The following is a 57,671-nucleotide window of genomic DNA, read 5'->3' as shown; positions in this document are numbered from 1 at the left end:
GAGATAATCAAACCTTCAGCCAATTTTCTGATGAAATCCTTGAAAAAATAAGTGGAGAATGTGCGCGATTTTTACATACTGCCCGATATTTCGTGAAAACAATTTTAGAAGAAAGAAGATATAAGCAGCTCTATCGAGTAACGGAGAAATTCCATTCCTCTATGAATATGGATGACGTATTGGGAGAAATCATCAATACATTACAGGAAGTGTACCCAACCTTTACTTATTATCTTCTCCTATCACATGATAATAATAAGCTTGAAGATTTGCCGATTAAGGATTTAGAATATGATAGTGAAAATATTGCTGCCATGCAGGCATATGTAACAGGTGTCCCTCAATTTGAAGATTCCCTTCAAGAAAAAAGGTCGGTGTTGTATGCACCTCTAAAAGGAAAGCAGGGAGTATACGGGGTGCTGCAGGTGATCGCTCCGAATACAATTGTCTTTCCAACTAATGAGGTTGAGTTCATCACCTTATTGGCAAATACAGCAGGGACAGCACTCGAAAATGCGCAGCTTTATCAGCAATCAAAGCGCTTAATTAAGGATCTTCAGCTAATTAATGAAACGTCCCATCGACTTAACTCGAATTTACGATTAACTGAAACGATGGCATTTATTACTGAACAGATTATTCAATCATTCAATGCAGAAGAAGTCGGATTTATTTTGTTTTCGAAGGATTATAAAGAATTAAAAGTATTACAAGGAAGTACCGGCTTTTTTCAGCATATAGATGCGATACCTTATATTGAATTTATAAAAGGCAAAGTAGAAGTTGATGAAGAAGCACTTTTTATAGGGGACTTTAATTTAGAAGACGAAAGTAAACCTGCATACTATAAGTCAATTATGGCGGTCCCTATGACTCAGTCAGGCGTCCTTAAGGGCATCGCACTAGTTATGCATCATTCACCATACCATTTCTCTTTTGAAACGTTTAAACTGCTGCAATCACTTGTACACCATTCTACACTTGCAGTTACTAACTCAATACTAAGAGAAGAGCTTGAGAAAATGGTTGTCACAGACCACTTAACAAAACTATATTCTCGAAGCTATCTGGATGACAAAATTCACCAATCCATGAATGAAGACCATGAGGGAACTTTCATGATGATTGATATTGACAATTTTAAATTGATAAATGATACGTTTGGCCATCAAGTTGGTGACGATGTAATCATTCAGGTTGCTAACCTCATTAATGCAAACATAAGAGGTTCAGATATTGGTGCAAGATGGGGCGGCGAAGAGCTGGCAATTTACTTGCCAGGTGTATCTTTAACAGCTGGCCTAGTAATAGCAGAAAGGCTTGTAAAAAGAGTATCTGAAAGCACAGAGCCACAAGTGACGATTTCATGTGGTGTTTCACATTGGAATAGAGGACGTCATGATTCATACCCAACATTATTTAAGCGCGCTGATAAAGCGCTTTATATAGCAAAGCAGTCTGGCAAAAATAAGGTCATTGTTCAAGAACATGAAGATCGTAGTAAATAAGACTGGGCCAATCGCTCTGAAAGTGATTGGTCCTTATTTTTTGTAATAGAAATTATATAATCGGATGATGTGTTCATGATAACGAGTAGATCTGCGTTCAGCTCTACAAGGAATGCTTCGACAATGATTACATGCACGAGTAATAAGCGGTTGCTTATAGGAGTAGCGTCTACCCTCAACGTAAAGGACGTACTAGTGTCACAATGCAATTTTGATCAATTCTTCCAAAAAGGTAAAGGACAACCTTTCCGAGAGGCTCATCGTGTGCTTGTCGGGTATGATCAAGGCGCTTACACACTTGTTCTTACAAATTACTTTCCAAATAGTTGGAATTATCATATGATAATAACGTAAATATTTTTTTGTGAATAATTGAAAGCGTTTACAAAGAGGGGGATATGAATAATGACAGAAACCAATCCAACAAAAATTGAAACAAAAGTTATTCATGAAGGATATAATTCGGAAAAATATAGTGGCAGTTTGGCACCGCCCTTATTTCAAACATCAACCTTTACATTCGAAACAGCTGAGCAAGGAGAAAGACGCTTTGCTGGAGAAGAAGAAGGCTATATATACTCAAGACTTGGCAATCCAACAGTGACCATGCTTGAGGAAAGAATGGCTGCTCTAGAAAATGGAGAAGCAGCTCTAGCGTTTAGTTCGGGGATGGCAGGTGTGTCAGCCATCCTGCTTGGATTAACGAAAACAGGTGATCATATTTTATGCTCACAAGGAGTATATGGCTGCACCTTTGGATTATTAGAGATGATGAATGAAAAATATAATATTAGCCACGATTTTTCGGCTATGGAATCAAGAGAGCAATTATTACAAGCAATTCGTCCAGAAACAGTTTGTATTTATGTGGAAACACCTATTAACCCTACAATGAAACTAGTAGATTTACAAATGATTGCGGAAGTTGGAAGAGATAAAGGAATCCCGGTTGTGGTGGATAATACCTTCTGTTCCCCATACTTGCAAAACCCAATCACGCTTGGATGTGATGTCGTTATCCATAGTGCGACGAAATATATATGCGGCCATGGCGATGTGATCGCAGGCATAGCCGTTGGAAAAAAAGAGTTCATTGGGAGAATAGCGCTCACAACACAGAAGGATATCGGAGGTGTCATTTCTCCATTTGATGCCTGGCTTTTGCTTCGTGGGTTAAAAACGCTGGCGGTAAGAATGGATCGTCATTGTGAGAATGCTGAAAAGCTAGCTGGTTTTCTAATAAGCCATCCGAAAGTATCCAAGGTATTTTATCCTGGGGATGAACAAAATCCAGATTTTCCGATTGCACAAAAGCAAATGAGGAAGCCTGGTGGATTAATTTCCTTTACGCTAAACGGAAATAAGACAACAGCACAAGCACTTATGAATGAACTTAATCTCATTAAAATTGCCGTCAGCCTTGGAGATGCAGAAACATTAATTCAGCACCCAGCAACGATGACACATGCAGTAGTACCGAAAGAATCCAGAGAGAGAATGGGAATTGATGATACACTCCTCAGATTATCCGTAGGTCTGGAGTCTTGGGAGGATATACGAAGCGATCTAGAGGAAGCATTAAACAAAATTTAACGAAAAGAGGGGGCAGTGATTAAAAATCATTGCCTCTTATGGCTAATCAGAATGTATATCCATACATTCTGAACGTATAAAAAAACTAAGACATTTGCCGAAAGGCCTGGCGAATGTCTTAGTTTTTACTAGAGAAATGAATCTATAGAAACTTTATTAAAACATCAACAAACTCTTCTAATTTCTGCTGGTCAAGCTCGTCGAAACGGTTTTTTTCAGGTGAATCAATATCTAAAACGCCGATCAGCTGGCCATTTTTCATAAGCGGAACAACAATCTCTGATTGCGATGAAGCATCACAGGCGATGTGCCCAGGGAACAGATTTACATCCTCCACACGTATAGTTTCTGCTAATTTAGCAGAAGTTCCGCAAACTCCTCTTCCGAGAGGAATCCTAACACAAGCAGGAAGTCCTTGAAAGGGACCTAGTACAAGTTCCTTGTCCTCGAGCAGATAAAATCCCACCCAGTTGATCCGATCTAGAAAAAGATTTAAAAGGGCTGATGCATTACTTAAATTGGCTATTCGGTTCGACTCGCCTTCCATTAATGCAGCTAGCTGTTTTATGACTAAAGTGTAATTTTCCTCACGAGTCCCTTTATAGGCTTCGACATTAAACATATAAAAATCACCTAACTTTCTAAAATATTATTTAGATTATAGCAAAACTAGAAGAAATAGGTGAAACTTTGTCGAGAATTATATAAAGGAAAAGGCTAATTTAACAAGAATGTCTATATAATAACGAATATTGTTGAACTATTTTGCGATAAAAATGGCGACTTAAGATTATCAAGGCCCCGGATAAAATGTGAAAGTGGTGGTTGTATGAAAGGGAATGCCAAAGAAGCAATTGTTCGTGCATCAATTAATTTGTTTAATGTGAATGGGTTTCATGGAACATCTATTAGGGATATTGCGAAAAAAGCCAAGGTAAATCCAGCTAATATTGCCTACTATTTTGATAGTAAGCATGGTTTGCTAGAGCATTGTTTTACAATCTTTTTTGAGAGATACGTGAAGGAGATAGAAAACGGATATGGATTCCTTGAACAAGGAGCAGCCCTTTCTTTAAAAAAAATAGTGGAGAACATCATGATATATCAGTTTGAAAATATTCATTTAACGAGATTAATTTTGCGGGAAATATCATTGGATACGCAAATTGTACGTGAGATTATGTCTACTTATTTAATGAAGGAAAGATTTTATATTAATAAAGTAATTGAGCGAGGAATGAAAGCAAAGGAGTTTCGCCATTCAATGCCTGATTACATTACTTTACAGCTTAAAGGTCTTTTGAACATGCCGTTTTTAAATACACATTATATGAATGAAGTGCTTCATGTTCGTCCGAATGAGCGGTATTTTGCTGAGAAGTATTTAATAGAGGTTTATAAATGGATTGATGGTGTACTATGTCAAAGCGAATACGACAGAGCCTATTTAGCAGTGAATTAAATGTGGAAAAGGAATCCGCTATTGGTTCCCCTTCCACAATGGCATCATACTAAGGCCTTGTCCCAGTTCCTTCATTTGATGTGCATCAGAACCGTAAACGAGGGGGATTTTCAGGTTTATCGCTTCTTCAGCTACCCAGTCAGGGGGATATGCCTCTTTACAGAGGGGCTTGGAAAATCCAGCTCCGTTATAGTCAATTTCATAGCCTTTAATCTTGATAGCCTTTAATATTTCCATTATTTCATTTGTAAAAGCCTTTTTTACAGGATACTTTTTTTGGAATTTTTTCACTAATGTCATATGTCCAATACGCTTTGGTTTATATGGACCTAAATTACAATTAATAGATTGGAGCAAGGTTTTGAAATAAGCGCGATATACGTTCTCAGTAGCTCCGTATACTTCAACCATTTGGCCGAAAGCTTCCGGTGAATAATCAATGCAAGCATACTGGCTTCCAAATTTTAAAAAATGAACAGAGAGGATCGCATCATCTAAATATTTGCCGTATTGATCAAGCAGTTGTGTAGTCTCCTGTTCAAAGCCTTCGATAAAATCAACCTCCAGCCCCGTATTAATTTTTATTTTTCCACTGTAAAGAGACTTAACCTTGTTAATCTTGTCAAAATAGCTTTCCAATTGTTCAATGTCCATTGAACTGTCTTGTTCAGGGGTAGGATCAATAAATCCTGGTGGCAATGGGGCGTGCTCAGTAAAAGAAATTTCTTGAAAACCTAATGAAAGAGCCTTTTCGACATATGCTTCTAATGTATCCTTCGTGCCATGTGGACAAAATGGGGTATGGATATGGCCATCTTTTATCATATATCTTTCCACCTGCCTTAAATAAGTTGATAAAAACGAAGTGAAATATTTGAAAATTTGTACAATAAAAAGATAAAATGTTTAAGTGAATATGCTTTTTCACAATAATTTAGATAAAAAAATGAAATAAATAGTCAAAAAATGTCGTTTACATGGTATCATAAAAACATTGAACTGAACATGATAATAAATATTTACATAGATCATCATATATTGGCTCGGAACAGAACAGGGGGCTTTAAAAAGTGGAATGGATTATTGGCGTTATCGTCATTCTTATCGGCTTATTTTTAACAGGATTTATATTAAAGAAAAAATACTTTAAAGAAATTGATCGGCTTGAAGCATGGAAGATGGATATTGTGAATCGCCCTGTTCTCGAAGAAATGTCAAAGGTAAAGCAATTGAATATGACAGGCCAAACAGAGGAGTTATTTGAGCGCTGGCGAACAGAATGGGATGATATTGTTACAGCACAATTGCCAAATGTTGAAGAGTATTTATTTGATGCCGAGGAATTTATCGATAAATATCGTTTTAATAAAGCAAAGCAAGTACAGGGAGAAATTGATAAGTACTTAACAGAAATTGAAGAGAACATAAAGAAATTATTAAATGAACTAAATGATCTCGTAGGCAGTGAGGAGAAAAACAGAACGGAAATTGAAGAACTAAAAGACATCTACCGTGAGAATAAAAAAACACTGCTTGCCCACCGTCATACATATGGAAAAGCAGCAGATATACTTGAAAAGCAATTAGATGAGTCATTTGCGAAGTTTCAAGATTTTAATGAGAAAACAGAGAGCGGAAACTATTTAGAAGCAAGAGAGATTGTTTTAACCATACAGGCAGAATTAGATCATGTGAAAGAGAAAATGGAAGTCATCCCGAGTTTTATGGTTGAATGCTTCTCGAAAATTCCTGCACAACTAAAAGAATTAAAAGATGGGTATAAAGATATGCTAGAGCAAGGATTTATTCTTGATCATATTCAGTTAGAGAAAGAAACAGAGAGGTTAGAAGAATCCATCAAGGGCTATGCGATATTGATTGAACAGACAGAAATTACGGATGTTCAAAAAGGAATCAGTGACGTGAAAGATAGTATTGATTTATTATACGATCTTCTTGAAGAGGAAGTACATTCAAGGCATTTTATTGACAAACAAGATGAAGTAACTAGAAATATGCTGTTTACAAACAGGGAAATTAATAAACAATTGAAGAATGAGCTTGAAATCGTTCGTCAAAGCTATCATGTATCAGATAAGGATATAGAAGTTCAGACACAGCTCGAAAAAAGATTAACACAGCTTGTTAAAAGGTTCGAAGTGCTTGAACATAAAATTGTCAGTCAAACGACTGCACACTCTATCCTAAAAGCAGAACTTGACGAAATTAGAAGTCAGCTTGAAGAAGTGGAGGATGAACATGCTTCATTTGCTGAAAAGCTGCAGATGCTCAGAAAAGATGAAATGAGTGCCCGAGAAAAGGTAAAGGAACTCAGAAAGAAAATGGCTGAAACGGTTAGACGTGTTTCAAAAAGCAATGTCCCAGGCTTGCCGCAGGATTATAAATATTTAATGCAGGACGCAAAAGAAAGTATTGAAAATGTAATCGCCAAGCTCGAGGAGCAGCCGCTAAATATTCAAACAATCCAGCAGTATTTAGAAGTAGCTGTGTTAACAGTAGAAAAAGTAGTTAACACAACAGATGAAATGATTGAAACGATCGTTCTTGTGGAAAAGGTCATTCAATATGGGAATAGATATCGAAGCAGATACCCGTCTGTTGAAAAAGGATTACTTGAAGCGGAAAGCTTATTTAGAGGATATGATTACAGAACAGCATTGGAGCAAGCGGCAACTACTATAGAAGAAATTGATCCAGGTGCAATAAAAAGAATAGAAGAATTAACAAGTGAACAGTAAGCAAAGAGTCCGCCAATTTAGTTTAGGCGGACTCTTTTTTGTATATTTTACTCTATTTAAAAAAGGAATTGGCCAAAACCAATTCTTTTCATTTCATTTTCACTTAGTTACTTGTTGGAACAGTTTTCTTTGATTCTCCAGCTGCAAGAGCGATACAATAGCCGACGATTGCACCAACGATTGCTGGAACTAACCAGCCGATGCCTTGGCTAAAGAATGGAAGGACACTTAGTACATCTGTAGCAGCAGAGATATTCAATCCAGCAGCATTTAAACCATCTACAAGACCTACTAGACCTGTTGGAATTAATGCACAAATATAAACTAATGAGTAGCCATTAAATAAATTATGGACAAATGACAGTAAGATTAGAACGATAGCTAAAGGATAGATAAACACTAATACTGGTACAGAGAAACTGATTAGCTGTGTTAATCCTACATTCGCAATAACTGCACTAAATAGGGAGAAAACAAGAACGAACGTTTTATAAGAAATCTTAGGCATTAGCTTATTAAAATATTGTGCACATGATGAAATTAAACCGATCGCAGTTGTTAAACAAGCAAATAGAATAGCTAAACCAAGCACAACAGCTCCAAATGATCCGAACAAGTGGTTAGCTGCAGCTGAAAGAAGTGATCCTCCATTTTCATGGATACCAATAGCATCAGGGCTTGTAGAACCGATATAAGCTAAAGATAAATAAACAAGTCCAAGACCTACTACTGCAATTAATGCAGCTTTTATACAAAGTTTTGATATTGATTTTTTGCTTGTTACGCCTAATCCTTTAATTGAAGCAATAACCATTCCGCCGAATACAAGAGAAGCGATGGCATCCATTGTTAAATACCCTTCAATAAACCCCTTGAAAAATGGACCTTCCGCATAAGGACCAACTGGTGCTTTCGGTTCTCCCAGTGGCGTAATAAAGCTTTTTATAACGAATAAAGCAAGAACTGTTAATAATGCGGGTGTCAATAGCTTACCAATTGTATCAACAAGTTTTGTAGGATTCATAGACAGCCAAGCACAGATAGCAAAATATATAACAGAAAATATTAAAAGTCCTAATCCGTTTGGTGTTGATCCTTCAGATAAAAATGGCAATACACCGATTTCAAAAGCAACTGTTCCAGTACGCGGGATAGCGAAAAGCGGTCCGATTACTAGAAATAAAACAACTGTAAATATAACAGCGTAAACAGGGTGAACTCTATTTGCTAATGTTTCTAAATCACCAACCTTGGCAATTGCGATTACTCCCAGCAATGGCAAGCCAACACCAGTGATTAAGAATCCAAAGATGGCAGTCCAGACACTCGTTCCGGCATCCTGTCCCAGAAATGGAGGGAAAATCATATTCCCGGCACCGAAAAACATTGCGAATAACATAAGTCCAATTGCTAAAATTTGTTTTCCTGATAAATTTGTATTCATTATTATTCCTCCTGCTGCATTTACAAAATTTTATGAAAATTTAGATTGAAATAATGAAAGAATTATTCTTAATTATATTAAGGAAATAATTCGCTAAATAAATTTACATCCATTCTTTTTTCCTCCAAGTAAATAATGACAAAATTTTGTGACAATTTATTTTAAAAAATTATTTAAGAATACTAAAATTATTATGATTATATATTAAGGTGAAGATTCTGTAAATTGTAATTATAAAAAAAATAACTTCCTTTTTTTTGAAACAGGAGCAATTTTATGAATTGCCCCTGTAATTTTGTGAGTGATTAAATCAGTTAGATTGTACTGTCTTTTTTGATTCACCAGTAGCTAATGCGATAACATAGCCAACTAAAGCTCCAGCAATAGCCGGTACAATCCAGCCGATTCCTTGATCAAATAGCGGAAGGAAGCTTAGTGCATCTGTTAGAGCAGTAACATTTAATCCTGCAGTTTTTAAACCGTCAATAAGGCTAATAATGCCGGTTGGAATTAAAGCAACAATATAAACTAATGAAGAACCTTTAAAGAAATTATGGAAAAATGATAAAACGATTAATACTATCGCTAATGGATAAATAATAACCAATACTGGAACAGAAAAAGCAATAAGCTGTGTTAAGCCGATATTAGCAATAATCATACTAAAGATTGAGAAAATTAAAACGATGGTTTTATAAGAAAATCGCGGCATAAGCTTATTAAAATAAGTTGCACAAGCTGAAACGAGACCGATTGACGTTGTTAAACAAGCAAATACAATAGCTAGTGCAAGAATAATGGAACCGAATGATCCGAATAAATGGTCAGCCGCTTTTGAAAGCAGTGCTCCGCCATTTTCTTGAATTCCTATAGCATCTGGTGCAGTTGAACCAATATAAGCTAGTGATATATAAACAAGAGCAAGGCCAGCTGCGGCAATTAAACCAGCTTGAACACAAATCTTTGTAATTGACTTCTTATTTGAAACCCCTAATCCCTGAATAGAACTAATTACAATAATACCGAAAACTAGTGCAGCAATCGTATCCATCGTTAAATAGCCTTCAACAAATCCTTTAAAGAAAGGACCATCAACATAAGGACCTGTTGGAGCTTGTGGATCACCTAGTGGTGTAATAAGTGCCTTAATAACAATTACTGCTAAAATAATTAATAGCGCTGGTGTTAATATTTTTCCAATCGTATCTACTAATTTTGTTGGATTCATTGCAAGCCATGCTGTGATGGCAAAGAAGACAACAGAAAATATCGCGAGCGGCAATGGACTATTGACAGCGTTTTCAGATAAAAACGGAATTACTCCAATTTCATATGAAACGGTTCCGGTACGTGGAATAGCAAACAGCGGTCCAATAACTAAATACATGACAACTGTAAAGATCACTCCATATACTGGATGAACGCGGCTTGCCATTGTTTGTACATCACCAACTCTTGCAATCGCGATGATGGCCAAAAGCGGCAGCCCAACACCAGTGATTAAAAATCCAATAATTGCAGTCCACACATGTGTACCTGCATCTTGTCCTAGAAATGGAGGGAAAATCATGTTTCCTGCTCCGAAAAATAGTGCAAATAACATGAGCCCAACGGCCATGATTTGCTTTGCTGATAAATTTGTATTCATACTTCATCCCCCTGAATCAGTACCCTAAATATTTTGAACATTTTACATAGTAACATAGTTGTTAAAAAAATTGTCGAATATTATAAAAGTCTTAATTTTAAATATATTGAGATAATAATATCTAGGCAATTTTCCTTGCTTATTCTAGTATAATTATTCCCGAATATAAAGAGTTTTATTGAATTTTTATTTGATGTGATTTTCCTAATAAATGATGCGCATGAATAAAATTAAATAATAAAAATAACATTTCTCAATTCAATTATCTAGTATTTGTGGAATTTACTTATTTAACTACTGCAACATTTATGGTATGATTTAAAGTTGGCAATACGTTTTGTATGGAAGGAGAAGACAATGATCTACTTGGATAATAGTGCAACAACCAAACCATATCGAGAAGTATTGGAGTCATTTAACAAAGTATCCACAGAATATTTTGGTAATCCCTCCTCCTTACATGGTCTTGGAGGGGATGCAGAAAAGCTCCTTTCGCAGGCAAGAGAACAAATCGCTAAGCTTTTAAAGGCGCAAGCAAAAGAAATCCTCTTCACTTCTGGGGGAACTGAGAGTAACAATATTGCTATTAAAGGTACAGCCCTCATGTATAGAGGGAGGGGCCGTCATATAATAACGACAGAAATCGAACATCCTTCAGTGAAAGAATCAATGGAACAGCTAAAAGCACTTGGATTTCGAATTACTTATATTCCAGTAGACAGCAATGGGACAGTAAGTGTAACTGATATTGAAAAGGCTATTTCACAAGAAACCATTTTAGTATCTGTTATGCATGTGAATAATGAAACAGGGTCTATCCAGCCAATCAAAGAGATTGGTCAGCTAATCAAGCAGTATTCAAAAATCATTTTTCATGTGGATTATGTTCAAGGAATTGGAAAAGTGCCTCTTCAATTCCATGATTGCCAAATCGATTTATGTACGTTTTCCGGCCATAAATTTCATGGATTAAAGGGGACTGGTGCACTTTTTGTTCGTCAAGGAGTAAAGATTTCTCCATTATTTTCTGGCGGAGGACAAGAGTGGCAGCAAAGAAGCGGGACCGAAAATGTCGCCGGGATCGTTGCAATGGCAAAAGCGTTAAGATTAACATTGCTAAATCAGGAAAACAGTGTAGCTGAGATGAAGAAAATAAGGGATTTTATTCGGTTAGAATTGGAAAAAATAGATGGGATAAAGATTCATACGCCAGTTCTCCATTGTGCACCACATATCATAAATTTCTCTATTCATGGCTTTAAAGCGGAAGTGTTCGTTCATGCACTTGAGGAAAAGGGAATTTATGTCTCAACGACGAGTGCATGCTCTTCTAAGATAAAAAAGGCAAGCAGTACACTTCTTGCAATGGGAGTTCCAGAAGAGGAAGCGCTTAGCTCCATTCGGGTGAGTCTATCCTATGAGAATACAATGGAAGAAGCAATCCAGTTTATTGAAACGGTAAATGAAGCTATAAATAGGCTAAGAAAGGTTATGAATTAATATGAATTATGATCGCATTCTTATTCGTTATGGAGAACTATCGACAAAAGGAAAAAATCGAAAAGTATTTATCCATAAATTAAAACGGAATATTAAACGAGTTTTACGAAACTTTGAAAAGATTAACATTGAAGCGGACAGAGAGCGAATGTTTATTCTTTTAAATGGAGAAAACGGCCTTGAAATTATTGAGCTGCTGAAGAATGTCTTTGGTATTCAGTCCTTTAGTCCAGCAATAAAAACGGATAAAGAGCTTGAAAATATGAAAAATGCTGCTCTTGATTTGTTTAAAAAGATCCATCAGGCTGGAGAAACATTCAAAATTACGACAAAAAGATCAGATAAAACCTATTATTTAGATACGAATGAAATCAATCAAATATTTGGTGCTCATTTGTTGAAAAATATCCCTGAACTAAAGGTAGATGTGAAAAAGCCAGATATCAATCTTCAAATTGAAATTAGAGAAAAAGCTGTTTACTTTTCATGTGAAAATATTCCTGGGGCTGGCGGTCTTCCAGTAGGCTCAAGCGGTAAAGGGATGCTTATGTTATCAGGTGGGATTGATAGTCCAGTTGCAGGATTTTTATCAATGAAAAGAGGGGTTGAGATTGAAGCTGTCCATTTCTATAGCCCGCCTTTTACAAGTGAACGCTCCAAACAGAAAGTGATCGACTTAACAGAAAAACTGGCAAATATAAGTGGTGCAGTTAAACTTCATATTGTTCCTTTTACTGAAATTCAACAGCTTATCGCGAAGCAGGTCCCTGAGAATTACTCGATGACGACGACAAGACGGTTAATGCTCCGTATTACAGATGAGATTAGAAGAAAAAATGATGGATTGGCAATTATTACTGGTGAAAGTCTAGGACAAGTTGCCAGCCAAACACTTGAAAGTATGTATGCAATTAATGATGTCACAAATACGCCTATTTTAAGACCGTTAATTACAATGGATAAATCTGAAATCATTGATATTTCAAGAGCCATTGATACATTTGAGATTTCTAATCGGCCTTATGAGGATTGCTGTACGGTATTTGTTCCAGCATCACCAAAAACAAAACCAAAAAAAGAAAAGGTTCAATACTTTGAAAGTTATATTGAGTTCGAACCGCTCATTAGCAAAGCAGTTGAAAATACAGAAACAATAGCAATTGCTCCAAAAGCAGCTGAGCAAGACGGGTTTGGAGATTTATTTTAATAAAGTTTCCGCTGGCTCGCTCTGGTTTTCCAAGCATTAATTACCAGTAAATATTTGAATATGGCCATGTGATTTTACACATTCTATACTCACAAGGAGGTGAACATCACATGGCAAACAACAACAGCAACTCAAATCAACTTTTAGTTCCTGGGGTACAACAAGCTCTAGACCAAATGAAATACGAAATTGCTTCTGAGTTCGGCGTGAACTTAGGTGCAGATACTACTTCTCGTGCTAACGGTTCAGTTGGTGGAGAAATTACGAAGCGTTTAGTTCAAACTGCTCAACAACAAATGGCTGGTTTTGGACGATAATTTAAAAAATAAATAATATGGCTACAAGGAGCAGGATTCACTTCCTGCTCCTTATTTGTATTATGCGAAAATATATAATTTAAAATTTTTGGATAATTTAGTATAATAATTTTTAATGATAACCATCTTTGTATAGACATTCGTTCGACTTACTTTTAGGGGGAGATATGATGAAACGAGAAGATCTATTGGCACCGGAAAAGTATAATCTAGTTGCTGAAATGGAGCGGTTTGCAGAAGATACTAGCAGGTTGGCAATCAGATGGGAAGATGAACAGGGTGAGAAAAAAGAAGTTACATATAGTGATTTATTAAAAAATGCAAATAAAATTAGCAATGTTTTTGCGAAATATGGTTTAGAAAAAGGGGATGTCGTTCTTGTTATCGTTCCGCGATTAATTGAAGCTTATCAGGCATATATTGCTGCTCTTAAGGCAGGATTAGTTGTTATTCCAAGCTCAGAAATGCTCCGCTCAAAAGATCTTCAGTATCGAATTACACATGGAGATGTAAAGGGGATTGTCAGTTATTATCCTTATGTAAACCAATTTTCACAAATAGAAGAGGCTGAATCTTTGCCGAAATTCGTTATCGGCGGCCAATCAGAGAATTGGATCGATTTAAATAGTGAGATGGATCATGCGTCTAATGAATTTTCAATTGCAGATACGAACCAAGAGGACATGGCGTTTCTTTCTTATACGTCAGGTACAACAGGAAACCCAAAAGGAGTCGTGCATACTCATGGTTGGGCTTTTGCACATCTTCGTACAGCCGCGCCAAACTGGTTATGTATTGAAGAGGGTGATACCGTTTGGGCAACGGCAGGGCCAGGATGGCAAAAGTGGATATGGAGTCCATTCCTATCTGTTCTTGGTTCGGGAGCAACTGGATTCGTGTATAATGGCAAATTCGAGCCGGAAAAATATTTACAGCTTTTAGGAGATTACAATGTAAATGTTCTATGCTGTACACCGACAGAGTACCGCATAATGGCTAAAGCGGACAATCTCCATGAATACAATCTTCCTAATCTTCGCAGTGCTGTATCAGCGGGTGAACCGTTGAATCGTGAGGTTATCGATATTTTTAAGAAAAACTTTAATGTAGATGTTCGCGATGGCTATGGACAAACGGAAAATACTTTGCTTGTTGGTGTGACAAAAGGAATGGCACTGAAGTCTGGTTCAATGGGGAAACCAACCCCTGGTAATCGTGTGGAAATTATTAACGAAGATGGAAAACCGTGTAGCGTTAATGTTGTAGGTGATATCGCTGTACATATCGAAACACCAGCTTTATTTAAAAACTACTACAAAGATCCGGAAAGAACGGCGATGCAATTCCGTGGGGATTATTATGTAACAGGAGACAAAGCGAAAATGGATGAGGAGGGCTACTTCTGGTTTGAAGGGAGGGGTGATGATATTATCATCAGTTCAGGCTATACGATTGGCCCGTTTGAAGTGGAAGATGCCCTTGTTAAGCATCCTTCAGTTAAGGAATGTGCAGTTGTTGCAAGTCCAGACGAAGTGCGCGGCTACATTGTTAAAGCTTTTGTAGTATTGCGTGAAGGCGTGGATGAAAAGGATCCTGATTTGATAAAGAATCTTCAGGATCATGTCAAGGAGCTTACTGCCCCATATAAATATCCACGCAAAATTGAATTTTTAGCTGAGCTGCCAAAGACTACTTCAGGGAAAATTCGTCGGGTAGAGCTTAGGAAAAAGGAAATGGAAACAGCTGCGCAAAAATAAAAGAGGCATATGGATGCAGGCGTGTAATCGCCTGCATTTTTGATATGATAAAAATGAAGAATTGAGGGAGGAATTTTCTTTGGGAACTTTATGGTATGGGGGAAATATTTATACACTGCAAGAAGCAAATCATCAAGTAGAAGCCGTCTTTACGTGTGCAGACAAAATTGTAGAGATTGGATCGATTCAATCCCTTGAGGAAAAGTATGGAAATGAAATTGTGAGCAGGATGGATTTACAAGGGCGAACAATGCTTCCGGGATTTACTGATAGTCATATGCATTTAATTGGGCATGGAGAAAGGTTAATTCGCTTGGATTTGTCTAACTGTCTTTCGAAGGAATCGGTTTTTCAAGCAGTGCAGCAATATGCAGAATCTCTTGAAGAGGGTGAATGGCTAATAGGCGAAGGCTGGAATGAAAACTTATGGAAGAAATCCGATCCTATTGTTGCAGCGGAGTTAGATGGCCTGGTGCCTGATCATCCTGTTATATTAAAACGGGTTTGCCGCCATGCTCTTGTTGTTAATTCACTTGCTTTAAAGGCTGCTTCCATTAACGAAAATACAGAAAATCCTCCTGGTGGTGTCATTGAAAAGGATGAGTTAGGCAAGCCAAATGGATTGTTAAAGGATCAGGCGCAGGAATTGGTATTTGATGTACTTCCTGAGGTATCTGAAGCCTATTTAAAAAAAGCTCTTCGTGCAGCAATAAAAGATGCCTATAAACTTGGATTCATAGGTGCACATACGGAAGACTTAAATTACTATGGAGGCTATGAAAAGACTTTCCGTGCTTTCAAGCAAGTGATTGAGGAAGAGGGCAAGCTATTCCGTGCACATCTTCTTGTCCATCATGAGGTTGTTGATGAAATGAAAAATGCGGGGCAGCACTTTTTAAGCGGCGATGACTGGATTGAATTCGGAGCAATGAAAATTTTTGCTGATGGAGCATTAGGTGGTAGAACGGCATTGCTAAGTCACCCCTATGCAGATGATCCGTCTACATCAGGAATAGCCATTTTATCACAGCAGCAATTGGATGACCTTATAAAAAAGGCAAGGGAATTCAAGCTGCCAGTTGCCATCCATGCCATTGGAGACTTGGCGTTCGAAATGGCACTGAACGCAATCGAAAAGTATCCTATAACCGGGGAAGGAAGAGACCGGCTCATCCATGCTCAGATTCTGAGGAAAGAACTAATTGACCGATCGAAGAACTTACCCCTTATTCTTGACATTCAGCCAAGATTTCTTGCTTCAGATTTTCCATGGGTTATCGATCGTATTGGAGAGGAGCATATGAATTATTGTTATGCTTGGAAAACATTGCTTAATGAAGGGCCACCTTGTGCGGGAGGATCAGATGCCCCGATCGAACCATTAAACCCGTTCTTAGGCATTCATGCTGCAGTAACAAGGACGAATATCAATGATCCTGAGAAAAAAGTTTATTATCAAAGTGAAGCTTTAACAATTTATGAAGCAGTTTGCTTATTTACAAAAGGCAGTGCTTACGCTGCCAGTCATGAAAATGATCGAGGTGTAATAAAGGAAGGCTTTTTAGCCGATTTCACTATTTTAGAAGAAGATATCTTTAAAGTGACTCCAGATGAAATTGCTGACATAGCGGTTGCTCAAACGGTAATCGGCGGACAGATTGTTTTCGATTCAAAAACGAATACGAGCGAATCTCCTATTCAGTAATTTTATTAGAAAAAATAAACATTGTCAGCATCTTACAATTCAGCCTATAATATAAATATTTCGATAATAGAAAGAATTGAGGCTAGTGAAGATGAAAAACAATGAAGGACAAATGGGGATTATTTATGCAGGCTTTTCGTACTTTTTATGGGGATTATTGCCGATTTATTGGAAGCTTGTACAACATGTGAGTGCAGATGAAATTTTGGCTAATCGAATTTTTTGGTCCTTTTTCTTTATGGTAGCGGTCCTGCTCTTTACTAAGAAATGGGGGGCGTTTACCCAAACGCTTATTCATTTTCGCTCCAATAAAAAACAATTAGCAGCGCTTGTTATTGCCTCACTTTTTGTTAGCTGCAATTGGTTTATCTACATATGGGCGGTTAACTCTGGTCATTTAATTGAAGCAAGTCTCGGTTATTATATTAACCCGTTAGTCAGTGTGATCCTTGGGATGATTGTTTTTAGAGAAAAGCTGTCATTGGCACAGTATACATCATTTGGTATGGCTTTAGTCGGTGTGCTAATATTAACAATTTCGTATGGACAGTTCCCTTGGATATCCCTTTTTCTTGCATTAACATTTGGATTATACGGTTTAGTGAAAAAAATGGTAACAGTAGATTCTGCAATTGGTTTAACATTAGAAACACTTGTTGTTGCACCATTTGCGTTTATTTACATGATTATTCTATTTGTGAATGGTTCCCATTCATTTTTAGCTGTATCAACTGGTACTGATTTATTATTGATAGGTGCTGGGGCAGCAACAGCAGTACCCCTTCTTTATTTTGCAAAAGGAGCACAGAAGATTCCTATGTCAACGCTTGGATTTTTACAATTTATTGCGCCAACCTTGACATTAATTCTAGGGGTCTTTATTTATCATGAACATTTCTCTAACATTCACTTAATCTCGTTTTTATTTATCTGGACAGCTATTTCGATCTATTCTCTTACAAAAACAAAGTTATTTACCCAGCTTGAAGCAAAGTGGAGGAAAGGGAAAAGTGTTGGAATATAAACAGTAAATTCTCTTAACGAAAGCGAACAAGAAGGAGTCATTAAAGTGATGGAAAAAATGAAGATGCAGTCAGCTGAGCAATTACTCAATTTATTAAATGATCTCGTTTCGATTGGCAGTATTTCTTTATCAGAGGCAGAAATACAATTCCCATTAAGAGTCGAGCATCATTTAAAGCAAGTCCCTTATTTCTCGACTCATCCTTCCTATATCAAGAACCATTTAATGATGGATGGGAGATCCTTTTTAACTGCATTATATAAACATGAAGAAGCAGTTAAAACAGTTGTTATGATAAGCCATTTTGATGTTGTCAATGTTGAAGATTATGGGGATTTGAACCATCTTGCTTTTCAGCCTGTTGAGCTGACGGAGGCACTTTTTAATCGGGCAGATGAACTGCCAGAGGACGCGAGAGAAGATTTGGAAAGTAGGGAGTGGCTTTTTGGACGAGGAACAATGGATATGAAATGTGGACTTGTTCAGCATATTTCCTTGCTGGAAAGAGCTTCAATGGAGCAATGGAAGCTTAATTTATTATTACTAACGGTTCCTGATGAAGAGGTCAATTCTGTTGGGATGAGGGAAGCCGTTCCGAAACTGTTGGAGCTTGCAGAGGAGCATAAGCTAAACTACTCGCTCTTTTTAAACTCTGAGCCAATGTTTGCGTTAGAACCGAACGATAAAAATCATTATTTTTACACCGGAACTATTGGGAAAATCATGCCTGCGGCGCTATGCTTTGGAAAGGAGACCCATGTAGGGGAACCTCTTTCAGGTTTGAATGCTGCTTGGATGACATCCGTGCTCACACAAGAGATTGAATGGAATGAAAGACTATGTGAAACTGTAAATGGTCAAATGAGCCCTCCGCCGACATTGTTATGGCAGCGGGATTTAAAAAAGGACTATACAACGCAAATCCCTCATCGGTCTGTTAGTCTTTATAATCTTTTATTAATGAAAAGAAATGCTGCAGATGTCATGGAAGAGATGAAAGACATTGCTGAAGCAGCAGCAAATAAGATGGAACATTTTATGAAGGAAAAATATCGCACCTTTCAGGTTGATTTAAGTCAGCCTCCAAGTATTCGTGTATTATTATTTGAAGAATTAAAAGAATATGCTTGTAAGAAATTAGGGAATGAGTTTATTTCAGTTCTAGAGCAGTCCATAGTCACACAAACAATAGGCGATAGCAGGGAACAATCCATTCAAGTTGTTGATCAATTAGCGATGCTTTGCCAAGAGCTTGGCCCAATGATTATTTTGTTCTATGCCCCTCCCTACTATCCAGCCATTAATACTGCTGATCATCCGATCATACAAGAGCTTTCTGACTCGATCGTTCATTATTCAACTGAGAAGCTTGGGTTTGAATTAATGCCGGTTGATTATTTCAATGGAATATGTGATTTGAGCTATGCTGGCCTTCAAGGAGAACTTGCGGATATGCACCGGTTTGATACGAATTTGCCTGGAGGCCGGGTGCTATACTCTATTCCGTTTCAGGACATGTCAAAGTTAACTGCCCCTGTCATTAACGTTGGTCCTATAGGCAGAGATGCCCATAAAAAAACAGAGCGGCTCCATATGCCATTTGCATTCGAACAGCTACCGAAACTATTAACTCATCTTTTGTTAACACATATAGAACAGTAAGAAGGTAACAATGTAAATACTTAGAGTTTAGCATGAATATAGAAGTGTAAAGAGCAGAAAAATTCAAACGGATTCTTCTGCTCTTTCGTATTATGAAGGACAAAGAGTGACTAGTTAACGAGAGGAAAGTCGTTCATCAAAGGTATGAAGGCCCTAACTCAATTAGAAAACAGGAGTACGGCCCTTCATTAGGGGGATTTCAAGATGCTTGTGCTTTTCTTATAAAAACGTCCTCTTCACTTTCTCCCAGAATGAGTTATCCTTCAGCTTTACAGTTTTAATTTTCTTGTCACTAAGTTTTATATCTATTTTCTTCACATGTTGAATGCTTAATGCCTCATTATCCATCCCCATGGATGGATGGTCATTTCCGTCCTGTACAACTTCCAATGTAAGCTTTCGCTCCCCGCTTAGAATAAAGGAGGATCCAAGTGTTCGATAGCGGTTATTATTTAACGAAGCCATTTCACTTACTTGCAGACAAGGAAGCAGCGGATCAACCACAGATCCCCTTAATGATTTATTGTATGCAGTGCTTCCTGTTGGAGTAGCTACAACCATGCCGTCTCCTCGGAATGTTTCGAAATGAAGGTCGTCAATATACACATCTAATAAAAAGGTTTTAATAATCGCAGATCGGATGCTAAATTCATTTAAGCAATGAAAGGATGTTTGATCGTCTACAGTGATTTCGATGGTCGGGTAGCGGCGAACTTCAATTTGCTCCTTTGTCATTGCTTCGATCATTTTTGGCTGGTCATCTAAATGGAAGTCACAGTATAGACTAAGGCTTCCAGTTGTAGAAATTCCTGCATATAAACAATCATCCCGAAACCCCGTTTTCCTTACTGCCTGCAAAAATGCACCATCCCCGCCAATACTGACAATAATGTTAGCCTTTTTAAAATCAGAAATAATATTGAAATCATATCTAGTAGCAAGCTCATAAAGGGGTTTCACCTTTTCCAGCATCTCCGCATCCTTCTTATGATAAAAAAATAAATTTCGACGAACGGACATAGCGATTCCTCCAGACGATGGGTATTGCACGTAAGTTTTACCCATATTATTAATTTTTTGGTATGATAATGGTTGTCGAAATCAGTTTACACGTTTTTGAAACATTTTAAAAGTGAATCACGTAAAGACTATTGGACAATAAGGAGGATGATTAGATGAATGGAAAACGATGGGCTGCATTAGCCATCGCAGCAGCAATATTTGTATTCTCAGTAATTACAAATATTGCAACAGGAATTATGTATAGTGATGTAGAAGGTTCTATAACTGAATTATTTGCTGGCAGTGATGCCGCATTTATGGAAGAAGTAGTGGAAGAGGGCAGTGAATTGAAAAAGATTGCTGTGCTCGACGTGAATGGAACGATCCAGGACACAGGTGAAGCGACATCTCTTTTTGCATCTGGCGGCTATAACCATAAAGGATTTATGGACAGGCTAGAGCAAGTAAAAGAAGATGACACAGTAAAGGCTGTCATTATTCAAGTGAACACTCCAGGAGGCGGAGTTGTTGAAAGCGCACAAATTCATGACAAAATAAAAGAAATTCAAGCAGAAACAAAAAAGCCAATTTATATTTCAATGGGCTCTATGGCTGCATCTGGCGGCTATTATATTTCTGCGCCAGCAGATAAAATCTTTGCAAGCCCGGAAACGTTAACCGGATCCCTCGGTGTCATTATGCAAGGAGTCAATTATGCTGGTCTTGCTGAAAAATATGGGGTTGATTTCGTTACAATCAAAAGCGGTCCTTACAAAGACATTATGAGTCCATCAAGAGAAATGACAGAGGAGGAGAAACAAATTCTTCAATCGATGATTAATAATTCCTATGAAGGATTTGTGAAGGTCATTTCTGAAGGCCGTAATATTCCAGCAGCAAAAGTGAAAGAAATTGCTGATGGAAGAATATATGATGGCCGACAAGCACTAGAACTAAATTTAATTGACGGGTTTGGATATGTAGAAGATGTGATTGATGTCTTAAAGAAAGATCATAAATTAAAAGGAGCAAAGGTAGTTAAATATACGGACAACCTTGGCTTCGGCTCTTTATTTAGTATGGGAGCGCAAAAAATAATGGGGCAAGATATCGAAATGGCAGGCTTGATGAAGATGCTATCACAGCCTAATTCTCCAAGACTGATGTATCTATATGCGGAATAGGAGGTGTAAAGATGACTTCAAATGAAACGAATGAAAAGGATCTAAGAAATAGTGAGATGATAATCAATGATCAAACTATTGAAATGGAAGATCCGGTTTTGATTAAAGACACCTCTTCTAAACCACAGCTTTCTAGAGAAAATGGCCATTTAATCGGCAATCATATTCCTGTTAGATTTGCTGGATTCTGGATGCGCTTTTGGGCGTATTTACTTGATTTAATTGTCATCGGCAGTATTGAGCGATTGATTGTCAATCCAGTATTCAGACTGCTTGATATTTCATTAAATGAGTTTAGCATCTTTGCACCAATCTCGATTGTGACAGCCATTATCTTCTATGCGTATTTTGTGTTAATGACACGATTCTTTAATCAAACATTAGGGAAGATGGTATTTGGTATTAAGGTTGTTGATTTGGAGGGGAATCACTTGTCATGGCGCACCATTCTATTTAGAGAATGGATTGGACGATTTATATCCGCCACGCTTGTTGTTGGTTATATAATCGTTGCATTTTTGCCAAAAAAGCAAGGATTACATGATTTGTTTTCAGATACAACGGTTGTTCATGAAAAATAGCAATAAACCTGCCGGCAGGCAGGTTTATTTTTTGTGTAATCGGAAATACTATTAGGCTGAAAGGTTGTGAAGTAATTGAAATGGCTGCTCATCACCTTAAGCGTTCTTATTCTATTAATTATTAGTGTCATTCTAACGAAAGTAAAAATTCTCCTTTATTATTATCACAACAATGATAATGACCATTTAAAAATTGAGTTTAAAGCATGGTTTGGATTAATCAAGTATAAAAAGGAAATTCCCCTTATTAAAATTGATGATAATTCCCCAACCATTGTGACAAAGGAAAAGAAAACTGCTGGACCTTTAGGGAGTACGGAGAAGAAAGATACGAAACAATATTCAGCCGCAGACCTATTGAATAGTATTCAAGATGCTAAAGAGCTTCTAACACATGTTGTTTCACTCCATCGGATTGTTAAAAGTTTCTTAAAGAAAATTTCTATTAAGGAATTCTCGTGGCATACGATGGTCGGGATTGGAGATGCAGCTTATACAGGTATGCTTACAGGTGCTTTTTGGGCGTTAAAAGGGAGTGTAATTGGGCTTATTAGTCACTATATGAAATTAAAGGCTGCTCCTACTATAACAATCACTCCGCAATTTCAATTTGCCGTATCACAAACGATAATTACATGTATTTTTCAATTTCGAATCGGACATGCTATGGTAGCAGGTATCAAATTAATTAAATATTGGAAAGGCGGAAGGGCTGCTTTTAAAACAAAGCCTTTATCTGCCTTATCCAATGATAAAACTAAAACAGTATAGAAGGGGAGGCTTTCGTTATGTCTGACCATCCAATTCAAGGGCTAATGACGACTGCTATGGAAAATCTGAAGGAAATGATCGATGTTAACACGATCATTGGTGATCCTGTTGAAACACCTGATGGCAGCGTGATACTAACTGTTTCAAAAGTAGGTTTTGGGTTTGCTGCTGGAGGAAGCGAATTTAAACTTGATAGTCAATCAAGCAGCGGCGGGCAAGGGCAATCAGGCGGACATCCATTTGGCGGAGGGAGCGGAGGCGGTGTTTCCATCACTCCAATTGCATTCCTCATTGTTAATTCGAAAGAAGTAAAAATGGTGCATTTGGATGAAAGTACGCATTTATATGAGAAAATTCTTGATCTAGCTCCTCAGGCGGTAGATAAAATTCAGCAGATGTTTAATAGTAAAAATAGCAATAACAATAATCAAGGCAGTAATCAGTCTGCGAGCAATAAACAAGATTATGATGGGGCGAAGCATGAGTTAGATATTTAATGCAAAGGGTTAACTTTCCGAGGATGGAAAGTTAACTTTTTTCATGCTTTTCTAAACTTAACCTTTGCAAAAAGGATGCTGAAAAGATATATTTACAATGTACATATATGAGTTTAAGGAGGATGAGTGTAGTGGCATCAATTACATTTAAAGGAAACCCAGTTACGTTATTAGGTAATGAAGTAAAGGTTGGGAAGAAAGCTCCTGATTTTAAAGTTCTTGCAAATGATTTAACCGAAGTAACTTTAGCAGATTCAAAAGGGCAAGTACGATTAATTAGTGTTGTTCCTTCCATTGATACAGGCGTTTGCGATGCGCAGACTCGTCGATTCAATGAAGAAGCTTCTAAATTAGGAAATGTTAAAATCCTTACTGTAAGTGTGGATTTACCATTTGCGCAGAAACGCTGGTGTGCTGCAGCTGGAATTGAAAATGTTCAAACGGTTTCAGATCATCGCGATTTATCTTTTGGTGAAGCATATGGAGTTGCTATTCAAGAGCTTCGTCTTTTAGCACGTGCAGTTTTTGTTGTTGATTCAAACGATACAGTAACATATGCAGAATATGTGAGCGAAGCAACAGATCATCCAAACTATGAAGCAGCAATCGAAGCAGCAAAACAAGCGAAGTAATAAAGTAAGCCCCGGGTCAATATCCGGGGCGTTTTTTCTTAAACTTGAGATATCAATCAATCCACTTTAAAATAGGACAATAGAATACGAACGGGAGGATTTTGGAATGAGCGTAGTACCGGTAGAAGAATTATTTACCGTTTTTAATGAAACAGCGATGATTATTCAAGAAGAGTTAGCATGTACATATTTAGAGGCATTAGCTGAAACAGGAGAGAATATTTTCCAGGGGAGTATTCTGCAAAGAGATGAATTGAGTGAATTGACGATTAAAAGATTAACAAAAAGTTATGACTCGATCCATTTAAATCGCTTCTCTAATGAAGAAATTCGAAAATCATTCCAGCTAGCTATCCTTAAGGGCATGAAAGAGATTGTCCAGCATAATCATCAAATGACTCCTGATGCCGTCGGGATGCTGGTTGGTTATTTAGTTGATAAATTTGTACACGATCAGTCTTTTCGACTTCTCGATCCGGCAGTTGGAACGGGTAACTTATTAACGACTGTTATTAATCAGCAGCAATCGAAGGCAGTAGAGGCGATTGGACTTGATATTGATGATATCCTAATTAAGTTAAGCTATGTAAATGCGAATTTACAGCAGCACCCAATCCAATTTTTTAATCAGGATAGTCTGGAACCTTTATTTATAGAAGAAGCAGATGTAGTTGTCAGCGATTTGCCTGTTGGTTATTACCCTAATGATCTAAGGGCAGCTGATTATGAAATGAAAGCAGAAAAAGGGCATACATATGCACATCATCTGTTCATTGAGCAGAGCATGAGACATGTGAAAGCAGGCGGCTACCTATTTTTTATTGTACCGAATGGGATTTTTGAGAGTGAGCAAGCTCCAATGCTTCATGAATACATAAAGAAGTATGGAATTATTCAAGGCCTATTGCAGCTTCCCCTTAGTTTATTCAAAAATAAAAACGCTGCGAAAAGCATCTTTATTCTCCAAAAAAAGGGAGAGGGAGTAAAGCCGCCAAAGCAGGTACTTCTCGTCAATCTGCCTAGCTTATCGAAAACAGCCGAAGTAGAAAAAATCCTAAGTAAAATTGATGGATGGTATAAAGAAAATAAATAAATACTCGAGAAGCCGATTTGGATTTCGGCTTCTTTTTATATAGGAGAAGGAAATATAACTTTTAGTAGAGTTGTCTAGCGCAAGCGACCTATCCCCTATCAAAATTCAGGTCTCCTCCCTACGATAAGTCAACACCGGTTCGCTCACTCTCACCGTGTTTCCTTTATCTCAGTCATTAGCTGGATTGGAAGCCCTTCCAGTTTGTACGTTGATGACCATGGCGCTTCCGCATTTCTTAATTCTGAAATATTTTATTTTAATGTGAAAATGAAAACATTTGCAGATCAATCTTGAAAAGTTCGGCTGACAATGTTTAAATGAGGAATTGAGAGATATTAATGATGTCCGTTGTACAAAATAAGATTGTACTGTTAGTGATGTTGTTAAGTAAAAGGAGCGGTAGAATGATGGCAAAGATTATTGCAATTAACGCCGGCAGTTCCTCATTAAAGTTTCAATTATTTGAAATGCCAAGTGAGGAAGTGATTACAAAAGGTTTAATTGAACGGATAGGCTTAAACGATTCAATCTTTAATATAGTAGCAAATGGGGAAAAAATAAAAGAGACATTAGATATTCCTAATCATGAAGTAGCAGTTAAGCTTTTACTAGAAAAATTAACAGGTTTAGGAATTATTCAATCACTTAATGAAATTGAAGGAATCGGTCATCGTGTTGTACATGGCGGGGAAGAGTTTACAGATTCTGTTCTTATTACTGATGATGTTTTAGCAAAAATTGAAGCATTATCTGAGCTAGCCCCACTACATAATCCAGCGAATATTACGGGGATTAAAGCATTTCAGCAAGTGCTGCCTAATGTACCGGCAGTAGCTGTATTTGATACAGCATTTCATCAAACGATGCCTGCAAGCTCATTTCTTTATAGTTTGCCATATGAATATTATAAGAAATATGGGATTCGTAAATATGGCTTCCACGGTACCTCCCATAAATATGTGTCACAGCGTGCAGCAGAAATGCTCGGACGTCCATTGGATCAATTGCGCTTAATTTCCTGCCATTTGGGTAACGGAGCAAGTATTGCAGCGATTGAAGGCGGAAAATCAATTGATACATCCATGGGATTTACCCCGCTTGCGGGTGTGACAATGGGAACCCGTTCAGGGAATATTGACCCTGCATTAATTCCTTTTATCATGGAAAAAACGAATCAAACAGCGGATGAAGTATTGGATGTTTTGAATAAAAAGAGCGGAATGCTTGCAGTATCTGGATTCTCAAGTGATTTGCGCGATATTGAGGTCCAAGCATCTGAAGGAAATGAACGCGCAAAATTAGCACTCGAAGTGTTCGCGGGAAGAATTCATAAATATATCGGCTCTTATGCAGCTAAAATGTACGGTGTAGACGCCATTATCTTCACAGCAGGAATTGGAGAAAATAGCGATGTTATTCGTGCACGAGTCCTTCAAGGTCTTGAGTTCATGGGCGTATATTTTGACCCTTCACTTAACAAAGTGCGTGGGGAAGAAGCATTTGTTAACTATCCGCATTCACCAGTTAAAGTCATGATCATCCCTACGGATGAAGAAGTCATGATTGCTAGAGATGTTGTGAGATTGTCGAAATAATTTGTTGCCACAGCTTTTATGAGCTGTGGTATTTTTGTAGTTGGATTAGGGGGTTGTCCAATATATTAGCTCCTTTGGCGAATAAAAAAGAATTTTGTCCAATATAGTTATTTTTTGTCTAATAAATCGTCTGTTTTGTCCAATAAATTTATGAGATAGAAAATACCATCCCATTAGACATTTCTTCGTAAAGAATTCACCATTTCAACTGTGCTATAATTTAGCAAAAGAGGTAGGAGATGGAGGAATTCATTATGGCATTGTCTGAGCGGGATAAACGGGTTTTAACTGAAATTCAAGAATGGGAAATGAAATTATATAGCTATGAGCCCAATGATTTTGAATTGACGTATGAAAAATACTTGGAAAAATCGTTTTCATTGCTGCCAAAACACATTCAGGACCAGTTCTTTTCAACTCTTGATAACTGGCTATTCCACCTACATGCACTTATTCAAGGATCAAATATGCAATTAGACGCAAAAGAACGGATATTAACAGCCGGTCGTGTGTTTAATCCGGAGTTAGTATCAATTGAAGATTTGAGTCATTTACGAATGGATCAGCTTCAATACATCGCTGATCAGCAAATAGCCCGGCATCGGCTTTATTCCTTTGCCCAGGGAGGAATGGCGGGAACGGGCAGTTCACTTATGCTTGGTGCAGATATTCCAGCAATTGCCGTAATTAATTTAAGAGTAGTTCAGCTAATTGCAATGACCTATGGAATAGAAGTGAATACGCCTTATGAAATGATGACTTCCCTAAAGGTTTTCCATGCTTCTACCCTACCAGCGCGCATGCAAAGCGGGGCATGGGATGAACTAATGAGTGAACTTCAAAGCCAAGAGGAATATTATTTTTATGAAGGCAAGGAAGAACTGGCTGATGTGACCTGGATTGAGCAGCCTGCCAAACAATTATTAAAAGGATTAGCTATTTTTATTTTTCGCAAAAAAACAATTCAAGGCATTCCATTCATCAGTATGGCTATTGGCGCCAGTGCAAATTACCAGCTGACAAGAAAAGTAACAGAATTCGCCCACAAATATTACCAGTATAGATACTTACATATGAAAGAAGGGAAAAATGAATGAGTACACATGAGCATAAAATGGAGGCGCCAAAACAGGTTGCCTGTAAGGTGATTACTGTAAGTGATACAAGAGATAAGGTTACAGACAAAAGCGGGAAGCTAATGATCGATTTATTAGAAGGAGCAGGACATCATGTACGAAGCTATTGCATTGTTAAGGATGAAGCGGATGAGCTCCGTACAGAGGTACTTAAAGGGTGTAGTGATCCGGAAATAGATGTCGTACTTACAAATGGCGGAACGGGCATTGCCCTAAGAGATATCACGATTGAAACAGTAAAGGCATTATTTGATAAGGAAATTAGCGGGTTTGGTGAGCTTTTCCGCATGCTCAGCTATCAAGAAGATATTGGTTCTGCAGCGATTTTATCGCGTGCCGTAGCAGGGACCATTAAAGACAAAGCAGTCTTCTCAACACCAGGCTCATCAGGTGCAGTGAAGTTAGCGATGAACAAGCTGATTTTGCCAGAGCTTGGACATGTGGTAAGAGAGTTGAAAAAAGATTTATAAGGTTCTCTATCATTTTGAAGGGAAGCAGGGGAATGAACCGCTATAAATAAATATGAGCTCTAATTATACAAGTTTTGGATAAAGCGGTAGCTATAAAATAAATATGAGCCTAAATCATACGATTTTATAAAAAAATGGTCTAAAAAATCCTTTCTTCATTATAGAAAGGATTTTTATTTTCTACATATGAATCTTTTCTGAAATATCCTGATGAGTACGGTACCATAGCCATAGATCATTAATAATGGATGCAAGTTCCGCAATTTCGCTGTTTAACTCGCAAGATTTATTAAAGTTTTCTTCATTTGAAAGCAGAGCTTGTTTCGAATTGATATGGTCTTCTAATTCTGCAATTCTGTCTGGAATTCTGCCTCTGATTTTCTCCCAGTGAAATAAAACGGCTTGCTGTATCTCTTTTGAATAATCATCCCAATCCTGATGAAAATAAGGGATAGGAATACCTAGTCGTTCATTATATAAAAAATAATCCACGATTAACATCCTCCAGCAATAGGTTGCTTATATTCTACTATACTATGAACATTCCTTCCACGTATTGCTAGCCTGAATAAAACAGAATAAATAAATTATTATACATTTTGATGAATAACTATTGATTTATATTTGAAATATGGTATCTTATAACATATAAATGAATAAAAACAAACAACGATGAATAATTATTCGTAATTAGAGGAGGAAAAATTTCATGTCAAATCCAAAAGTTGTACTAGCCTATTCAGGCGGATTAGATACTTCAGTTGCTATTAAATGGTTGGGAGATCAAGGATATTCAGTGGTAGCCTGCTGTTTAGATGTTGGGGAAGGAAAGGATCTTAACTTTATCCAAGAAAAAGCGTTAACGGTCGGTGCTGTTCAATCGTATGTGATTGATGCGAAAGAAGAGTTTGCGAGTGAATATGCATTAATGGCCATGCAAGCACATGCATTATATGAAAATAAGTATCCATTAATCTCTGCACTTTCAAGACCGCTAATTGCAAAAAAACTTGTTGAAGTTGCTGAAAAAGAAGGAGCGGTAGCTGTAGCGCATGGCTGTACAGGGAAAGGAAATGACCAAGTGCGCTTTGAAGTGGCTATTCAAGCCTTAAATCCAGACCTTGAAGTATTAGCACCTGTCCGTGAGTGGAGCTGGTCACGTGAAGAAGAAATTGAATATGCAAAGCAAAAGAATATTCCTATTCCTATTAATCTAGATTCTCCATTTTCGATCGATCAAAATTTATGGGGAAGAAGCAATGAGTGCGGTATTTTAGAGGATCCATGGGCTGCACCGCCAGAGGAAGCATATGAGCTTACAGCAAGCCTGGAGAATACACCGAATACGCCAGATATCATAGAAATTGGCTTCGAAAAAGGAGTTCCTGTTAGCTTAGATGGGAAAAACTACTCATTGGCAGAGCTTATTTTAGAATTAAATACAATAGCTGGAAAGCATGGTGTTGGCCGTGTGGACCACGTTGAAAATCGCTTAGTAGGGATTAAGTCACGTGAAGTATATGAATGTCCGGGAGCGATGACTTTAATTAAAGCACATAAAGAATTAGAAGATTTAACTTTAGTAAAAGAAGTCGCACATTTCAAACCAGTGATTGAGAAGAAAATTGCAGAACTTATCTATGAAGGACTATGGTTCTCTCCACTGCAAAATGCTTTGGCAGCCTTCCTTCAAGAAACGCAAACTTTTGTTACTGGAACAGTAAGAGTAAAACTATTTAAAGGCCATGCCATTATAGAAGGAAGAAAATCTCCGTATTCTTTATATGATGAAAAGCTTGCTACTTATACATCTGAGGACGAATTTGATCATAATGCTGCTGTTGGATTCATTAAGCTTTGGGGGCTGCCAACAAAGGTGCAAAGCATTGTTCAAAAGAATAAGAAGGTGACAGTGTGAAAAAACTATGGGGCGGCAGATTTACAAAATCAGCAGAAGAATGGGTCGATGAATTTGGCGCCTCCATTTCGTTTGACCAAGAATTAATAATGGAAGATATTGAAGGAAGCCTTGCACATGTATCGATGCTAGCTAAAAGTGGAATTATTTCTGATGAAGAGGCAAGCACGATTATAGATGGACTGAAGCAGCTTAGGAAAAAGGCAGAAAATGATGAGCTTTCTTATTCGGTTAAATTGGAGGATATTCACTTAAATCTTGAAAGCTATTTAACTGAACTGGTTGGTCCAGTTGGCGGCAAGCTGCATACAGCCAGAAGCAGAAATGACCAAGTGGCAACGGATATGCATCTATACTTGCGGAAGCAGGTTAAAGTGATTATTGAACTAATTCAGGAAATGCAGGAAGCTCTAATTGATCAAGCAGAAATGAATATTGAGACGGTCATGCCTGGCTATACACATCTTCAGAGAGCACAGCCTATTTCATTTGCTCATCACCTTATGGCCTATTTTTGGATGCTTGAAAGAGATAAAGAACGTTTCAGCGAAAGTATGAAGCGAATTAATCTCTCTCCATTGGGTGCTGGAGCACTAGCAGGAACGACATTCCCGATTGATCGATATGTAACGGCTGATTTGCTTGGATTTGAGGGCATTTACGAAAACAGCCTTGATGCTGTTTCTGATCGGGATTTCATTCTCGAATTTTTATCGAATTCATCTACGTTAATGATGCACCTGTCTAGATTAAGCGAGGAATTTATCCTTTGGTCCAGTCAGGAGTTTAAGTTTATTGAACTGGATGACAGTTTTGCAACGGGAAGCAGTATCATGCCGCAAAAGAAAAACCCGGATATGGCAGAGCTTATCCGCGGGAAAACTGGCAGGGTTTATGGAAACTTGATGGGGCTATTAACAGTTCTTAAAGGTCTGCCTTTAGCCTATAATAAGGATATGCAAGAGGATAAAGAAGGTATGTTTGATACAGTGAAAACCGTAGCAGGTTCACTCAAAATCTTTGCTGGTATGATTCAAACAATGAAGGTGAACAAGGACCATATGGAAAAAGCAACGAAAACAGACTTTTCTAATGCGACTGAGCTTGCTGATTATCTTTCAGATAAAGGCATTCCGTTCAGAGAAGCTCATGAAATTGTTGGGAAACTTGTGTTGACATGTGTCCAGCAAGGCTGTTATCTTGGTGACTTGCCATTAGCAGAATATCAAAAGGCAAATCCACTATTTGAAGAAGATATTTATGTGGTGTTAGACCCAGTTACTGCTGTGAAGAGAAGAAATAGTGCAGGTGGAACTGGATTTAAACAAGTTGCCATTGCGCTCGAGAAAGCAAAAGCATTGGTAAATAACAAACTAGAAATTTAATAGCAAGTCAAAAAAAGAGCTGATCCAATTGGGTCAGCTCTCTATTGTGCTGCGATCTTATTTTATTTAATCTTCTTTATTCGTCCGAACTACTAACACATCACAAGGAGCATAGCGGGTAATATTTTCTGATACGCTGCCGATTAGGAAACGTTCAACTGCATTCATCCCTGTAGCACCACAAATTATTAGGTCCACTTCATGCTTCTTTGCAAGATCCTTTGGAATTTTAATTTTCGGAGAACCGTAATCAATGACGAAATCTACCTGTGTAACACCAGCTTCTTCAGCTTCGCTTTTGTATTTTTCCATTAATTCTTTTGCGAACATATTTGCTCTTTCAGCAATAGTGCGGTCATATGCCTCTACGGTTGCAAACGTGCGAGTATCAATAATATGAGCAAGCAAAATATGTGCATCATTTCTTTTTGCGATTTCAATTGCCTTCTTAAATGCCCATTCTGCCTCTGTTGAACCATCTACAGCCACTAAAATATTTTTATATTTCATTCCCATATCAATCTCCTCCTTTACCTTTATTATACAGTAAGAATAAGGGTATATCTGTAGCAATAAATCGAACAATAAAAAAGTCAGTTCAATTTATGAATAAAAGGAGAGAATACCCCATGAATAAACGGGAACCTAACAGCCAATCAAATTTATTCTTCGATGAGGAAGGAACAAATGCAATCAGCGAGCAAATTATGGATGTTTATAATAGTGGAGTAATTGACCAATCAAATGCTAATTTTGATTTGGATGCAGGACAAGAAGGATCAGAAGGAGAACATTAATTTCCTAAAAACATAAAAAAAGCTGTCATGCGTATGACAGCTTTTTTTAAATTAACTAATGATTTGAAGCTCTTTTGGAAATTTCGTTAAGATTTCTACCCCGTTTTTTGTTACAGCTAAATCATCCTCAATTCGAACGCCGGCAACTTTAGGAACATATATCCCTGGTTCGATTGTAAATACCATTCCCTCTTCAAGTAAAAGCGAGTTTGTTTCTGTTAAGGATGGATACTCGTGAACACTTATACCTAAGCCATGTCCAAGACGGTGCGGAAAATATTCGCCATATCCTGCTTCAGCAATAATGTTTCTAGCGGTCAGATCCACTTCTGAACAAGCAATGCCTGGCTTACTTGCCTCAACTGCAGCAAGCTGTGCTTTTAAAACTGTATCATAGATTTCTTTTTGCTTGTCATTAATGTCTCCGAAAGCAACTGTTCTTGTAATATCAGAGCAATAACCGTTCCAAACGACTCCTAAATCAAATAGAACGAGATCACCTTTTTGAATCTTCGTCATACCTGGCGTACCATGCGGAGAGGCCCCATTCGCACCAGTTAATACCATGGTAGAGAACGACATTTCATTCACGCCTTTTTTCTTTAAGGCAAATTCAATGGCTGCCAGCACATCGAGCTCCGTCTTGCCTTCCTTGATTTCTGCACATCCCGTTTCAATGGCAAAATCAGCTAAAGCACATGCCTCACGAATGATTTCAAGCTCTTTCTCATCCTTCACCATCCGCAGCTTTCTTAGCTTTTCTTCAGCAGATACAAATGTAGCCCCATTGAAAAGACTAGAAATCGCTTCGTAGCGTTCAACATTCATATGTTCTTTTTCAATCGCTACTTTAGAAACCTTTGATACGCGTGCTTCGATTGCCTTATGTATAAACTCCCAAGGATTTTCAATATCGCTATAACCGATAATTTCTTGATCCCAGCCAGCATTTTTTGCATCTGGTTTTTCCATTGCCGGACATACAAGGAATGGCTCTTCCTCTTGAAAAACGGCTAAGCCGAGAAGCCTTTCATGAGGATCACTCAAAAAGCCGCTAAAATAAAATACATTTTCAGGTGCTGTAACGAAACAAACCTGTACATCGTTTTCTTTCATCCAATCAGATAGCTTCTTTAATCGTGTGTTCACGGATTTAACCCCCTAATTGTTTATGCCTATATAAAAAGAGTAGCAACTAACGAATAAAAAGTAAACTTTTAGAACTGTCTGCAAAAGGGAATGACATTTAAAGGCAGGAGAAAATGAATACTTCGTTGAAGTTAACTACCGTAATAGAAGAATGGAAAGGGGAATAAAAATGAAGGTATCCTATCATGGACATTCTGTTGTTAAAGTTGAAACAAACGGGAAGACAATTTTATTTGACCCATTTATTATTGGCAATGATTTAACTGACTTAAAAGTGGATGAATTGAAGCCAGATGTCATTATCGTCACGCATGGGCATGGCGATCATCTCGGTGATACGATTGAATTAGCTAAGAAAAATAATTCATTAGTTATTGCCAATTTTGAACTTGCTACTTATTTAAGCTGGCAAGGGCTGAATACTCATGGGATGAGTATCGGCGGTGCATATGAATTTGATTTCGGCAAGGTTAAACTGACACCAGCTTTTCATGGGACAGGTTTGGTGACAGAAAATAATGAAATAATTTACCTTGGTATGCCTGCTGGTGTGCTTCTAACTATCGAGGGCAAAACGATTTATCATGCAGGGGATACCGGATTATTTATGGATATGAGACTGATTGGTGATCGTCACCCGATTGATCTTGCCTTCCTCCCGATTGGCGATAATTTCACCATGGGTCCTGAAGATGCAGCATATGCTGCTAAAATTTTAGGGGCCAAAAAGGTTGTCCCTATTCACTTCAATACCTTCCCGCCAATAAAGCAGGATCCGCATCAATTTGTACAAATGCTTGATGAAGGCGTTGGTCAAGTATTGAATGCAGGAGAAACAATTGAATTATAACGGAAAAGCACAGCTAAATAAGAGCTGTGCTTTTTTCAATACATGAATTCGGCCTGTCCGCATAAATATTAGAGAAGAAGTTTGAGGAGGAATGTTAATGAATAAAAATCGGTATTTGCTTTGCTTGTTAGTTTGTGGCCTTCTCCTTTATTATGCTGCACCGAGGCTTGATGTGTTCAGTGAGGGATTGGCAGGGGTATTCGCGATTTCCTGGCTGGCATTTGCTCTCGTTGTGATTGCAGGGAATTTGACTGCATTGCTTTATTCACCAAAGAATACAACAGCAAATATAAAAACAAGAGGGAAAATGACGGAGAAAAAGAGGGCACGCTCCTTCTAGTTCTAAATAAATATTATTGATGACATTTTCACATCGAATTGTATTTAAGGCGTTTTTAACCTTATAATGAAAATATAGGAATTATATAAAAAGGGTGAACGTCTTGGCTACGAAGCATGAACAAATTTTACAATATATCGATGGATTGCCTGTTGGGGAGAAAATATCAGTTAGACAGATCGCCAAGGCACTGACAGTAAGTGAAGGAACTGCATACAGAGCCATTAAAGAGGCTGAAAATAAGGGGTATGTCAGCACGATTGAACGTGTGGGGACGATTCGAATTGAACGGAAGAAGAAAGAGAATATTGAAAAGCTTACATTTGCAGAGGTTGTAAATATCGTAGATGGTCAAGTATTAGGCGGAAGAGATGGCTTGCATAAAACGTTAAATAAGTTTGTCATCGGTGCGATGAAGCTCGAGGCGATGATGAGATATACAGATGCTGGTAGTCTGTTGATTGTAGGCAATCGTACACAGGTACACGAATTTGCCCTAAAAGCTGGCGCTGCCGTTCTCATAACTGGAGGCTTTGATACAGATGATAGTGTCAAGAAATTGGCAGACGAACTGCAGCTTCCAATTATTTCTAGCAGTTATGATACATTTACGGTTGCAACGATGATTAATCGTGCAATCTATGATCAGTTAATCAAAAAGGAGATTGTTCTTGTAGAGGATATTCTGACACCTGTGGAAGAAACGATTTGTGTGAAAACGACAGATAAGATCTATGATTGGCTAAAATATAATCGAGAAACACAGCATAGCAGATTTCCGGTTATTGATAAAAATTCAAAAGTTGTTGGCATGGTTACCTCAAAGGATATTATGGGACATGATCCAAATACGCCGATTGATAAAATCATGACAAAAAATCCAATGACAGTGGGTAGAAAGACAAGTGTAGCTTCATCCTCTCATATGATGGTTTGGGAAGGAATCGAGGTGCTTCCGGTTGTTGATGATTCGAATAGAATTGAAGGAATTATCAGCAGACAGGATGTACTAAAGGCTCTTCAAATGATTCAGCGTCAGCCCCAAGTTGGTGAGACTATCGATGACATTGTTACCAATCAGCTTGTACTTACAAGCGGGAAGACAAAAGGGGAAGATATATACGGTTGTGATGTGACACCGCAGATGACCAATCATCTAGGAACCATCTCATACGGTGTATTTACTACGATTGTTTCTGAGGCAGCTAGCAGGGTGTTAAGAAATTATAAAAAAGGGGATTTAGTCGTAGAGAATATGACTATCTATTTCCTTAAGCCTGTTCAAATTGAAAGCACCCTAGCTATTTATCCGAAAGTACTCGAAGTCGGAAGAAAATTCGGTAAGGTAGATGTTGAAGTTTTCAATGAGGGCATTCTAGTTGGGAAAGCAATGATGATGTGTCAGCTGATTGAGAGATAATTAAATCAACATTGCGTGATGCAAGAAGTAAAAGACGTTCCTAATTGGAGCGTCTTTAGCAATAAGAAAATTATGCTTCTTGTGCTTCCTTTGCTGCAAGCGGCAAATAATATTTATAGGCTTTAAAGCCAGCATATATGCTGAAGCCGCCTATCAGGATAAAAATACCAGCTACGATATATGTTACCGTGTTTCCGTTTAAGAACAACTGGTTTACACCGAATAGAGCAACAAAAAGACCAAGGGCGATACTTGATTTAGCTGAAATCCACTTTCTTTCTGCTGGTTTCTTACTGCGGACATATTTCACTTTATAAACCAAATAAAAAGCAAGTGAGATAACGATTAATATAACTAAAACAGGCATTTTATTCCCTCCAAGATTCGACAATCTCTTATTATTTTAACGGGAAACAGGAGAAAATGCTATCTTTAGCCTCATGTTTCTTTTCTTTTTTTGACAGAAAAGTTTAAAATTGAATTATCTAATGAATATAAATAAAGGAGCAAAAAATGAAGGAGAAAATTTTAGAGGTTATTAAACAATATGAAACAATTATTATTCACCGGCATGTACGACCTGATCCGGATGCATACGGTTCACAGGGGGGACTCGCAGAAATTCTGAAAGCATCCTTCCCAGAAAAAAATATTTTTACAGTTGGTAAAGAGGAAGAGACACTAAACTTCTTGCGCAGATTGGATGAAATTTCTGATGAGACATATAAAGGTGCTCTAGTAATTGTATGTGATACGGCAAACGCTGAACGAATTTGTGATACTCGTTATCACTTAGGAGATAAACTTATTAAAATTGATCACCATCCAAATGTAGATGCATATGGAGATATGATGTGGGTGGATACAGATGCGAGTTCTGTCAGTGAGATGATTTATGAATTTTACCTTGCGGGTAAAGCGAATGGGTTAAAAATGTCTGATGAAGCGGCAAGGCTATTGTTCGCCGGTATTGTAGGAGATACAGGCCGCTTCCTTTTTCCAAGTACATCAGAAAAAACATTTACATACGCAGGAGAGTTAATCCATTATAATTTCTCACGAACGGAGCTATTTGATAAAATGTATGAATTATCTCCGAATGTCGTAAAATTAAATGGCTATGTCCTTCAAAATTTTGAAATGAAACAAAATGGTGCAGCTGCCATGGTATTAAGGAAGGAATTGTTGGAAGAATTTCAAGTGAAAGCTTCTGAAGCTTCCCTTCTTGTCGGCGCATTAGGCAATATTGCCGGAATAAAAGCTTGGGTGTTCTTTATTGAAGAAGAGGACCAAATTCGTGTGAGACTACGTTCAAAAGGTCCGATTATTAATGATATCGCAAGAAATTATAATGGCGGGGGCCATCCGCTTGCTGCAGGAGCCTCCATTTATTCTTGGGATAACATGGATGCAGTAATCAAAGAGCTAGAAGAAACTTGTAAGAACTAGAGATTGCCCTGTTTATCGCTGACTAACGAGCTGGTAAGCTCCCTAAAAGTAGAGAGAACTAAGAATTTTATGTGGGGGTTGAAGGAACCCCCACACTAATTGAAGTTTCACTGAAGGCCAGACTAACTATATTTGCCAATCTATCTAACTTAATCTAGCATAATATCTATCTGAATGAACAGCGTTGTATAGATCACCATCTTCTTTACCTCAAGCTTATAGCGTTTTTCATTAACCTTTATCGTTTTATTCTCGATAATTCTTTCTATTAGCTCTCTGCTCTTATAGACGGTATCAATGTCTTTCGCCTTCATGTTTAAAATGTCCTCTTTAATTTGTTCTTCTATTTCAAACATACTAAAGGAGTCTAATTTATATTTCTCACTGTTTCCTATTTTTACTTTAATATCTTGTACCGTCAGCAGTTCACGATTCTTTTTATTAAGTGCTTTAAATTCTTCCTGCCATATTTCTTTTTCCTTTTTCAATTCAGCAATTTCATCTTCCTGATTTTTTATTTCTTTGCTATATTTCTCCTGCCACTCACCAAAAATATACAAAAATACAAACCAGCTGATCATCCCGCCAATAGCTATGCCTGCTAAAAAACGCTGCCAGACAGGCTGTCGATAATGAGGCGGAATTCTCATGAAATATGCTCCTGTGTCAGCCAGTTAATTAGCAATGCACCTGTTTGTGCACCGCCAAACGCAGATAAAATAAGCAGGAACTGTTTGAAAATATCCTTTGTTTCTCCTTGCAGGACTCCTTTTTCAAAGCTGTACAATGTATCAAATGTACCCCCAATCGCAGCGATAATTGCCCATATTCGAATGATATTTGAGATTCGATAGGCTTCTGTTAAAGGAGGCTTCCCGGTAAGAAAAGCGGAAAGGCTTCCAATAATGGAACCGCCAATTAGCACACCGAGTGCAATGAAATAACTATCAAATAATGTCGCGAAAAAAGGCTGGATCTTCATAACATCCTTCCTTACTGGAGATTTATTCGTTGGAAAGATAAACCGATTACTTCATCATATGGACAAACCGTTCATAATATGTTTATTTGTTTTATCCTTTTTGTATCCGGTAAAAAAGAGAACGTATTTTCTTTTTTTATGGATGCGTCTTATAATAGAACAAGTAGAAGAAATAAGGGTGTGAGAAATGTGTCATTTATTCACCTTCATGTATATAGTGCATATAGCTTGCTGACAAGTACGGCCACGGTTGACCAGTTAGTAGCCGATGCGAAACGAAAAGGGTTCGGCTCACTTGCATTAACCGATCGAAACGTCATGTACGGAACCGTTGCTTTTTATAAAGAATGTTTAAAGCAATCGATCAAACCAATTTTGGGATTGACGGTTGATGTGATTAGTGAACAATCCACAGATATGTCATTTCCAATTGTTCTCCTAGCCAAAAATCAAGTAGGGTTTCAAAATCTATTAAAAATAACCAGTGTTGTGCAAACGAAATCTCCTGAAGGAATTCCGATGAAATGGTTAAAAGCATATTCTGCTGGTTTAATAGCTATCAGTCCAGGAATGGAAGGAGAAATTGAATACTATTTGGTTCATGACGAATATGAAAAGGCAAAAAATACAGCAGCCAAGTATCTACAAATTTTTGAAAAGAATCAATTTTATCTTTCGCTGCAAAAACATAGCATAGATGCTGAGAAGAAAATCCTTACGCATATTGTAACGATCGCTAATGAAATGAACATACAGCTAGCCGCTTCTAATCAGGTTTATTATTTATCTAAGGAAGATGCCTTTGCACAAGAATGCTTATTAGCAATTAAAAATGGTGTGAAGCTACAGGATGATGATTGGGAAAGGCTGAAGAGTGATGAATATTACTTGAAAAATGCTCAAGAAATGGTTGAGTTATTTGCGGAGTATCCAGATGCACTGGAAAATACTATCAATATCGCCGAGCAATGTAATGTCATGCTGGAGCTTCATCAGCAAAATTTGCCAAAATATCCGGTTGAAAAGGATCAAACGGCAGATCAGCTTCTTGAAGAATTGTGCTGGGAAGGGTTTAAGGAAAGGTACCGTCATGCGACAGAAGTGCATTATGAGCGATTAAAATATGAGCTGCAAATTATTAAAAAGATGAAGTTTAGTGATTACTTCTTAATTGTCTGGGACTTCATGAAGTTTTCAAAGAAGAGCGGGATTTTGACAGGACCTGGACGGGGCTCTGCAGCTGGATCGATGGTTGCGTTTGTTTTACATATAACTGACGTAGACCCAATAGAATATCAGCTTTTATTCGAAAGATTCCTGAATCCTGAACGAATCTCTATGCCTGATATTGATATAGATTTTCCTGATCATCGCAGAGACGAAGTAATTAAATATGTTTCTGAGAAATATGGGGAGCTTCATGTCGCACAAATCATTACGTTTGGGACACTGGCAGCAAAAGCAGCCTTGCGTGATGTCGGCAGAGCTTTCGGGTTAAATCCAAAGGAACTTGATAGTCTATCAAGAAGAATCCCCTCCAAGACTGGTATCACTTTAAAAGCTGCGTATAAAGAGTCGAACACGTTAAGAATGTTTATCGAAGAATCAAGCTTAAATCGAAGGCTGTTCGAAACAGCACTTAAGCTTGAAGGGTTGCCACGACATACTTCCACACATGCTGCTGGCGTTGTCATTAGTGAAAAACCACTAGTCAGTATGATTCCAATACAAAGCGGACATGAAAATGTATATTTGACACAATATTCGATGGAGCATCTTGAAGATGTAGGCTTATTAAAAATGGATTTTCTTGGGCTGCGTAATTTAACATTAATTGAAAATATTTTAATGTCTATTCAAAAAAAGACAGGCAAGAAGCTCGAAATGAATTCCATTCCGCTTCATGATAAAGCTACCTTTGATTTATTAAGCCGTGCGGAAACAACAGGTGTTTTTCAGCTCGAATCAGAAGGAATGAGAAAAGTATTAAAAAAACTTTGCCCGAACAGTTTTGAAGATATAGTAGCAGTAAATGCTTTATACCGACCTGGACCAATGGAAAACATCCCTTTTTTCATTGAGAGAAAGCATGGGATGAAAAAGGTTGAATATCCACATCCAGATCTCATTCCGATTCTTGAAAATACGTATGGTGTCATTATCTATCAGGAGCAAATTATGCAAATAGCTGCTAAAATGGCAGGGTTTACACTTGGCGAGGCTGATATGCTGCGGCGTGCCGTAAGTAAGAAACAAAAGGAAGTGCTTGATCGGGAACGGGGACATTTCGTTGGCGGTGCACTGGAAAACGGATACAACGAGAAAACAGCGAATGAAATATATGATTTAATTGTCCGTTTTGCAAACTATGGCTTCAACCGAAGCCACGCTGTTGCGTATAGTTTAATTTCCTATCAGCTAGCCTACTTAAAAGCGCACTATCCGCTGTATTTTATGGCCGCTCTGCTAACGTCAGCTATCGGAAATGAGGGAAAAGTCTCTCAATATATTAGAGAACTGAAACAAATGAATCTTAACATTTTGTCTCCTTCTGTTAATAGCAGCGGCTATTCATTTTTAGTAGAAAAGGAAGCCATTAGATATAGCTTAGCTGCGATTAAAGGGATTGGAGCAGCGGTACTGAAAGAGATTTTTCAAGCAAGGAAAAATAAAAAATTTCATGATCTGTTTGATTTTTGCATTCGAGTCTCATCCAAAGCAGCTAACCGAAATATTATAGAGGCGCTCATTCATTCAGGAAGCTTTGATGAATTTGGGGAAGACCGCGCTGTATTGCTTGCAACGATTGATGCGGCCATCGATCATGCTCAATTAATGAAAACAGATGATGAGCATTTTGATTTTCTTTCTGAAGCTGACTTTTTTCCAAAGCCAATATATACAAAGGTTGACCCGATCCCAGCAAAGGAAAAACTTGCTTTCGAAAAAGAGGTTCTAGGATTTTTTCTATCCAATCATCCTGTTTCCATTTATACGGAGAAATTGACCGTTTTAAGTGCGGCCCCTCTATTTGAATTGCAGCCTTCCATTAAAAGGGGAAGGGCGGTTGTCTATCTAACAGAAGTGAAGAAAATCCGTACGAAAAAAGGGGTGCCGATGGCGTTTTTATCAATTAGTGATGAAACGGACGAGTTGGAAGCCGTGGTATTTCCAGACGTGTTTAATCGTTTTTCCCATTTTATAAAACAGGGAAATATCCTTTTTATCGAAGGGAAGATCGAAACAAGAGAAGGGAACCGTCAATTTATCATTCAATCAATGGATGAAGTTCATGCAGCAATCGAAAAGGAAGAAAATAAAGAGCCGACTTTATATTTGAAAATAACAAAAGAGCATGAAAGTGCAGAATTACTTTATGGATTAAAAAGTTTATTCAAACAAAATGAAGGAAAAAATCAAGTTGTCATATTCTATGAAAGCTCGAATAAAAGCCTTCGATTAGGTGAGGAGGATCTGGTAAATCCGTCAGCAAACTTTATTGAAAAACTAAAGGAAATACTAGGTGAAAATAATGTCGTCCTCAAACGCTAGTACTTTACAACATCAACATTTATGGTATATTTGTTAAGAAACGACTGGTCTGACCACTGTACTAGAAGTGAAATATGTGCAGGGCAGGGGCAGAATTAAAAGAGAAAGATTACCTTGAATTTTATCGTTTAATGACTATGTCCATGTTGTTAATATAAGGAGTGAATATTAGATGACTTTACGTGAAGAAGCACTTCATATGCATAGAATGAACAAAGGGAAATTAGAATCAAAGTCTAAGGTAGAAGTGAAAAATGCCGCAGATTTAAGCTTAGCTTATTCCCCAGGTGTTGCCGAGCCGTGTAAGGAGATCTATGATAAGCCGGAAACGGTATATGAGTATACAATGAAGGGAAATATGGTAGCTGTTGTTTCAGACGGTACGGCGGTGCTTGGTCTAGGTAACATTGGCCCTGAAGCAGCACTTCCAGTAATGGAAGGAAAGGCAGTTCTTTTTAAAAGCTTTGCGGGGGTAGATGCATTTCCAATTTGCTTGAATACAACAGATGTTGATAAAATCGTCGAAACGGTTAAATTGCTTGAACCAACTTTCGGTGGAGTCAATCTTGAAGATATTGCTGCCCCAAGATGTTTTGAAATTGAAGAACGTCTAAAAAAAGAAGCAAACATTCCAGTTTTTCACGATGATCAGCATGGAACGGCGATTGTAACTGTTGCTGGTCTAGTAAATGCGTTAAAGATTGTCGGAAAGAAAATGAATGAAATTCGTGTAGTTGCTAATGGTGCAGGAGCTGCAGGAATCGCAATTATTAAGCTTTTATACACGTATGGAGTGCGCGATATTATCATGTGCGATCGAAAAGGGGCTATTTACGAAGGACGTCCTGAAGGAATGAATGATATAAAAAATGAAGTAGCAAAATATACAAATCGGGATAATGCAAAAGGAAGCCTTGCAGACGCCATTAAAGGTGCAGATGTATTTATCGGTGTTTCAGCTGCTGGCTCATTAACTGCAGAAATGGTTCAAACAATGAATCAGGATCCGATTATTTTTGCAATGGCTAACCCAACACCTGAAATCATGCCAGAGGAAGCAAAATCAGCAGGAGCCTCTGTCATCGGAACGGGAAGATCTGATTTTCCTAACCAAGTGAATAATGTTCTTGCATTCCCAGGGATTTTCCGCGGTGCTTTAGATGTTAGAGCAACACATATCAATGAAAAAATGAAAATTGCAGCTGTCGAGGCAATTGCAAGCTTAGTAAAAGATGAGGAATTACATGCTGACTATGTTATTCCTGCTCCATTTGATCCCAGAGTAGCGCCTGAAGTTGCGGCAGCAGTGGCAAAAGCAGCTATGGAAACAGGCGTTGCACGGATTAAAGTGGATCCAGATGAAATTAAAGAAAAAACAAGAAAACTATCTGTTATTGGGAAAAGTGAGTGATCCATTAACGTGAGTCAGTCTCGAAAAGACACAAAGATTTATGTTGAAATTGTAAATGAGCTTAGGCTTATGATTGAAAGAAAAAACTTAAAGCCTGGTGATAAATTACCTTCTGAACGTGAACTGTCTGAGCGCCTAAATGTTGGGCGCTCATCCGTTCGTGAAGCACTAAGGGCTCTTGAACTTCTGGGTCTCATTGAGACGAGAAGAGGGGAAGGAACATATATCCGTGATTATGGCGGACATCAGCTCGTTCAGTTATTAAGTACATTTATTCTTCAGGATGAGAATGCAAAAAGAGATATTATTGAAACAAAATATTTAATTGAGTTAGACTGCTTATGGCTGAATCTTCATAAGTCGTCAGATGGTCAGCTTCAAGAATTTAAAAGCTGGGCTGAGACAGCTCATTACACAGATGATGAATTCTTTTTAAAGGTCGTTCGATTAACTGAAAATCATTTATTCCTTAGAATGTGGATTATTTTAAAAGATTATTATAATTCCTTGCAGCTAGATCAAATAGCTACATCAAAAGAAGAATATGTTCAATTAATCGACATGTTGATAACAAGGAATGAATCGTTGATTAGAAACGCATATAAATCATTGAGAAAATTGTCGAAGAATTAACGACAATTTTTTGCACATTTTGTAGCGGTTTTATTTTATATTGAATAGAATAGACGAGCCACTCTTGATTTGAACAATGTATTTTCAGGGGTATTATTTTTTGAAAAGGTGGTCTGACCACTTAAAATATGAACGAACGTTACAGGGAGGTTTCACTTTGCTAAAAGTTTTTACAAAATCAAAAAAGAAAAAATATGCCACAATCCCTTCGGAAATGGCAAAGCAGGATGTTCCCGAAGGAATTATGACAAAATGTCCTAATTGTAAAAAAATCATGTATACAAAAGAACTTGTCAAAAATTTAAAGGTATGTTTTCATTGCCAATACCATCATTCAATGAACTCAAAAGAGCGTTTGGCTAGCTTCCTTGATGAAAATAGTTTTGAAGAATTGAATGCTGGTATGATCTCAGAGAATCCATTGAACTTTCCAGATTATCTTGAAAAGCTGGAAAAGGACAGAAAGAAAACGGAAATTAATGAAGCTGTTGTAACAGGAATAGGGACAGTTGATGGTCAAACGATCGTTGTCGCAGTGATGGATTCAACCTTCCGAATGGGAAGTATGGGATCTGTTGTAGGAGAAAAAATTACACTGGCCATTGAAAAAGCAGATGAGTTATCCGTTCCTTTTATCATTTTTACTGCCTCTGGCGGCGCAAGAATGCAAGAAGGAGTCCTTAGCCTAATGCAAATGGCCAAAACAAGTGTTGCGTTAAAAAGATTTAGTGATAATGGCGGATTAATTATCTCCATTATGACTCATCCGACTACTGGAGGCGTATCTGCAAGCTTCGCTTCTCTTGGTGACTATAATTTAGCTGAACCGGGTGCGTTAATTGGTTTTGCAGGTAGAAGAATTATCGAACAAACGATACGAGAAGAATTACCTGAGGATTTCCAGACATCTGAGTTTCTGATGAAGCATGGGCAATTGGATGCAGTGATTTCAAGAATTGAGCTGAAAGAAAAGATTGCTACTATATTATCTATACATCAACAAGGCGGTGACCTCGAATGGTAGGGGAGCTTGAATTTGAAAAACCGGTGATTGAACTTAGAAAAAAAATAGCCGAACTTAAGGAATTTACGATGAATGCGGATGTTGATCTATCTTCTGAAATAGAAAAGCTGGAAGCTCGATTAGAAAAATTAGAAGCAGATATTTATGATCATATGAAGCCTTGGGATCGGGTGCAAATTGCTCGTCATCCTGGACGCCCGACTACTTTAGAGTATATCTCCCTTCTTTTTACTGATTTCTTTGAATGTCATGGAGATCGGACGTATGGCGATGATGAGGCAATCGTTGGGGGAATTGCCAAATATAGAGGATTACCTGTTACGGTAATTGGTCATCAAAGAGGAAAGGATACGAAAGAAAATATCCGCAGAAACTTTGGAATGCCACATCCGGAAGGGTATCGAAAAGCGTTAAGACTTATGAAACAGGCGGATAAGTTTAGAAGGCCAATCATTTGCTTTATCGATACGAAGGGAGCCTATCCTGGAAAAGCAGCAGAGGAGCGTGGGCAGAGTGAAGCAATCGCACGCAACCTATTTGAAATGGCCAGTTTAAAAGTACCCGTTATCTGTATTGTAATCGGAGAAGGCGGAAGTGGCGGAGCACTAGCTTTAGGGGTTGGCAACCATATTCATATGCTGGAAAACTCCACATACTCGGTCATCTCACCTGAGGGGGCGGCTGCGATTTTATGGAAGGATGCTGGACAAGCAAAGAGAGCAGCTGAAAGCATGAAAATCACTGCACCTGACTTGAAGGAATTAGGAATTGTTGATGAAATTATTCCAGAAGTTAAAGGTGGAGCACATAAAGATGTAAAGGCCCAGGCGGAAAAAATGGATACTATTCTTCATAAATCACTTAAGGAGCTTCGCAGCTTGAGTGAGGAAAAGTTAGTCTCGCATCGATATGATAAATACAAATCAATTGGTGAGCACTCCGTTATAAAGGAGTTTATCGGTGTAAATTAAAAGCGTGCTTGAAGCATGCTTTTCTTTTGTGGTAAAGAGTTAGAATTGTTTGTATTCTTTAATTTGATCACTGATTTTTGCACCTTTTTTATAGATTGCTTTCATTAAGTTGTGATAGCTGATTCTTCATGGTATTTTAATAGGGAGAAGAAAAATATACCTATTCGCTTATGAATGGCATGCCTGTTCTAAGTGGAAAAATAATACTGCTTGTTTTGATTATAATAAGATGGTATGAATGATCAAATGAATAGGATTGATCTGTGAAGTGCCTACATCAGTAATTGGGAAATTTTTTCGAGGTGATCCATTTGAAAAGAATTGGCGTACTGACAAGCGGGGGAGATTCTCCCGGTATGAACGCGGCCGTTCGGGCAGTTGTTCGGAAGGCAATCTATCATAATGTAGAAATTTATGGAATATTTGGCGGATATGCAGGCTTAATCAGCGGAAATATTAAAAAGCTTGAGCTTGGTTCAGTTGGAGACATCATCCACCGAGGAGGTACGATTCTTTATTCGGCGAGATGCGAAGAATTTAGAACGAAGGAAGGTCAGCAAAAAGGAATCGAGCAATTAAAAAAACATGGAATTGAAGGTCTAGTTGTCATCGGTGGTGATGGTTCGTACCGAGGGGCAAAAGCTTTGACTGAACAAGGGTTTCCATGTTCAGGTGTGCCTGGAACAATAGATAATGATATTGAAGGTACACAATTTACGATTGGCTTTGATACAGCATTAAATACAGTTATTGATGCAATAGATAAGATTCGTGATACGGCAACTTCTCATGAACGAACATTTATCATTGAAGTTATGGGAAGAAATGCAGGTGATATTGCACTTTGGTCAGGACTAGCAGGAGGAGCGGAAACGATTTTGATTCCAGAAGAAAATTATAATATGGATGAAATCGCTTCTCGATTAATGAAGGGGCATGAACGCGGCAAGAAACATAGTATTATTATCGTTGCTGAAGGTGTATCAAGCGGCATGGAATTTGCGAAAGAGTTGGAGGAAGCAACTAATTTTGATACAAGAGTTTCTGTTCTAGGCCATATGCAGCGCGGTGGCTCTCCTACGGCTTTTGACCGTGTCCTGGCAAGTCGCCTTGGGGCACGAGCGGTAGAGCTTTTGCTGGAGGGCAAAGGTGGGCGCGCAGTGGGGATTGTGAATAATCAGGTTGTTGATCATGACATTATTGATATTCTCGACAAAGAGCATGTAATCGATATGGATCTATATAAATTATCAAAAGAGCTTTCTATTTAATTTTTATAACTTTTTAGTCAGATGATTGTCTAGCGCAAGCGGCCTGCCTCCGGGTGTGCACTAAGGAAAGCTCCTATGAGTAATCCTCGCAGGAACTAGCTGCACTTTGGTTGTTCCAAAGGCGCTTGCGCTTTTCTAATGAGGAGGAGTAAGTATGCGTAAAACCAAGATAGTTTGTACGATTGGACCGGCAAGTGAAAGTGTAGAAAAATTAGTTCAACTCATTGAAGCTGGTATGAATGTTGCCCGTTTGAATTTTTCACATGGCAATTTTGAAGAACATGGCATGCGAATTCGAAATATTCGGGAAGCAGCAAAACGAACAGGAAAAACAATTGCTATTCTTTTGGATACAAAGGGACCAGAAATTCGCACACATAATATGAAAAATGATGCGATAGAATTAGTTGCTGGAAACGATATTATTGTTTCTATGAATGAAGTAGAAGGTACAACAGAGAAATTTTCTGTTACATATTCAGGTTTAATTGATGATATTCATACAGGTTCCAAAATTTTGCTAGATGATGGATTAATTGGTCTTGAAGTGATAAAAATTGACCAAGAAGCGAAAGAAATTTATACGAAAATATTAAATACCGGTACATTAAAAAATAAAAAGGGTGTTAACGTACCAGGTGTTTCTGTCAACTTGCCTGGAATTACTGAAAAAGATGCAAAAGACATCCTTTTTGGAATTGAACAAGGAATTGATTTCATCGCTGCTTCTTTTGTTCGAAGGGCTTCAGATGTTTTAGAAATTCGGCAGTTATTAGAAGAAAATAATGCTTCACATATTAATATCATACCCAAAATTGAAAATCAGGAAGGTGTCGATAAAATCGATGAAATTCTTGAGATTTCAGATGGCCTGATGGTTGCAAGGGGTGATTTGGGAGTTGAAATTCCTGCGGAGGAAGTACCATTAGTTCAAAAGGAATTAATCAAAAAATGTAATGCTCAAGGAAAACCAGTCATTACTGCGACTCAAATGCTCGATTCCATGCAGCGAAATCCTCGTCCGACCCGTGCAGAAGCAAGCGATGTTGCTAATGCTATATTTGATGGGACAGATGCTATCATGCTTTCAGGTGAAACAGCTGCTGGAACATACCCTGTTGAGGCTGTTCAAACGATGCATAATATTGCTTCACGGGCAGAAACGGCATTAGCTCATAAAGAAATATTATCTACTCGCAGTAAAGATAACGAGCATAATATTACCGATGCCATTGGCCAATCGGTTGCACATACGGCATTAAATTTAGATGTAGACGCGATTATTACTCCGACTGAAAGTGGCCATACAGCAAGAATGATATCTAAATATCGACCAAAGGCGCCAATCGTTGCTGTTACATCCAATGACTATGTATCACGCCGGCTTGCATTAGCTTGGGGCGTTTACCCGTGTATTGGTAAAAAAGCTACAACAACAGATGATATGCTAGATACTGCTGTGGAAGAAAGCCTAAATAGCGGAATTGTTTCTTCTGGTGATTTAGTTGTTATAACTGCAGGTGTGCCGGTTGGTGAGGCAGGAACAACGAACCTTATGAAAATTCATGTAATAGGCGACATTCTTGCAAAGGCACAGGGAATTGGTCGTAAATCTGCGTTTGGAAGGGTTGTTATCGCTCGTAATGCTGCAGAAGCATTAGCAAAGGTAACAGAAGGGTCTATATTAGTTACAATTGGATCAGATCGTGAGATGGTGCCTGCGATTGAAAAATGCAGTGCATTAATAACTGAAGAAGGCGGGCTGACAAGCCACGCAGCAGTCGTTGGTTTAAATGTAGGGATTCCAGTCATTGTTGGTGTTGAAAATGCCACAACCTTACTAAAAGACGGGCAGGAAATTACTGTTGACTCTAATCGTGGTGTTATCTACAATGGGCATGCAAGTGTTCTATAAATAAATTATATAGACAATTGGATTTCTGCTATAATAGGGAATAATCCAATTTAAAAGAGGTGGCATCATGCGCTACTTACTCTTACTAATTATCATTGTACCCGCAGCGGAAATCGGTGTCTTACTGCTATCAGGCAATGTGATTGGTGTATGGCCTACGTTAGGAGTCATTCTTTTTACAGGAGTTCTAGGTGCCTATCTTGCAAAAAAGCAAGGGTTAGAGGCGATAAGAAAAGTGCAGGAGCAGCTTCGGTATGGACAAATGCCTGGTGAGGCTATTTTAGAAGGCATTTGTATTTTAGCTGGCGGCATTCTCTTGCTTACCCCAGGATTTATTACCGATATTACTGGCTTTTTGCTGCTGGCTCCACCAACACAATCCTTCTTTAGAAAACTGATTTTAAAAGGTTTTAGAAGATGGATGGATAGAAATACGATCACGGTCATACGATAATGAAATATAAGAAGGTCACTCCAGAAGGAGTGACCTTTTTTATGATTTGGCGAATATAGTTGGTGCGACGGCTAATATATATTATTATTGTCCAATATCATGCGATCGACGGCGAATATATTATTTTTTTGTCCAATATAGCTGAAACAACTTCGAATATTACATCGAATTGAGTTATTCCATATTTTTTATCTAGGCTTTGTTTTCATTCTTCCCTATAATAAACGCCCAAATATCTCGGAATACGTTTGCCCGATGAAGGGTAGTTAAAATAACAAGGGTAACAGGTCCAACAATCAAACCAAGAAAGCCAATGAGCTTAAATCCAACAAATAATGCAACCAATGTAGCTAGCGGATCCATACCGATATTAGATGATAGTATTTTTGGCTCCATCACTTGGCGCTGTACAAGAACAATCACATACAAAACGCCTAAGCCGATAGCCATGCTCATTTCCCCTGCTATGGCTTCATAGATGATCCAGGGGACGAAAATTAACCCCGTTCCTAAGTATGGAATGACATCAACAATTCCTGTAATTAAAGCAATTGTGATTGCATAATCTACACGAAGGATTAGTAATCCGATTAGAATAATGACTGTTGTAATCGAAATTAAGGTAGCCTGAGCCTTAACAAATCCGAATAGTGCCTTTTTTAAATCGGTAAAAACTGTTTTGCCGCTTACTCTAGCCCTGCTAGGAATAAGCTTGCTGCCAAGTGTCGAAAGACGATACCAATCTTTACTAATGAAAAATGTCCCTAGTAAAGAGAAAATCAGCACTGTTGCAGCATTAGGAAACCAGGAAATAATATTAGGGATTTTCCCGAAAAAGTTTTGGATGAAAGCACCTACAGTTGTGCCAATATGACTGCCAACATTTTTAATATTTTCTACGATTGTATCCTGCTGTCCCATATCTAAATTTTTGAATAAGCTAGTCAGCTGATTATAAAGAGGAATGATTTGTGCTGCAAAGAATTCCTCAATATAGTTAATTAACGTATCTAAATGCTTTGGAACCACATTTGAAAGATAGTCTGCACCAGAAACAATTTCTGCAATAAGTAAAGTAATCAGGCCAGCAAAGATCCCGATGATGATTACTATGCTAACAAGTACAGCTAAGGTGCGCGGCATGCGTCCCTTTTTTTCTAAGAAGTTAACAAGTGGGTTAATTAGAAAGGCGATGGCGAATCCGATAATAAAAGGATACGTTACTTTAGATAAATAAAAACAGCTTAAGAGAAGGAGCACAACGAAGCCGAGCACTAAAAGAAATCTAAATGTCCTATGTAAATATACAGGATTCAAAAAAATACCTCCTATTTTTAGGAATGTTAACTATCTTTCATCATACACCATTCCACTACGAGTTATAAATGCAAAAGGATTCAAATTCAGCTATAAAATAAGAAAATACTGTAAATCTATCATCTGAAAGAGGATGGTAGAAAAAGCAAATATATTTCTAATATTTATAAAGTTATGTTAGAATAGCTTCATGGAAGAAAAGTTGTAAAAAATTGTTTTAACATGATCCAATGCTTTATTCTAATTCTTATCTAGCAAGGGAATGATAAATAACTTTTCTTGAAAAATAATAATTTTTTCACATTTTCGCCACTTTTCATTCACAAAAGTCAGATAATTGTTTATAATAGGACTTAAATGTACAACCATTTTCACAGGGCTCTATGAAAATTATCTTTCATCCTATTATTCTAGTATTTTTGTTATGATTTGTGGAAAAATGTAAGCATTTTCTTTTTTATTGTATTGAGCAATCGCTCATTAAATGATGATTTTATGTCTCTTAAGAATTGGTCTGTATGTTGGCGTATAAGCCGCATGTAAAAAGGCTAAAATTGCGCCTTTAAATATCAGAATATTTTTTCAAAGGTTAAATGATGGGATTTAACTTCAAAAGGTAGTACAGACAAAGGGTATGGGGAAATTTATTATGTAAAGGAGAGATTCAGTATGACAGCAACACGCGGACTCGAAGGGGTAGTGGCTACTACATCATCTATCAGCTCTATCATTGATGATACTTTAACTTATGTTGGTTATAATATTGATGATTTAGCTGTAAATGCAAGTTTTGAAGAAGTAATTTACCTTTTATGGCATAGAAAACTACCTACTCAATCAGAGTTGGAGGAATTGAAAAATCAGTTAGCTGAAAATGCAGAGTTGCCTAAGGAAGTGTTAGAACATTTCAAAATGTATCCAATCGATAAAGTACACCCGATGGCTGCCCTTCGTTCAGCTGTTTCTCTTTTAGGTTTGTATGATGCAGAAGCGGATTTAATGGATACAGAAGCTAATTATAAAAAAGCGATTCGCTTGCAAGCAAAAATGCCTTCTATTGTAGCAGCATTTGCTCGGGTTAGAAAAGGTTTAGAACCAATTGCGCCAAGAAAAGACCTTGGTTTTGCAGCGAATTTCTTATACATGTTATCTGGCAAGGAACCGGAGCCTATTGCAATTGAAGCAATTGATAAAGCTTTAGTTCTGCATGCTGATCATGAATTAAATGCTTCTACTTTCACAGCACGTGTATGTGTCGCGACTTTATCAGATATATATTCTGGAATCACAGCTGCTATTGGTGCACTTAAGGGGCCGTTACACGGGGGAGCCAATGAAGCAGTTATGAAAATGCTGACCGATATCGGCACACTTGAAAATGTAGATTCATATATTCGTGAAAAACTAGAAAAGAAAGAAAAAATTATGGGCTTTGGTCATCGTGTATACCGTCAAGGAGATCCACGTGCAAAGCACTTAAGAGAAATGTCAAAGAAACTTACTGAGCTTACTGGTGAACCACATTGGTATCAAATGTCTACTCAAATCGAAGAAATTGTTACAGGTGAAAAAAATCTGCCACCAAATGTTGACTTCTATTCTGCATCTGTTTACCACAGCTTAGGTATCGATCATGACTTATTCACGCCAATTTTTGCTGTAAGCCGTGTATCTGGCTGGCTGGCTCATATACTTGAGCAATATGAAAACAACCGACTAATCCGCCCGCGTGCCGATTACACAGGTCCGGGAATGCAAGAATATGTACCTGTAGGTTTAAGAGGATAAGTAGAAAAGCTCACGCGATTAAAAGTTGTTAAAATGGCGTTTACTTTTATATTAAAAGTTGCTGTAATAAAGAAAGAAGAAGGTGGGTTAGGGGCATTTGCCTTCTAACCTTTGATTCTGATATATGCAAGGCAGTTTTATATACATATAAAAGCCAAAGGCTTAGAAACTGCCGCTGCTTTTTAAAAATGGAGGGAATAAACAATGCAAGGTGAAAAAATCACAGTTAGCAATGGAGTATTAAACGTACCAAACAATCCAATCGTTCCATTTATTGAAGGAGACGGAACAGGTCCTGATATTTGGGCTTCAGCTTCAAGAGTATTAGATGCAGCAGTGGAAAAGGCATATAACGGTGAACGTAAAATTGTCTGGAAAGAAGTGTTAGCAGGAGAAAAAGCATTCAACCAAACAGGCGAATGGCTGCCTTCAGAAACTTTAGACGTAATTAATGAATATTTAATCGCGATTAAAGGTCCTTTAACAACTCCAATCGGTGGTGGGATTCGTTCATTAAACGTTGCTCTTCGCCAAGAATTAGATCTTTTTGTTTGCTTGCGCCCTGTTCGCTGGTTTGAAGGTGTTCCTTCACCAGTTAAGCGTCCTCAGGATACAGACATGGTTATTTTCCGTGAAAATACTGAGGATATTTATGCGGGAATTGAGTATGCAAAAGGTTCAGATGATGTAAAGAAATTAATTGCTTTCCTTCAAGATGAAATGGGTGTTAATAAAATCCGTTTCCCTGAAACATCTGGTATTGGAATTAAGCCAGTTTCTGAAGAAGGCACAAGCCGTTTAGTTCGTGCAGCAATCGAATATGCAATCAAAGAAGGCCGTAAATCGCTAACTTTAGTGCATAAAGGAAATATCATGAAGTTCACTGAAGGTGCCTTTAAAAACTGGGGCTATGAGCTTGCTGAAAGAGAATATGGCGATAAAGTATTCACTTGGGCGCAGTATGACCGTATTAAAGACGAGCAAGGAGCAGAAGCAGCAAACAAAGCTCAAGCTGATGCTGAAGCAGCAGGTAAAATCATCGTTAAGGATGCAATTGCAGACATTTTCTTACAACAGATTCTAACTCGTCCAAAAGAATTTGATGTTGTCGCAACTATGAACCTGAACGGGGACTATATTTCTGATGCACTTGCTGCACAGGTTGGCGGAATTGGTATTGCTCCAGGAGCAAATATCAACTATGAAACTGGCCATGCAATTTTTGAAGCAACACATGGAACGGCTCCAAAATATGCAGGATTAGATAAAGTAAATCCTTCTTCAGTCATCCTTTCTGGTGTATTAATGCTTGAACATTTAGGCTGGAACGAGGCTGCAGACATGATTGTGAAATCAATGGAAAAATCAATTGCTTCTAAAGTTGTAACATATGACTTTGCCCGTCTAATGGATGGTGCAACAGAAGTGAAATGCTCTGAATTCGGTGATGAATTAATCAAAAATATGGAGTAATATATGTTAGTAGGAGGCTGTTCTTGGATCAAGAACAGCCCTCCTTGCATACGATCATAATTCTAAGGAGGAACGAGTCATGTCATTGAAACGTAAAAAGATTTCCGTTATTGGTGGAGGTTTTACTGGTGCAACTACTGCATTCCTGCTTGCACAAAAGGAATTAGGAAATGTTGTTTTAGTTGATATTCCTCAAATGGAAAACCCAACAAAGGGAAAAGCTTTAGATATGCTTGAAGCAAGCCCTGTTCAAGGATTTGATGCGAACATTACTGGTACTTCCAGCTATGAAGATACAGCTGATTCCGATATCGTTGTTGTAACAGCTGGTATTGCGCGTAAGCCTGGCATGAGCCGTGATGACTTAGTACAAACAAACCAAAAAATTATGAAGAGTGTTGCACAAGAAATTGCAAAGCATTCTCCTAATTGTTTCATTGTTGTTTTAACAAATCCTGTTGATGCAATGACATATACAATTTTTAAAGAGTCTGGATTTCCTAAAAATCGTGTAATTGGTCAATCGGGTATTCTTGATACAGCTCGCTTCCGCACATTTATTGCTCAAGAATTAAATCTGTCTGTAAAAGATATTACAGGCTTTGTGCTAGGTGGTCATGGAGACGATATGGTTCCGTTAGTACGCTACTCCTATGCAGGCGGGATCCCTCTTGAGACGCTAATTTCAAAAGAGCGTCTTGAATCGATTGTTGAACGTACGCGTAAAGGCGGCGGAGAAATTGTTAACTTATTAGGCAACGGCAGTGCTTATTATGCACCAGCTGCTTCATTAGTTGAAATGTGCGAAGCCATCCTTAAAGATCAACGCCGTGTGCTTCCATCTATCGCATATCTAGAAGGGGAATATGGATATGATGGCATTTATTTAGGTGTTCCGACTATTCTTGGCGCAAATGGCATTGAAAAAGTAATCGAACTTGAATTAACAGCAGATGAAAAAGCTGCATTAGATAAATCAGCTGAAGCAGTACGAAATGTAATGGCTGTCCTAGTATAATTTTTGCACGATAGTAAGATAAATAAAAAAATTCGGGAAATTCCCGAATTTTTTTATTTAATTCCTTTTTTGGATAATATAATAGTGATATAATAGAGTAAATAGACTGATAATTTTAATAATTATTAGCTATTTTTTTAAGTATCATTGAAATCGTTTACATAACTTTGGAGGTGCAGAAAAATGTTACTTGGGAAAAAAAGAAAATTAGGTAGAAAGATTGAAGAAATCTCTGTTGGAGAGAAATTAACTTTAACTGAAAAAATAGAAGATAAGGACTTATTATTATATTTAGGTTTAACGAATGATGCCAATCCACTTTATATTCAACATGACTATGCCTCTCAGACGCCTTATAAAAAACCAATTGTTCCGAGTATTATGTTGAATGGGATTGTTAATTCGGCTATTTCGAAATATCTTCCTGGACCAGGAAGCCATATTTTAAAGCAAGAAATCGAATTTTTAAAACCTGTTTACCACTATGGTACGGTACAGTTTCTATTTGAAGTAACTGAGGTTAGCAATAGCAGTCACACGATCCAAATAGAAGTAATCGGTACAAACGAGGAGGAGGAAACTGTGATCAAAGGGAAATTGCTTGTATGCCCTCCTCATCGCCTTAATAAAATGGAAGGCGAAGCGCTTGATAATTTTTAATTGACTGTTTTAAGAAGGGGCATGCTGCTGCATGTCTCTTTTTTTATATATTGTTTAGTGTTACCCTTGTTACAAATAGATACACAGTTTATATTAGAGGTAAGATACATGATTTGGGGAATTTTTCAATCTTGGATGAGTAATAGGGGAATATATCAACTTGGAGGCAAATATGGAGAAGATAATTCTTGTTGTTGATGATGAACAATCAATCCTAACATTATTGGAGTATAATCTGCAGCAGGCAGGCTTCAAAGTGATTACAGCGATGGATGGAGAGGCGGGAATTAATCAAGCTTTATCCCATTCACCAGATTTAATTGTACTTGACCTTATGCTTCCAAAACTTGATGGGATTGAGGTATGCAAGCAACTCCGTCAACAGAAGGTGCTCATACCTATATTAATGTTAACTGCAAAAGATGATGAGTTTGATAAAGTGCTTGGCCTAGAATTGGGTGCAGATGACTATATGACGAAGCCGTTTAGCCCCAGAGAAGTAGTGGCAAGGGTAAAAGCTATTTTGCGGAGAACACAAATACAGATGGATACACCGATCATGCCAGAGGAAGAATCGGGATATGTTCGTATTGCGGGTCTAAAAATCATTCCGGATCATTATGAAGCGTATATTGAAAATGAACTATTAGAATTAACACCAAAGGAATTCGAGCTCCTATTATATTTAGCAAAAAATAAGGGGCGTGTTCTGACGAGAGATCAGCTTCTTAGTGCCGTATGGAACTATGACTTTGCAGGGGATACTCGTATTGTAGACGTACATATAAGCCATTTACGAGAGAAGATTGAGCAAAATACGAAAAAGCCTGTTTATATAAAAACCATTCGCGGATTAGGCTATAAGCTGGAGGAGCCGAAAGGAGAATGACAAAATTTCGATCTAGGCTTCTTTTCGCATTAATCACATTAATATTTGCAGTTCTCATTGGATTAGGGCTTTTACTTGGACAGCTTTATAAAAGTTATTATTTGAATGCTTTCGATGAGCGACTAAAAAAAGAGACTAAAATGATTTCAAGTTATGTTGAAGATGAGGGTGGCATTCTAGCTTTAAAAAGTGAGTCAATTGATACATTCAGCAAGGTGTTAAATGCCCGTGTAACGATTGTCGATATTTCAGGAGTCATTGTTTATGATAGTAAACCGTTAAATGATGCTAGCAGCAATAACGAACATCATGCTGTTATAAAGAGTATGATCAAAAAGGACGCTGCAGGGCATCATTTAGTCGAGGTGGATGACGGGTATGACCTTCATTATTACTGGAGACCAATTGTTCAATCAGGAGCAGATGAGGGATTTGTTCTGCTTAGTACAAAAATGACA

Annotated in this window: 53 protein-coding genes (2 of these 53 cut by a window edge); 41 read left to right on the top strand and 12 right to left on the bottom strand. The window is 37.8% G+C overall.

Features of this window, described 5'->3' with window-relative positions; all coding sequences use genetic code 11:
• Both AN957_RS21020 and megL read left to right on the top strand, forming a co-directional pair.
• Positions 1-1,508, top strand: partial view of a sensor domain-containing diguanylate cyclase gene (locus AN957_RS21020; RefSeq protein ID WP_056686017.1) — the 3' portion only. Its footprint begins 349 nt before the window's first position; the window shows 1,508 of its 1,857 coding nt (coding positions 350-1,857); its start codon lies beyond the left edge, outside the window; the stop codon is at positions 1,506-1,508.
• A 405-nt stretch (positions 1,509-1,913) separates the two neighbouring features.
• Positions 1,914-3,101, top strand: a complete 1,188-nt coding sequence (gene megL, locus AN957_RS21010; RefSeq protein ID WP_056686011.1) for a methionine gamma-lyase — start codon at positions 1,914-1,916, stop codon at positions 3,099-3,101.
• Between the two features lie 142 nt (positions 3,102-3,243).
• Here megL and AN957_RS21005 read toward each other — a convergent pair whose 3' ends face one another.
• The gene (locus AN957_RS21005; RefSeq protein ID WP_053477320.1) at positions 3,244-3,723 is read right to left on the bottom strand and encodes a GAF domain-containing protein; all 480 of its coding nucleotides are present in this window, start codon (positions 3,721-3,723) and stop codon (positions 3,244-3,246) included.
• Positions 3,724-3,930: 207 nt separating this feature from the next.
• Here AN957_RS21005 and refZ point away from each other — a divergent pair, with 207 nt between their 5' ends.
• The gene (gene refZ, locus AN957_RS21000; protein ID WP_053477319.1) at positions 3,931-4,563 is read left to right on the top strand and encodes a forespore capture DNA-binding protein RefZ; all 633 of its coding nucleotides are present in this window, start codon (positions 3,931-3,933) and stop codon (positions 4,561-4,563) included.
• Between the two features lie 18 nt (positions 4,564-4,581).
• Here refZ and hisJ read toward each other — a convergent pair whose 3' ends face one another.
• Positions 4,582-5,388, bottom strand: coding sequence for a histidinol-phosphatase HisJ (gene hisJ / locus AN957_RS20995; protein WP_053477318.1), 807 nt, complete (start codon positions 5,386-5,388; stop codon positions 4,582-4,584).
• A 245-nt stretch (positions 5,389-5,633) separates the two neighbouring features.
• Between hisJ and ezrA the strand changes: the two genes are divergently transcribed.
• Positions 5,634-7,322 carry a septation ring formation regulator EzrA gene (gene ezrA / locus AN957_RS20990; protein WP_053477317.1) on the top strand — a complete coding sequence of 563 codons (1,689 nt, stop codon included), beginning with the start codon at positions 5,634-5,636 and terminating at the stop codon, positions 7,320-7,322.
• A 103-nt stretch (positions 7,323-7,425) separates the two neighbouring features.
• Here the strand turns inward: ezrA and brnQ (AN957_RS20985) are convergent, their stop codons facing one another.
• Positions 7,426-8,766, bottom strand: coding sequence for a branched-chain amino acid transport system II carrier protein (brnQ, locus tag AN957_RS20985; RefSeq protein ID WP_172797665.1), 1,341 nt, complete (start codon positions 8,764-8,766; stop codon positions 7,426-7,428).
• Between the two features lie 310 nt (positions 8,767-9,076).
• Positions 9,077-10,414 (bottom strand): branched-chain amino acid transport system II carrier protein, encoded by a 1,338-nt coding sequence (brnQ, locus tag AN957_RS20980; protein ID WP_053477315.1) that lies wholly within the window; start codon positions 10,412-10,414, stop codon positions 9,077-9,079.
• Positions 10,415-10,771: 357 nt separating this feature from the next.
• Here brnQ (AN957_RS20980) and AN957_RS20975 point away from each other — a divergent pair, with 357 nt between their 5' ends.
• The 7 genes from AN957_RS20975 to AN957_RS20945 all read left to right on the top strand — a co-directional run bounded on the left by AN957_RS20975 (position 10,772) and on the right by AN957_RS20945 (position 19,586).
• Positions 10,772-11,914 (top strand): cysteine desulfurase family protein, encoded by a 1,143-nt coding sequence (locus tag AN957_RS20975; RefSeq protein WP_056686005.1) that lies wholly within the window; start codon positions 10,772-10,774, stop codon positions 11,912-11,914.
• Position 11,915: 1 nt separating this feature from the next.
• On the top strand, positions 11,916-13,121 hold the full coding sequence (thiI, locus tag AN957_RS20970; RefSeq protein WP_053477313.1) for a tRNA uracil 4-sulfurtransferase ThiI: 1,206 nt from the start codon (positions 11,916-11,918) through the stop codon (positions 13,119-13,121).
• A gap of 110 nt (positions 13,122-13,231) precedes the next feature.
• Positions 13,232-13,438, top strand: coding sequence for an alpha/beta-type small acid-soluble spore protein (locus AN957_RS20965; protein ID WP_053477312.1), 207 nt, complete (start codon positions 13,232-13,234; stop codon positions 13,436-13,438).
• Between the two features lie 170 nt (positions 13,439-13,608).
• The gene (mbcS, locus tag AN957_RS20960) at positions 13,609-15,195 is read left to right on the top strand and encodes an acyl-CoA synthetase MbcS (protein ID WP_053477311.1); all 1,587 of its coding nucleotides are present in this window, start codon (positions 13,609-13,611) and stop codon (positions 15,193-15,195) included.
• Positions 15,196-15,274: 79 nt separating this feature from the next.
• Positions 15,275-16,900 carry an amidohydrolase gene (locus tag AN957_RS20955; RefSeq protein ID WP_053477310.1) on the top strand — a complete coding sequence of 542 codons (1,626 nt, stop codon included), beginning with the start codon at positions 15,275-15,277 and terminating at the stop codon, positions 16,898-16,900.
• 91 nt (positions 16,901-16,991) lie between these two features.
• Complete coding sequence (rarD, locus tag AN957_RS20950) at positions 16,992-17,924, top strand: EamA family transporter RarD (protein ID WP_053477309.1); 933 nt, start codon at positions 16,992-16,994, stop codon at positions 17,922-17,924.
• A 48-nt stretch (positions 17,925-17,972) separates the two neighbouring features.
• The gene (locus tag AN957_RS20945; protein WP_053477308.1) at positions 17,973-19,586 is read left to right on the top strand and encodes a M20/M25/M40 family metallo-hydrolase; all 1,614 of its coding nucleotides are present in this window, start codon (positions 17,973-17,975) and stop codon (positions 19,584-19,586) included.
• A 219-nt stretch (positions 19,587-19,805) separates the two neighbouring features.
• On the opposite strand, the gene AN957_RS20940 is transcribed toward AN957_RS20945, so the two are convergent.
• Positions 19,806-20,606 carry an NAD kinase gene (locus tag AN957_RS20940; RefSeq protein ID WP_053477307.1) on the bottom strand — a complete coding sequence of 267 codons (801 nt, stop codon included), beginning with the start codon at positions 20,604-20,606 and terminating at the stop codon, positions 19,806-19,808.
• A 155-nt stretch (positions 20,607-20,761) separates the two neighbouring features.
• Between AN957_RS20940 and sppA the strand changes: the two genes are divergently transcribed.
• The 9 genes from sppA (at position 20,762) to AN957_RS20895 (ending at position 28,547) form a co-directional block, all read left to right on the top strand.
• Positions 20,762-21,772: a signal peptide peptidase SppA gene (gene sppA, locus AN957_RS20935; protein WP_053477306.1), complete on the top strand. Its 1,011-nt coding sequence runs from the start codon at positions 20,762-20,764 to the stop codon at positions 21,770-21,772.
• Positions 21,773-21,783: 11 nt separating this feature from the next.
• Positions 21,784-22,353 (top strand): RDD family protein, encoded by a 570-nt coding sequence (locus tag AN957_RS20930; protein WP_053477305.1) that lies wholly within the window; start codon positions 21,784-21,786, stop codon positions 22,351-22,353.
• Positions 22,354-22,428: 75 nt separating this feature from the next.
• Complete coding sequence (locus AN957_RS20925; protein WP_056686003.1) at positions 22,429-23,124, top strand: DUF2953 domain-containing protein; 696 nt, start codon at positions 22,429-22,431, stop codon at positions 23,122-23,124.
• Positions 23,125-23,141: 17 nt separating this feature from the next.
• Positions 23,142-23,621 (top strand): GerW family sporulation protein, encoded by a 480-nt coding sequence (gene ytfJ, locus AN957_RS20920; protein WP_053477303.1) that lies wholly within the window; start codon positions 23,142-23,144, stop codon positions 23,619-23,621.
• Between the two features lie 131 nt (positions 23,622-23,752).
• A complete protein-coding gene (gene tpx / locus AN957_RS20915) occupies positions 23,753-24,253 on the top strand; it encodes a thiol peroxidase (RefSeq protein WP_053477302.1) in 501 nt (166 codons plus the stop codon).
• Between the two features lie 106 nt (positions 24,254-24,359).
• Positions 24,360-25,346, top strand: coding sequence for a class I SAM-dependent methyltransferase (locus AN957_RS20910; RefSeq protein ID WP_053477301.1), 987 nt, complete (start codon positions 24,360-24,362; stop codon positions 25,344-25,346).
• Between the two features lie 407 nt (positions 25,347-25,753).
• On the top strand, positions 25,754-26,941 hold the full coding sequence (locus AN957_RS20905; RefSeq protein WP_056687270.1) for an acetate kinase: 1,188 nt from the start codon (positions 25,754-25,756) through the stop codon (positions 26,939-26,941).
• Between the two features lie 254 nt (positions 26,942-27,195).
• A complete protein-coding gene (locus AN957_RS20900; protein WP_056687267.1) occupies positions 27,196-28,038 on the top strand; it encodes an EcsC family protein in 843 nt (280 codons plus the stop codon).
• Positions 28,035-28,547, top strand: coding sequence for a MogA/MoaB family molybdenum cofactor biosynthesis protein (locus AN957_RS20895; RefSeq protein ID WP_053477300.1), 513 nt, complete (start codon positions 28,035-28,037; stop codon positions 28,545-28,547). Before AN957_RS20900 ends, AN957_RS20895 begins: the two co-directional genes overlap by 4 nt.
• A 180-nt stretch (positions 28,548-28,727) precedes the next feature.
• Here AN957_RS20895 and AN957_RS20890 read toward each other — a convergent pair whose 3' ends face one another.
• Entirely contained in the window at positions 28,728-29,042 is a 315-nt protein-coding gene (locus AN957_RS20890; protein ID WP_056687266.1) for a hypothetical protein, read from the bottom strand.
• 214 nt (positions 29,043-29,256) lie between these two features.
• On the opposite strand from AN957_RS20890, the gene AN957_RS20885 reads away from it, so the two are divergent.
• Together AN957_RS20885 and argH are read left to right on the top strand one after the other, a co-directional pair.
• Positions 29,257-30,465 carry an argininosuccinate synthase gene (locus tag AN957_RS20885; RefSeq protein ID WP_056686000.1) on the top strand — a complete coding sequence of 403 codons (1,209 nt, stop codon included), beginning with the start codon at positions 29,257-29,259 and terminating at the stop codon, positions 30,463-30,465.
• Positions 30,462-31,850, top strand: coding sequence for an argininosuccinate lyase (gene argH, locus AN957_RS20880; protein WP_056685996.1), 1,389 nt, complete (start codon positions 30,462-30,464; stop codon positions 31,848-31,850). The genes AN957_RS20885 and argH overlap by 4 nt, the downstream gene beginning before the upstream one ends.
• Positions 31,851-31,916: 66 nt before the next feature.
• Here argH and AN957_RS20875 read toward each other — a convergent pair whose 3' ends face one another.
• Complete coding sequence (locus tag AN957_RS20875; RefSeq protein WP_056685993.1) at positions 31,917-32,366, bottom strand: universal stress protein; 450 nt, start codon at positions 32,364-32,366, stop codon at positions 31,917-31,919.
• Between the two features lie 113 nt (positions 32,367-32,479).
• Between AN957_RS20875 and AN957_RS28170 the strand changes: the two genes are divergently transcribed.
• The gene (locus AN957_RS28170; RefSeq protein WP_172797664.1) at positions 32,480-32,647 is read left to right on the top strand and encodes a hypothetical protein; all 168 of its coding nucleotides are present in this window, start codon (positions 32,480-32,482) and stop codon (positions 32,645-32,647) included.
• 51 nt (positions 32,648-32,698) lie between these two features.
• Here the strand turns inward: AN957_RS28170 and AN957_RS20870 are convergent, their stop codons facing one another.
• Positions 32,699-33,796 carry a M24 family metallopeptidase gene (locus AN957_RS20870; RefSeq protein ID WP_056685991.1) on the bottom strand — a complete coding sequence of 366 codons (1,098 nt, stop codon included), beginning with the start codon at positions 33,794-33,796 and terminating at the stop codon, positions 32,699-32,701.
• 169 nt (positions 33,797-33,965) lie between these two features.
• Here AN957_RS20870 and AN957_RS20865 point away from each other — a divergent pair, with 169 nt between their 5' ends.
• The 3 genes from AN957_RS20865 to AN957_RS20855 all read left to right on the top strand — a co-directional run bounded on the left by AN957_RS20865 (position 33,966) and on the right by AN957_RS20855 (position 36,406).
• Positions 33,966-34,646 (top strand): metal-dependent hydrolase, encoded by a 681-nt coding sequence (locus AN957_RS20865; RefSeq protein ID WP_053477295.1) that lies wholly within the window; start codon positions 33,966-33,968, stop codon positions 34,644-34,646.
• Positions 34,647-34,743: 97 nt separating this feature from the next.
• Positions 34,744-34,986: a hypothetical protein gene (locus AN957_RS20860; RefSeq protein ID WP_053477294.1), complete on the top strand. Its 243-nt coding sequence runs from the start codon at positions 34,744-34,746 to the stop codon at positions 34,984-34,986.
• Positions 34,987-35,089: 103 nt separating this feature from the next.
• Positions 35,090-36,406 carry a CBS domain-containing protein gene (locus AN957_RS20855; RefSeq protein WP_053477293.1) on the top strand — a complete coding sequence of 439 codons (1,317 nt, stop codon included), beginning with the start codon at positions 35,090-35,092 and terminating at the stop codon, positions 36,404-36,406.
• Positions 36,407-36,476: 70 nt separating this feature from the next.
• Here AN957_RS20855 and AN957_RS20850 read toward each other — a convergent pair whose 3' ends face one another.
• The gene (locus tag AN957_RS20850; protein WP_053477292.1) at positions 36,477-36,773 is read right to left on the bottom strand and encodes a YtpI family protein; all 297 of its coding nucleotides are present in this window, start codon (positions 36,771-36,773) and stop codon (positions 36,477-36,479) included.
• Between the two features lie 146 nt (positions 36,774-36,919).
• Here AN957_RS20850 and AN957_RS20845 point away from each other — a divergent pair, with 146 nt between their 5' ends.
• Entirely contained in the window at positions 36,920-37,855 is a 936-nt protein-coding gene (locus AN957_RS20845) for a DHH family phosphoesterase (protein WP_056685988.1), read from the top strand.
• Between the two features lie 149 nt (positions 37,856-38,004).
• Here AN957_RS20845 and ytrI read toward each other — a convergent pair whose 3' ends face one another.
• Together ytrI and ytrH are read right to left on the bottom strand one after the other, a co-directional pair.
• Positions 38,005-38,505, bottom strand: a complete 501-nt coding sequence (gene ytrI / locus AN957_RS20840; protein ID WP_056685985.1) for a sporulation membrane protein YtrI — start codon at positions 38,503-38,505, stop codon at positions 38,005-38,007.
• Entirely contained in the window at positions 38,502-38,837 is a 336-nt protein-coding gene (ytrH, locus tag AN957_RS20835; protein WP_056685982.1) for a sporulation membrane protein YtrH, read from the bottom strand. Before ytrH ends, ytrI begins: the two co-directional genes overlap by 4 nt.
• A gap of 189 nt (positions 38,838-39,026) precedes the next feature.
• On the opposite strand from ytrH, the gene dnaE reads away from it, so the two are divergent.
• The 8 genes from dnaE (at position 39,027) to AN957_RS20795 (ending at position 50,068) form a co-directional block, all read left to right on the top strand.
• Positions 39,027-42,389, top strand: coding sequence for a DNA polymerase III subunit alpha (gene dnaE, locus AN957_RS20830; RefSeq protein ID WP_056685979.1), 3,363 nt, complete (start codon positions 39,027-39,029; stop codon positions 42,387-42,389).
• Positions 42,390-42,561: 172 nt separating this feature from the next.
• On the top strand, positions 42,562-43,800 hold the full coding sequence (gene ystJ / locus AN957_RS20825) for an NADP-dependent malic enzyme (protein WP_053477287.1): 1,239 nt from the start codon (positions 42,562-42,564) through the stop codon (positions 43,798-43,800).
• A gap of 69 nt (positions 43,801-43,869) precedes the next feature.
• The gene (locus AN957_RS20820) at positions 43,870-44,433 is read left to right on the top strand and encodes a FadR/GntR family transcriptional regulator (RefSeq protein ID WP_053477605.1); all 564 of its coding nucleotides are present in this window, start codon (positions 43,870-43,872) and stop codon (positions 44,431-44,433) included.
• Between the two features lie 214 nt (positions 44,434-44,647).
• Positions 44,648-45,457, top strand: a complete 810-nt coding sequence (accD, locus tag AN957_RS20815; RefSeq protein WP_053477604.1) for an acetyl-CoA carboxylase, carboxyltransferase subunit beta — start codon at positions 44,648-44,650, stop codon at positions 45,455-45,457.
• Positions 45,451-46,428 (top strand): acetyl-CoA carboxylase carboxyl transferase subunit alpha, encoded by a 978-nt coding sequence (gene accA / locus AN957_RS20810; protein ID WP_053477286.1) that lies wholly within the window; start codon positions 45,451-45,453, stop codon positions 46,426-46,428. The genes accD and accA overlap by 7 nt, the downstream gene beginning before the upstream one ends.
• A 311-nt stretch (positions 46,429-46,739) precedes the next feature.
• A complete protein-coding gene (gene pfkA, locus AN957_RS20805; RefSeq protein WP_053477285.1) occupies positions 46,740-47,699 on the top strand; it encodes a 6-phosphofructokinase in 960 nt (319 codons plus the stop codon).
• A 154-nt stretch (positions 47,700-47,853) separates the two neighbouring features.
• Positions 47,854-49,614, top strand: coding sequence for a pyruvate kinase (pyk, locus tag AN957_RS20800; RefSeq protein WP_053477284.1), 1,761 nt, complete (start codon positions 47,854-47,856; stop codon positions 49,612-49,614).
• Positions 49,615-49,681: 67 nt separating this feature from the next.
• Entirely contained in the window at positions 49,682-50,068 is a 387-nt protein-coding gene (locus AN957_RS20795) for an FxsA family protein (protein ID WP_056685976.1), read from the top strand.
• Positions 50,069-50,260: 192 nt separating this feature from the next.
• On the opposite strand, the gene ytvI is transcribed toward AN957_RS20795, so the two are convergent.
• Positions 50,261-51,385 (bottom strand): sporulation integral membrane protein YtvI, encoded by a 1,125-nt coding sequence (gene ytvI / locus AN957_RS20790; protein WP_053477282.1) that lies wholly within the window; start codon positions 51,383-51,385, stop codon positions 50,261-50,263.
• A 669-nt stretch (positions 51,386-52,054) separates the two neighbouring features.
• On the opposite strand from ytvI, the gene citZ reads away from it, so the two are divergent.
• The 6 genes from citZ to pnpS form a co-directional block, all read left to right on the top strand.
• Entirely contained in the window at positions 52,055-53,173 is a 1,119-nt protein-coding gene (gene citZ, locus AN957_RS20785; RefSeq protein ID WP_056685973.1) for a citrate synthase, read from the top strand.
• 204 nt (positions 53,174-53,377) lie between these two features.
• The gene (gene icd, locus AN957_RS20780; protein ID WP_056685969.1) at positions 53,378-54,646 is read left to right on the top strand and encodes an NADP-dependent isocitrate dehydrogenase; all 1,269 of its coding nucleotides are present in this window, start codon (positions 53,378-53,380) and stop codon (positions 54,644-54,646) included.
• Positions 54,647-54,725: 79 nt separating this feature from the next.
• Positions 54,726-55,664, top strand: a complete 939-nt coding sequence (gene mdh / locus AN957_RS20775) for a malate dehydrogenase (RefSeq protein ID WP_056685966.1) — start codon at positions 54,726-54,728, stop codon at positions 55,662-55,664.
• 183 nt (positions 55,665-55,847) lie between these two features.
• On the top strand, positions 55,848-56,324 hold the full coding sequence (locus AN957_RS20770) for a MaoC/PaaZ C-terminal domain-containing protein (protein ID WP_053477278.1): 477 nt from the start codon (positions 55,848-55,850) through the stop codon (positions 56,322-56,324).
• A gap of 172 nt (positions 56,325-56,496) precedes the next feature.
• Positions 56,497-57,213, top strand: a complete 717-nt coding sequence (locus tag AN957_RS20765) for a response regulator transcription factor (protein WP_053477277.1) — start codon at positions 56,497-56,499, stop codon at positions 57,211-57,213.
• Positions 57,210-57,671, top strand: the start of a protein-coding gene (gene pnpS / locus AN957_RS20760; protein ID WP_056685963.1) for a two-component system histidine kinase PnpS. The gene runs 1,311 nt beyond the window's last position; only the first 462 of its 1,773 coding nucleotides appear in the window; its start codon is at positions 57,210-57,212; its stop codon lies beyond the right edge, outside the window. Before AN957_RS20765 ends, pnpS begins: the two co-directional genes overlap by 4 nt.

Origin of the sequence: Cytobacillus solani (assembly GCF_001420595.1) — a bacterium.
Taxonomy (GTDB): Bacteria; Bacillota; Bacilli; order Bacillales; family Cytobacillaceae; genus Cytobacillus; species Cytobacillus solani.
Note: the sequence above shows the minus strand (reverse complement) of the source record. Positions and strands in the feature narration are given on the sequence as shown.

What these genes read in the sequence shown, in the direction of transcription:
- megL (WP_056686011.1), top strand. Translation starts at nt 1,914, where the DNA reads ATGACAGAAACCAATCCAACAAAAATTGAAACAAAAGTTATTCATGAA.
- AN957_RS21005 (WP_053477320.1), bottom strand. Translation starts at nt 3,723, where the DNA reads ATGTTTAATGTCGAAGCCTATAAAGGGACTCGTGAGGAAAATTACACT.
- refZ (WP_053477319.1), top strand. Translation starts at nt 3,931, where the DNA reads ATGAAAGGGAATGCCAAAGAAGCAATTGTTCGTGCATCAATTAATTTG.
- hisJ (WP_053477318.1), bottom strand. Translation starts at nt 5,388, where the DNA reads ATGATAAAAGATGGCCATATCCATACCCCATTTTGTCCACATGGCACG.
- brnQ (WP_172797665.1), bottom strand. Translation starts at nt 8,766, where the DNA reads ATGAATACAAATTTATCAGGAAAACAAATTTTAGCAATTGGACTTATG.
- brnQ (WP_053477315.1), bottom strand. Translation starts at nt 10,414, where the DNA reads ATGAATACAAATTTATCAGCAAAGCAAATCATGGCCGTTGGGCTCATG.
- AN957_RS20975 (WP_056686005.1), top strand. Translation starts at nt 10,772, where the DNA reads ATGATCTACTTGGATAATAGTGCAACAACCAAACCATATCGAGAAGTA.
- thiI (WP_053477313.1), top strand. Translation starts at nt 11,916, where the DNA reads ATGAATTATGATCGCATTCTTATTCGTTATGGAGAACTATCGACAAAA.
- AN957_RS20965 (WP_053477312.1), top strand. Translation starts at nt 13,232, where the DNA reads ATGGCAAACAACAACAGCAACTCAAATCAACTTTTAGTTCCTGGGGTA.
- mbcS (WP_053477311.1), top strand. Translation starts at nt 13,609, where the DNA reads ATGAAACGAGAAGATCTATTGGCACCGGAAAAGTATAATCTAGTTGCT.
- rarD (WP_053477309.1), top strand. Translation starts at nt 16,992, where the DNA reads ATGAAAAACAATGAAGGACAAATGGGGATTATTTATGCAGGCTTTTCG.
- AN957_RS20945 (WP_053477308.1), top strand. Translation starts at nt 17,973, where the DNA reads ATGGAAAAAATGAAGATGCAGTCAGCTGAGCAATTACTCAATTTATTA.
- AN957_RS20940 (WP_053477307.1), bottom strand. Translation starts at nt 20,606, where the DNA reads ATGTCCGTTCGTCGAAATTTATTTTTTTATCATAAGAAGGATGCGGAG.
- sppA (WP_053477306.1), top strand. Translation starts at nt 20,762, where the DNA reads ATGAATGGAAAACGATGGGCTGCATTAGCCATCGCAGCAGCAATATTT.
- AN957_RS20930 (WP_053477305.1), top strand. Translation starts at nt 21,784, where the DNA reads ATGACTTCAAATGAAACGAATGAAAAGGATCTAAGAAATAGTGAGATG.
- ytfJ (WP_053477303.1), top strand. Translation starts at nt 23,142, where the DNA reads ATGTCTGACCATCCAATTCAAGGGCTAATGACGACTGCTATGGAAAAT.
- AN957_RS20910 (WP_053477301.1), top strand. Translation starts at nt 24,360, where the DNA reads ATGAGCGTAGTACCGGTAGAAGAATTATTTACCGTTTTTAATGAAACA.
- AN957_RS20905 (WP_056687270.1), top strand. Translation starts at nt 25,754, where the DNA reads ATGGCAAAGATTATTGCAATTAACGCCGGCAGTTCCTCATTAAAGTTT.
- AN957_RS20900 (WP_056687267.1), top strand. Translation starts at nt 27,196, where the DNA reads ATGGCATTGTCTGAGCGGGATAAACGGGTTTTAACTGAAATTCAAGAA.
- AN957_RS20895 (WP_053477300.1), top strand. Translation starts at nt 28,035, where the DNA reads ATGAGTACACATGAGCATAAAATGGAGGCGCCAAAACAGGTTGCCTGT.
- AN957_RS20885 (WP_056686000.1), top strand. Translation starts at nt 29,257, where the DNA reads ATGTCAAATCCAAAAGTTGTACTAGCCTATTCAGGCGGATTAGATACT.
- AN957_RS20875 (WP_056685993.1), bottom strand. Translation starts at nt 32,366, where the DNA reads ATGGGAATGAAATATAAAAATATTTTAGTGGCTGTAGATGGTTCAACA.
- AN957_RS28170 (WP_172797664.1), top strand. Translation starts at nt 32,480, where the DNA reads ATGAATAAACGGGAACCTAACAGCCAATCAAATTTATTCTTCGATGAG.
- AN957_RS20865 (WP_053477295.1), top strand. Translation starts at nt 33,966, where the DNA reads ATGAAGGTATCCTATCATGGACATTCTGTTGTTAAAGTTGAAACAAAC.
- AN957_RS20860 (WP_053477294.1), top strand. Translation starts at nt 34,744, where the DNA reads ATGAATAAAAATCGGTATTTGCTTTGCTTGTTAGTTTGTGGCCTTCTC.
- AN957_RS20850 (WP_053477292.1), bottom strand. Translation starts at nt 36,773, where the DNA reads ATGCCTGTTTTAGTTATATTAATCGTTATCTCACTTGCTTTTTATTTG.
- AN957_RS20845 (WP_056685988.1), top strand. Translation starts at nt 36,920, where the DNA reads ATGAAGGAGAAAATTTTAGAGGTTATTAAACAATATGAAACAATTATT.
- ytrI (WP_056685985.1), bottom strand. Translation starts at nt 38,505, where the DNA reads ATGAGAATTCCGCCTCATTATCGACAGCCTGTCTGGCAGCGTTTTTTA.
- ytrH (WP_056685982.1), bottom strand. Translation starts at nt 38,837, where the DNA reads ATGAAGATCCAGCCTTTTTTCGCGACATTATTTGATAGTTATTTCATT.
- ystJ (WP_053477287.1), top strand. Translation starts at nt 42,562, where the DNA reads ATGACTTTACGTGAAGAAGCACTTCATATGCATAGAATGAACAAAGGG.
- AN957_RS20820 (WP_053477605.1), top strand. Translation starts at nt 43,870, where the DNA reads ATGATTGAAAGAAAAAACTTAAAGCCTGGTGATAAATTACCTTCTGAA.
- accD (WP_053477604.1), top strand. Translation starts at nt 44,648, where the DNA reads ATGGCAAAGCAGGATGTTCCCGAAGGAATTATGACAAAATGTCCTAAT.
- accA (WP_053477286.1), top strand. Translation starts at nt 45,451, where the DNA reads ATGGTAGGGGAGCTTGAATTTGAAAAACCGGTGATTGAACTTAGAAAA.
- pyk (WP_053477284.1), top strand. Translation starts at nt 47,854, where the DNA reads ATGCGTAAAACCAAGATAGTTTGTACGATTGGACCGGCAAGTGAAAGT.
- AN957_RS20795 (WP_056685976.1), top strand. Translation starts at nt 49,682, where the DNA reads ATGCGCTACTTACTCTTACTAATTATCATTGTACCCGCAGCGGAAATC.
- citZ (WP_056685973.1), top strand. Translation starts at nt 52,055, where the DNA reads ATGACAGCAACACGCGGACTCGAAGGGGTAGTGGCTACTACATCATCT.
- icd (WP_056685969.1), top strand. Translation starts at nt 53,378, where the DNA reads ATGCAAGGTGAAAAAATCACAGTTAGCAATGGAGTATTAAACGTACCA.
- mdh (WP_056685966.1), top strand. Translation starts at nt 54,726, where the DNA reads ATGTCATTGAAACGTAAAAAGATTTCCGTTATTGGTGGAGGTTTTACT.
- AN957_RS20770 (WP_053477278.1), top strand. Translation starts at nt 55,848, where the DNA reads ATGTTACTTGGGAAAAAAAGAAAATTAGGTAGAAAGATTGAAGAAATC.
- AN957_RS20765 (WP_053477277.1), top strand. Translation starts at nt 56,497, where the DNA reads ATGGAGAAGATAATTCTTGTTGTTGATGATGAACAATCAATCCTAACA.